This window comes from Bacillus cereus group sp. N8, from assembly GCF_016483685.1.
GTDB classification, from domain to species: domain Bacteria; phylum Bacillota; class Bacilli; order Bacillales; family Bacillaceae_G; genus Bacillus_A; species Bacillus_A proteolyticus.
Genome location: NZ_JAEHBK010000028.1, coordinates 1 through 47,603, shown reverse-complemented (window position 1 = coordinate 47,603; position 47,603 = coordinate 1). Strand labels below are relative to the sequence as shown.

The window sequence follows — 47,603 nt, the reverse complement described above, 5'->3', positions numbered from 1 at the left end:
ATGTTATTTTAATATATTAAGAGAATTATTTCTATAAAAATTCTACCAATTATAAAAATTAATAAAATCCCATTGTTTTCTGACAAGATATTTCTTCCTCAAAAAAATGTACATTTCTTTGTTTTGAGGATTATTCAAAATATTATCTTGATAGTAATATAACAATACTTCTAAGAAATCTAAAAAATTCTAATCAATACATTTTAGCTGTTAAGAAGAATATTCAATCCAAAATTAATGGAGATTTATCAACCTAACATCTCAATATCACCATTTAAAAAGATGCTCCTGGATTTATCCAAGAGCATCTTTTATAAAGCTTTATTTTTTACTTGTTTATCAACTATCTTATGATATTTAGTACCTCTCATATTTTTAAATAAAATTACTTTAGTAATCGTATGAAAGGTTGCCTAATCATTTTTACAGCACCTCTAAGTATATTCTATTGTGCTTACGTCTAATTAATAAGGATCTGATTCATGGCTTTTCTTTACTGCATCTTTTGTTGCTTCGTTTGCAGCTAATGAACCTTGACCATATTTTGATTTACTTACTTCGCGGCCCGGAAGTTTGTTTTCCGTTTTAGCTTCTTTCATTTTCTTTTCAATACCTTCTTTAACACGACGGCCATAATCCTCATCAGCTTGTGTGAAGTGTTCAATCATCGCATTCTGAATTCTTTTGTCACATACTGCAAGTGCTTCAGATAGATTTTTAACCAACTCATTTCGTTCCCACTCCTCAAAACTACGATATGTGTGACCTGCTTGACCATAATTATTAGGACGATCGATTGGTGCGCTCATAGCAGCCGCATTGTAAGTTGGTTGATGTGGATGATGCTTTTCTTGTTTTGCATCTTTATAGCCACCCAGCATAGATGGCTCATAGTTAATATGCGGATTTTCTCCAGACTCTTTCGGATTACGCATATCCATTTGACCACGATGTTGATTTGTACGAACAGGCGCTTTAGGTGCATTTACAGGTAATTGCAGATAGTTTGCACCAACGCGATAACGTTGAGTATCTGAATAAGAGAAAGTACGACCTTGTAGCATTTTATCATCTGAGAAGTCCATGCCATCAACAAGTACTCCTGTACCAAAAGCAGCTTGTTCAATCTCTGAATGGTAATCAACTGGATTACGATCAAGAACCATACGTCCTACTGGTAACCAGGGGAACTGCTCCTCTGGCCAAAGCTTCGTATCATCAAGAGGATCAAAATCGAGTTCTGGATGATAACCATCCTCCATAATTTGTACAAATAGCTCCCACTCTGGATAATCTTTGCGCTCAATTGCTTCATATAAATCTTGTGTTGCATGACTAACATTCATTGCTTGAATACTGTTTGCATCTTCTTGTGTTAAATTTCGAATTCCCTGCTTTGGCTCCCAATGATATTTCACCAATACAGCTTCGCCTTTTTCATTTACCCATTTATAAGTGTTCACACCAGATCCCTGCATATGGCGATATGTTGCTGGAATACCCCATGGAGAAAATAAAAATGTAATCATATGTGTTGCCTCTGGGGTACGAGAAACAAAGTCAAACATCCGCTGAGGATTTGGCACGTTCGAAACCGGATCAACCTTAAATGCGTGAATCATATCTGGGAACTTCATCGCATCACGAATAAAGAAAATCTTCAAATTATTCCCTACTAAATCCCAGTTACCATCTTCCGTATACATTTTCACTGCAAAACCTCGTGGATCCCTTGCTGCTTCTGGTGAGCCCTTGGCTCCAGCTACTGTAGAAAAACGAACCATTAACGGTGTTTTTTTACCAGCCCCTGAAAATACTTTCGCACGAGTATATTTTTCTGCCGGCTCATCTCCAACTTTTCCATAGGTTTCAAAATACCCAAATGCTCCAGCTCCTCGCGCATGTACTACACGTTCCGGAACCTCTTCTCGATCAAAATGAGAAATTTTTTCGATGAAATGATAATTTTCAAGTGTTGCTGGACCACGATTCCCAATTGTTCGGATGTTTTGATTATCCTTCACAGGGTGCCCCTGTCGTGTTGTCAATGTTTCACGTTTCACGTCTTGTTCATCTAGAGAATTCATGTCCTGGTTTTCTGCCATAATTGAAAACCTCCTCAAAATTATTCACCTTTAGGTATTTCCATTTATTAGAAAAATATGATAAAATTGCAACTTATTTATAATTTATCAATTAACAATTATATAGTTGTAATCAGTCCTTTAAAAATAATAGGAGTGCTTCATTAAATTCTTTAGCATGCGTTGCATTTAGCCCATGTGGACCACCCTCTATTAAGGCTACTTTAGAATTAGGAATTGCTTCATGTGTTAATTTCCCACTATATTCATATGGTACAGTTGCATCTGAATCACCATGAATAACAAGGGTAGGTATATTAATCTTGGCTAAATCGCTTCTGAAGTCTGTTTTGCTGAAAGCAGCGATACAATCTAGTGTTCCTTTAGGTGATGCACCCGCAGCGATATCCCTATTGTAAAGTCGAAATGGTTCACTAACTAAGTCAGTTCGATCTCCAGCAGCAAAAAATCCTTTCGTAAACTCATCAAGGAATGCTAGGCGATCACTTTTTACTCCATTTTCAAATTCTTGAATTGCTACATCATCTAATACACCCTCAGGATGATCTGCTGACTTGTAAAGGTATGGTGGTACAGCTCCTGCAAATACAACCTTCTCTACTCTATTGGTTCCATATTTTCCAATATACCGGGCTACCTCGCCTCCACCCATAGAAAAACCAACAAGTGTGACATTTTGAAGCTCTAACTGTTCTAATAGTTGATGTAAATCAGAAGTAAAGGTATCATATTCATACCCTTCCCACGGCTGAGATGATTTTCCAAAACCTCGACGATCATATGTTATAACTCTGTATCCAGCCTCAACAAGAGCGGGAACTTGGTATTCCCAAGATCGACCACTTAACGGCCAACCATGAATTAGTACAACTGGTTTCCCTATACCATAATCCTCATAATATATCTCAATTGGTGCTTGATTTTCGATTCCTACAGTAATTTTTGCCATTCTCCTACCTCCTTTAATATATATATATCCTTTTCTTCAATAATCCGAATGAATCTCATAACCTATTTATGCACATTTATATTGTGAACTCTATGTATGAAACTCTACTGTTCCGATGAATTCATTTTCTGTTTAAGGAACAATTCCCCATCTCATACCTTTTTCATCACGAAGTATTTGCTGAACATTCCTCCTATTCAATTCTAATAACAAAAATAGGTGACTATCAATATCGTTCTATCTATAGAATGTATAGGTAAAATCAATCAATTTTATAGTGAAAACAACTATAGTTACGACCTATACAAATTATAGATAATTTAGAATTGATTAACCAATTAGTTTTCAAATACTATAAATTTGTATAGCGCTTCATGTTCCGTGAATGCTGCTATAACTCATATTAACGGTCAGTTTAGTTACAAACTAATCGTAACAAACGAAGAAAATCAGGATAATATTCCACTGTTTAAACTTTCTTCGATTACTTAATTTTTAGGAGGAATACATAATGACTGATCTCTATTCTCGTATTAACAAAGATGATGCTGTCGTGCTTTTAGTAGATCATCAAACTGGTCTTATGTCCGGACTAGTACGTGACTATGGTGTTGATGAATTCAAAAACAATGTTTTAGCTCTTGCTCACACTGCTAAGTTTTTTGATTTACCAGTTATTTTAACAACAAGCTTTGAAAACGGACCTAACGGACCTTTAATGCAAGAATTGGTTGATTTCTTTCCTCACGCACAAAAAATAGCTCGACCTGGACAAATTAACGCATGGGATAATAATGATTTTGTAAAAGCAATCGAAGAAACTGGAAAAAAGCAACTTATCATCGCCGGCGTAGTTACGGACGTTTGTGTTGCCTTCCCGGCACTTTCCGCTATAAAAGCTGGATATGAAGTATTTGCTGTCACTGATGCTTCAGGAACTTTCAGCAAACAAGTTGCAGATGCTGCCAATACGCGTATGGCACATAATGGTGTACAACTTATGAACTGGTTTAGCGTAGCTTGCGAATTACAACGCGATTGGCGGAACGATGTCGAAGGTTTTGGCAATTTGCTTGCTAGTAATCTTCCAGGCTATCAAAATATAATTGGAAGCTATTTAGGAGCTCAACGAGATCTTAGTAAACAAAATGCATAAATGTATTCCAAGGAAATAGCTTTAAATCAATTTTTTTAAAGTAAATAGTATAAATTTAGTGCTGATTAAATCAGCACTAAATTTTAAATTAAAAAGTATAGCAGAGCTTTAATTGACAGAATATACATTACTTTCAATAAATAATTTTAAACAATTAAAAAAGGAGCGTTTTATTATGAGTAATTTAGAATTGTTAAATCCGGAGAACAGTGCCTTAATTTTAATTGATTTTCAGCCTCAAATGACTTTTGGAGTTGCAAGTATTGATAGACAAACATTGATTAATAACGTTATGTTGCTTGCTAAATCAGCAAAAACTTTTAACGTACCTACTATTCTTACTACAGTTGAGACACGCAGCTTTTCTGGTTATTTTTGGCCACAAATTCTTGACATATTCCCAAACCATGAAATTATAGAACGCAGTTCAATGAACTCTTGGGAAGATCCAAAATTTGTTGAAGCAGTTAAAGCAACCGGTAGAAAGAAATTAATATTTGCAGCACTTTGGACTGAAGTTTGCCTTGCATTCCCTGTGCTTGAAGCAATTAAAGCTGGCTATGAGGTGTATGCAGTTGATGATGCTTCAGGTGGTACTAGTTTGACAGCACATAACGCTGCTATGCGTCGTGTAGAACAAGCTGGTGCAATTCCAGTGACAGCAATTCAAGTTTTACTTGAATACCAACGTGACTGGGCACACAAAGACACTTATGATGCTGTAATGGAGATTGTAAAGGAACACACTGGTGCTTATGGTCAAGGTGTAGAATACGCATATACTATGGTGCATGGCGCGCTTCCAAGCAGGAAAATATGAAACAAGAAGGCGTAGCTGCCGAAGAGACTTATACAGGGAACACGATGGATGCTGCCGATCCAGTAACAACGATTGTTACATGGGAAATTCAACAAGGTAAAGAAAAACAGTTTGAAACATGGAGACATGAAATCGAAGCTGCCGCTACTAAATTCCCAGGGCATTTAGGTGTAAATCTAATAGTCCCAAATAACGGATTCAGAGAGTATACTGTTATTTTTCGCTTTGATACATATGAGCATCTACGTGCTTGGCAAGAATCAGATGTTCGCCGAGATTTGTTAAAAACGGCAGAACAATTTCAAGTTACTAATCCAAGTTACAAAACTGAAAGCAGTTTGGCTTATTGGTTTGTTACTCCGAAAACGCCAGTTCCACCGCAAAAATGGAAAATGTCTATCGTTACCCTTCTGGGTGTATGGCCTCTTAGCATGTTAGTTCCTAAATTGATAGGACCTATTATAAAACATATGAATCCTATTATGTCCGCTTTTTTTGTTTCTGTATGTATAGTGTCCTTGCTATCATGGGTAGTTATGCCGATTTTCGGTAAATTATTTCATCCATGGTTACAAAATAATAGAAAGTAGACGAGGTGTGAATATGAATTTACCGGATATGATCTTATATAACGGAAAAATTACTACCCTTGACCCTTCTCAGCCTGAGGTATCTGCTATCGCCATAACTGATGGTTTAATAACTGCAGTAGGTGGAGATGAGCTTCTTGATAGCGCCACAGAAAAAACAAAAAAAATAGACCTTAAAAGAAAAAGAGCTATTCCAGGCCTGAATGACTCTCATATACACGTTATTCGTGGCGGTCTTCATTATAATATGGAATTACGATGGGAAGGTGTGCCTTCAATTGCCATTGCTCTTGAAATGCTCAAAGAGCAGGCAAGGCGTACACCTGCTCCTCAGTGGGTAAGAGTAGTTGGAGGTTGGTCTGAATTTCAATTTAAAGAGAGACGGATGCCAACTTTGGAAGAGATTAATGCTGTTTCTGAAGACACACCTGTCTTTGTGCTACATCTTTACGATAGAGCACTTGTAAATCGTGCAGGGCTGCGTGCACTGGGATACACAAAGGATACCCCAGACCCTCCAGGTTGTTTAATTGAACGGGATAAACGAGGTAACCCAACGGGCCTTTTAATTGCCAACCCTAACGCTTCTATTCTTTATTCAAGTTTGGGTAAAGCCCCAGTACTTAATTTTGAAGACCAGATTAACTCAACTCGCCATTTTATGCGCGAATTAAATCGATTAGGTATTACAAGTGCCATTGACGCAGGTGGCGGTTTCCAAAATTATCCTGATGACTACAAAGTTGTTGAATATTTAGCCGAGAAGGAACAATTAACTTTGCGTATTGCTTATAATCTATTTACGCAAAATCCTAATCATGAATATGAAGACTTTGCTTCATGGGCAAAAATTGTTTCTCCAGGTCAAGGAAATGATAAGTATAAAATGAATGGTGCCGGAGAAATGTTAGTATTCTCGGCAGCCGATTTTGAAAAATTTCAAATGCCACAGCCCGAACTAGCTACGATGATGGAAGCTGACTTAAAGAAAGTAATTTCTTTATTGGTGGAAAACCGTTGGCCATTCCGTTTACATGCAACTTATGACGAGTCAATCACACGATTCTTAAATGTATTTGAGGAAGTCAACAAAGAAATTCCTTTTAATGGTCTACGATGGTGGTTTGACCATGCAGAAACAATCTCAGATCGTAGTATGGAACGTGTTAAGGCTTTAAATGGCGGTATTGCTATCCAAGACCGCATGGCTTTTCAAGGTGAATACTTTGTTGATTTATACGGAAAGGAAGCTGCAAAGCGTACTCCTCCGATTTATCGTATGTTAGACCTAGGTATACCTGTTGGCGCAGGTAGTGATGCAACTAGGGTTTCCAGTTATAACCCTTGGGTCGCTCTTTACTGGATGGTTGCCGGAAAAACCATTGGTGGGCTTTCAATATACGATGAAAAAAATAAACTTGATAGAAAAGTAGCCCTGGAATTATATTCAAAAGGAAGTGCGTGGTTCTCTGGTGATGAAGGTAAAAAGGGAACCCTTGTAGTAGGTCAGTTTGCTGATATTGCTGTATTGTCTGCTGACTACTTTACTGTGCCAGAAGAAGAAATCAAGAACCTTGAATCATTACTCACCATTATGGGTGGGCAGGTTGTTTATGGAAATGATGAATTTAAAATTTTATCACCTGAATTGCCACCAGCATCACCTGATTGGTCACCGACGGGAGTTTATGGTTATGGTGGTTCTAACCTAGCCCACACTATACTTTCTCACGATGCCCATGATCACAAGCTACATAGTTGCAGTAACCCTCTCCATCAACACACTCATACTGTAATAGGAAAAGATGGAACTAAATGGGGTATTGGTTGTACCTGCTTTGCTTTCTAAGTCAAAACCACCGGTATAATGCCGGTGGTTTTCTTTATACAATAAGGATATGTAGAAAGAAATAGCAGTATATACCTAATGGAATCTATTACAATGCGATAAGACCGAAGAGTTAATTGATTAACTTGACTTGTTTTTAACAGCCTTCTCTCCTTGCAAAGTCTGCCCTTTTCCCTTAAATAAAAGTCCATGGTATTCCCTTTTGAAGCGACTACACCACACATATAAATCTACTTGCCCTTTGACTGTAATTTAGGTCTTATCCTAAGAATTATGTATCATGTTTAACTCTCACACTATAATCATTATTATTTCTATTATAATAATACTTTTTCAGGTTCATTTAACTTCTGCATAAAGATACGTGCTGCAAAACTTAAAAATTTATCATCAAAGTGAATAAGATTAATATTTTGACTTGGTGTCGGATCAATAATACGAACTATGCTCAAGGTATCATTATTAACAAAGTCAACTAGTGAAAGAGGTATTATAGCAACCCCATGTCCATTGTATACAAGGCTCAATAGAGAAATAGAAGATTTTGTTTCTATATTTGCTTCAGATAAAGATAACCCTAAACTCTCACAATATATTTTAATAGATTCACGACAACTACATGAAACCATTATTCTACTGAGTCCTACTAATTCTCGAAAAGAAACAAATGATGTTTCATTCAAAGGATGATTTTTTGGAATGACAAGGACAAGCTCTTCGCTATACAAAAGGGTGCTTGTTAATGTATCTGGAATTTGAGCACTACGCGTGATGCCTATATCAATATTTTTATCAACGATTTGATTTACAGCAACTTCGGATTCTATGATTTTTACTACGATGTTAGGATAATGTTGTTGAAACTTCATAATATAAGGTGTTAAATAAGTGAGATCCTCTAATAAACCTCCTATAGTAATTACACCTCTTTTTACCCCCTTTAATTCAAAAATTTCATTATAAACGTCATCAAATTGTTGCATGATAAATTTTCCTTTATCAAATAGCAGCTTACCCGCTTCTGTCATTTTGATACCTCTTCCAACTCGATGAAACAAGGGTGTATCAAGTTCACCTTCTAACACACGGATTTGTTGGCTTAAAGTCGGCTGTGAAATACCTAGAACTTCCGCAGCTTTAGTAAAACTATTATTATTACAAACTTGAATAAAATACTCTAAATGACGTAATTCCATTCTTGATACCCACTCTCCGCTTTATGAAAGATTTATAATGAAAAGGACGCTATGTATACGTTAACATAACAACTTTATTCCCTACTGTACTAATTGAATTTATATGATTTATTCATTTTGTATTATAATACATTTACTACCACTTATTAATTTTTCCTCCTATTTATTTAATTTATATTTAATTAGGATATTACTAAACAGAAATAGCCTCTACAAACTTACAATTTCTGTGCGTAATATCCTAACTTTTTCAACTGTTTCATTATCATTTTTTCTCAATATAGTCCAAACTACCAAATATTTGCCGAATCCCCTCTTTATGCTGAGGAAAAATAATATCCATCGATTCAATACCTTCTGAAGTAATTGACGCATACGTGACACGGCAGTCTTTAGGACATGGTTTTCACCTCTTCTTTTCCAACCTATCCACTACATACGTGATACTACTACTTGCAAGTAATGTTTTGTCTTCAAGTTTTTGTATAGGCTGATCGGCTTTACTGTATAGTAGCTTAAGCACTGTAAATTCTGTTGGATTAAGTCCATAAATTTTTATATCCTTTTCAATACGTTTAGTGATTGACTGCAATTCCTTTCATAATATAACAAATAACTTTAAAGATAAGCTCTCATCGTTAATCACGCTCGTAATTACCAATCCTTTACAACTTATCTTGAATTCGAGATTCATTATATTATCGTCAAAATATTATGTCAATCATTCATTTTAGCTTTATCAAGCCACTTATAATTTATTTCTCAACATAAGACATATGGAATTAGAAGAAAACAATTGTTACTATATAAGTATCTCAATTACGTTATTTCTTTTAAAGAGAGCTTGTTTTCTAACACAAGTTCTCTTTTGTCGTATTCTAAATTGAATCGGGACAAATTTCAGATAATGAGTCTGCCCATTTGTATGATATAGTTTTTAAACAAAGATTAGAGCCCTCCTACAAGAAGAAGAGCTCTAATCTTTCATATAAATATTCACCATTTTTATCATTGCGGGGACATCAAAACTTTAACTTGATGGGGATATGATACTACCTCAATTAATAAATATTACTCACCATATATCTAGGTTAATATCTATCATATTTTTTATAAACAGGATTAATTGGATTTAAAAAAAGATTTCTTTTTCTTTACTCGTAATAAATCACCTGTCCATCCTTTGAATCGCATATACATACCTCCTGTTGTGAAAATAATAAATAAGAGAGCAATTAAATAGCTATATTTCCATTCTAGTTCAGGCATATATTTAAAATTCATCCCCCACAATGCTCCTAAGGCCGTCAAAGGCGTACTTACAGCAGTTAATACAGTAAGAGCTTTCATAATCTTATTCCCACGATGTGAAGAAACAACTTCTTGTAAATGAATCATCGTATCTAATTCTTCTTGGTACTCTTTAACGAGTTGTAATCCACGCTCTAATTTCAAGTATGTTTGTTTATAACAAAGAGTTTTTGTTATATTTTCTAACCAAGCTTCCTCCAAGCCTTGTAACACTTCTTGTATTAAGCGAAACACATGTGTGTTCATAAATAATTCATGACGAATATGATAAATCTTTTCTAAAACTGCTATGTTATTATGATGATAAAAATCCCATAATACATTTCTAAAATGGTTTTCAAAATAGTCAACCTCTCGCAAATAGTGAGATATAAACATTGATAAGATAGCACATAATCCTTCAGCGGAACTATTACAATTTTTTGTACCTATAGGGAAATTATGTATTAATTTTCGGAAATCCTCTTCCTCTTTTTCCTGGACCGTTATCAGTATTTCATGAGCTACGAAATACTGAAGAAATTTTTGAATTTTGGCGTCCTTTTTATCTTGGTCATATAAAAACGAACCATATACACAAGTTTGACTTGGTGATAACGTATAAACATATAATCCATTTTCACAGGGAGAACTTATTTTCTTTACAAATTGAGAGAAATAAGATGTTACATCAAGAGGGATTATAGAAGAAAGTTTTTCAAGCTCACTAGTTTTCACATGATACCAACTCCATTTTGGCATTTTTATGCATTCCATATTATTCTTCCTTTCTGAATAGTTTTATGTTTGATCGAATAATATCCGTAATATGAAATTTGTAAGTAGGTATTCATGTCTTGGAGGAAAAGTTTTTAGATCAACTAAATTACAAAATAAATGGCATAGGAGGTCTTATTATGTTAAAAGGAAGACCCCCTATATATTAGCTATTTTTATTCTCAATTTTAAACATTTCCTCTATACAAGCATTTTTTATCTTTTCTTATAAAGAATTTATTATATGTGGAAAAGAAGCTACATAATTTGGCACGTCTATTCAACGAACTCCATTTCGGTCGTTATTATAATTTGGATTCATATGCAGATTGATTGGTGATGTCGTCAAATACTTGACTTCCAATAATATAGTATCCATGAAGTGCAGCCTCTTTCGAAGCGTCTACCATACGGAAAGAAGAAATTTCACCTTGTATTTTTTCAATTCGTTTTTTGTGGATATCTACTATTCCTCCTGTCCAAATAATAGTGTCATACTGGTCTAACTTAAATTGTTCTTGTAATACACGCATAACGTCTTGGAAGTGTGCGTCCAACTCTTTTTGAATCAAAGTATCAACCTGACTTGTCTGAGGATTTTCTTCTCGACCTCCATATCCTTTTTCTAAGATTTTCGGCATGTCGTTAATATGCAAGTGATTACTTTCACCCGCATGATTCTGCAGGATATTCTTAATATTTTTCAAAGGCTTGCTACATCCTAGTTCTGTCTCATAATGATTTAAAATGATATTCTGTTTCATATCTGTCATTTCTAATGTACGAAATCCACCATCAATAATTAAGATACGCTCTCGTTCCTGAATGATTCCCTCTTTTAAGAAATAGGCATGTAAAGCGACCGGTTGCTGAAGAATCAAAGCATTTTCCACCGTAATATTAATAAATTTCCCATCAATTTGCACGGAAGTTTCTTTTTTTAGTGCACGTTGTAATTGCTCATGCTGACTACCAAAACAAGTAACGGGAAGCCCGGTAACAATTAAAGGTAACACGACATTTTCTTTATAATCCTTTGCAATGCAACCAAATATTTGTTGTTTAAACCGTTCGCTTTCATAATAATTTTCTATTTCTTCGTCAAATGGAGGAAGAAATGAAGCGTCAGATTGATGTGCTTCATTTCCCATGTAGTATGCAAAGTCTAAGTCTATAAAACTTACCTTTGTTAAATCTTCACTTTCAGCATGATTAGGTACAGGGGCCAGTGTGGAAGCTTCACTCTTAATCGTCACCTCAGAATCTACACCCTGTCGAATACTCAAGTTAATCTTTTTTCACACGGTTAAACTTTATTAAGAAAACCTTAAGAAATTCCCCTCTATATTCATAAGAATTTTTTTCTATACTCAAAAATGTAAATAGACAAAAGGAGAAATACTCATGAAGAAATTTGTAATTTGCATAATAGGAATAAGCCTTCCTATATACTTACTACCTTTCATATTACGCGGGGATTTGGATAGATTTAATCCGATTGCTGAAGAAAAAAATATATATGCCGTTGCGAAGGGATATGGCGTTCCAGATTACCATCATAAAGGAAGAGCTATGTACTCACTAACAGGTGTTGATGAATTAAGGAATGAGAAAGAAAATACAGTAGGAACGAACACTCCTAATGACTTTATAAGAAAAACTTACTTAAAAATTCATGTGAAAGGAAAGTATGTCTATTCTTACGATGCTATCTCTGAAAAGGACATACCGGAGGGAATAAGAAAACAATTGGAAATAGAAGATAAATAAAAGTTCCTTAGTATGTTCCTATCAAACTCTAAAACATAACATATAAAGGTATTTCTACAGAGAGGCGACCGTGTGATGCCAAAGATCATACCTGTAGTTTTGTTAGTAAACCTATTAATTAGTTGTAGCTCCATTAATGATTCATCACCCGCTAAGAATAACGAAACACAAAATCAATTACAAGAAACAAAAAATAAAGGTGAACATTTCAAAGATGATACGCTAGAAACAACATCTAATGTCAATACTCCTAACATATTTTTGATATTACGAATATGTTAGGAGTATTTCGTATCAGGGCTCCTCCATCTCCATCAAGCTAAGATTTTGAAGTATCCCCAAAACGAAAATTTTGTATCTCTACAGTTATTTATTTAAATTCGGATGGCTTTTTCATTTTTGAGAAGAATGTTTTTTTACTTGATGGCAATGTTGCTGGCCCTCTAGCCAGTACAATATGTCAATAATGTTTCCTGTTTCTGTTGATGAATATGAAAATACTACCCACACACTTAATGAAAGTATAACAATATTTATTACCTTACTTTACAACAGAATCCTTTTTCCATTTGTATAAAACTATTTTATGATAAACAGGATCAAATAATGGATTCGAATAAAAGACGGCTTCCTTTTCAACTTGTCCTTCTATATTAATCCCTTGTTTTTGAAACCCTTCAATAAGATGATTGGTAACGTATATATTATCATTTTTATGATATTTTTTATCTTGTAAAAAATATGAATATGTGTAAAACCGTTTATGTTCATACGGCACTTGTAAATATTCCATAACCCTCGTCTCTTCCCAAGTGTATACAATAAACGGCTCTTGTTTCCCCTCCAAATATGACGCGAGTTGATATGTTGCTGGTACCTCCACTTGTTGTTCTTTCATGAGCGATATACTCACCAGAAGTTGACTAGTTGCAAACAAAAGCAATATAATGCCACGATGTCTTTTTAACCATGAAATAGCAAGTACGCATAGTAACATCGCTACAATTGGATAAGAGTGACGAGGTTTATCGATGTTTTGTCCAAATAAATTCCAAAGAAAATAGAAAATCCCCAGAGCAATCAAAACCTTTGGGTAGAAACGTATGTTTTTCCATTGTAAAACAAACAGAAACAAAAAGAACAAAAAGAAACCTACTAAATAATAAGAGTGGATACCTATTCCTGCAAAGATGATGTTTTCAGAAAGTAAACGATAGAGGCGTGAAATAAGTGGTTCACTCGTATCTGTAACTGCTCCACCCCATTCGGTAAAATGGCCTTCTACAAATCCAAAAGAAATTTCCCATAGCCCCCTGACGCCACCAATGTTCCAAATAAGAGCACTAATCCAAACTAGTTGCGAAAGGACAGCTGTACAAAATAAGATTATAAATCGCCATTTTTCTTCATGCCATTGTTGCCATAATAATAAAATAAGTACAATTCCAAACGGTGCATATGATAACCGTATACCCATTAATAGCGCAAAGAAAAGAATTGGCCAGAATTGAGCTTGAAAACACTTTGTACGAAAGGCACGTTCTATACTCCATATATACCACCATACGATTGCTAACGCTGCACCTTCTGACATAGGCTGCGTTACTAAAAGAGAGAAATATCCGCTCGTTTGTAAGACAGCTACAACAATAAGAGCGCTCGTTTTACTTACATAATAACGTGCAATCCAATACATCGGAAAAGCTGAGCCGAGTGCCATGATGGCATTAAAAATCCCTAACGATTGCACAGGATTTTCTATAAAAACATGCGTTATCATCCCCCCTAAAATAAAAAAAGGATACCCCGGGAAATGTGGCTGCATCGCCAATATGTCATATTGCTTTAATGCAAGTGTAAAATCGACTTCGTCCCAAGTTGCTGCAAACGGACTTGTATAGAAAAAACGAATACAAATCACACTAATAATAAGGATAACTGCCCATATACGTAGTACTTGTTTCATCTCATTTCCTTTCTTCAAAAAAAGTACAAGGAAAACACCTTGTACTTTAACTAACTGACTTATTTTCTTCAATTCTTTCTTTCTTTTTTTTAGGCTCTTTTCTTAAATATTGTTGCTTATATATGAAAGAATTGTCTTTAGCGAAACAATTCTTTCATAATTACCTTAAACTTTGGTTTAAATGTGATTTCAACAAGCGTTAAAAATCGGTCACGGTCATTTTCCATTAATAAGCGGAGAGAAGAATTGTTTTTGTTGTTTGAAATTATCTCAATCCTATCAACGGTATTAAAGTCGTAATAACCAATGGTTTCATTATCTTCTATGGTTCTTACTAGAAGTAAAAATCTATGGTAGAAAGGAGAGACCATTACTTCAAAAGCCTTGTTATTAATCTGGAATGCGAAAGTGGTTTCATCGTATTCAAATAATTCTTTTTCGTCTTTTTTTCTTGGTAAACACTCAAATAAAGATATGAAATCAAGTTCAGATGGATAGGAATCCATTTTATTCACCCACATTTCTGGATTGATATACTTAGACAGTCCTGAATGTTTCAACAGTCGTAAAATTGACCTTTCTACACGTCTGAAGAAGCATATATTTCACCTTTTCTTTCTTCGGCATCTTTTTGTGCAGTTCTAAGAAACGATACCAGAATAAATAATTGTCTAAATAACGTGTAGCAACGCCTTGAAAACGATTCATCCATTCCTTAAAACGTCTATGATAACTATTAACGTGTTGAATATGGTAAATCCCTTTCCTAACGTATGTTCCTTTTCGCACGTTAATTGCTTCGTGTTGTAATCCCTTCATCTTGGCAAATGTCTTATAATTCGTTGCCGAATCTGTACATAACAAAGCAGAAGTGTCGATATTACTACCTAACACTCCATTTAATTCGTGTGCCGTGATACGCCCTTTGCCTGCCATTTGAGAAAGGATTCCGCCGTCCCTGTCATATGCAACTACTACACAAATTTGTTCCTTTGAAATACCTCGTTTCCCCGCCACGCCGCCGCGTTTGCGTGGTTTGCGAAACCCAATATTCTTCTTGCCTTTATGTGACTCCAAAATAAACGTTTCGTCACTTTCTACAATTCCTTTTAAGATGCCGTTTCCAAGTGAGCGGATTGCATTTAAGATTTTATGTCGCCAGTAGAAGGCTGTACTGATGTGAATATCTAACTCTCTAGCAATCTTCGGTAAAGTATAACCTTCCACCATCATCTTGAAGTAGTCCAGCCATTTATGAGGATGATGTGTTCCTGCCATTGGGCTACCTGTCATCTCGTTGAATGATTTTCCGCAATCTCTGCACAAGTAACGCTGACGTAAACGGTATTTACCGTTCCGTTTTACAGCCAAACCTCCACAATGAACACAAGCTAGTCCTGAATGAAAACGGGCTTCCCGAATATCATTAACCATTTTGGAAATATCTTCAGAGTTTTCAGGGAACAGGTCTTGTTGAATTGTCCTGAATAGCTTGTATTGTTCTTCTTTGGAAAGCTCGGAAAAATCCTCATATACGTCTGACCACATCGTCTTAAATGCCTCCTGTTGATTGTCCTATCTATATTATATATTATCTATCCAACAGCAACAATTTATGCGAAAACAACCTTTTGTTATAACTATCCTTATCAATAATCTTTCAGCTCTATCCCGTTAGCCGCTTTCGCTATCATTTTCGAAATCATCTTAAATTGTACAACCATAATGGTTGGTATACGCAACATTAAGTTGCGAAGAAAGATTTTGAAGTTTGATTTTTCAACCATACTCCCGGCAGCCATTAATCCTATTTTTTGATTTTTCTCAACAAACTTTCTCATTTTTTGTTCATAGGCAATAAATGCACGGGCGAAGTCGCCATCTGCAGCTTTGAGTTCACCAGCTAATACAAAAGCCCCGACAAGCGCCAGGCTAGAGCCTTGACCGGATAAAGGTGATGGGCCATACGCTGCATCACCTACCAATGTAACCCGCCCCTTTGACCAGGTCGGCATGTGAATCTGGCATATCTCGTCAAAATAAAAGTCTGTCGCATCTCTCATGGTCTTGAGTAGATGCGAGGTTTCCCAACCTGTCTGGCCTAAGAAGGCATTTTCTACAAGTTTCTTTTGAGATTCTATATCATAACGGTCGTACTTCAATGCCTCTGATTGGAACAAGAACATCCCCCTTGCTTCGGTATTGTCACGAGCACTATACATACCTACTGTTTTGCCTGGTATCGTATAAAGCAGCTGGTGGTGGTCGAGGTTAAGGTAATTCTCGAGATTAAAAATTGAGATATAACAGCCAAGGGTACGTTTAAACTGTGCTTCGTCGCCAAAAGTTAAGGTGCGCACATTAGAATGGAGCCCGTCCGCACCGATGACCAGGTCAAATTTCTGTGGCTTGCCATGAATAAATTGAACTTCTACACCAGCTTCAGTCTCATGTATAGCGGTAATCGAATCGCCCCAAATGTATTCAACCGTATCCTTGGTTAAATCGTACAAAATGTTACTAAGATCGTCACGCATGATTTCTATGTCCAGACCCTGCTGGTTCCCCATACTCGCTTCGCTTATTTTACCTTCGAACTTGCCCTTGCTGTTCACGAAATAAACACCAGTCATGTTCGTGTCAGCTGCACGAACTTGATCAAGTATGTCCATCCCCTTAAGCACCGTAATAGCTGCACCACGGATATCAACCCCGTAACCACCCGTGCGCAATGCTGGTGCACGTTCTATTACAGTCACGTCGAATCCGTGGCGTTGAAGCCAGTAAGCGAGTGCCGGGCCGGCAATGCTCGCACCAGAAATAAGGACGCTCATCGTTTGTATCATATTTGCTTATTCACTCCTATCCTAATTAAAGCCTTAACATCTCCACAGTATATTCGCGACCTATTCTACTTATTTACCACAACAAAATAATAGGAATTTAATTTTCCAACAAAATGGTCCACTTCAAAAAGATACGTCTTTTTATATGCATCCCTCGATTTTGATTAAAGATTAATTTCAGTAGCTTTCAAAAATATTTAATATAAAAATTGCGTCTCAACTTTCCGCTCAGCTGAGCAAATATTCTCGTGGTTTCATTCTTCTCATGACCAAGTAAGCTTTTTATTACTTCAAGTGGCGCATCGTTGTTAATCATATATGTAGCATAGCTGTGACGTAATTGATGAGGATGAATACTCTATTTAATCCCAGTACAATTTGATATACGTATACGTTTGATAATAAATCTTAAGTTATCAATACTTATACGTCTTTTGAGCCTTTTTCCCGTAATAAACAAGGCTCCTCATCCTCTCTTTCATCTAGATACCTTTTTAACCAAATAGTGCAACCAGTATTAAAGTATACTTCCCTTTCTTTATCACCTTTCCCATGTACAATGATTCGTTGAGAAGTTAATATCATCACGATTCAGTTTTACGACTTCTCCAATACGGCAGCCCGTAGAATACAAAAATTCAAATAATGATATAATTTCTCTCGTTGTATTGGGATGTTTATAGACCATCAATTTTCTGTTCCTCTCCTTTTCTTCATACTTCTGTTCATTAGCCAAAGTATGAAGAATAAGAGCTTTTTTATATACAAATAATAAAGCTCAAGGAGTTGTTGACATGAATTTCATATTAAATATTTTAGGGATTTTCATTGTAATATTATTCGTTTTCCTATGTTCGCCTAATAAAAGAAAAATAAAATGGAGACCAATCAGTATTCTAATAATATTGGAACTTTTTATTACATGGTTTATGTTAGGTACCAAATTGGGTAGTATCATAATTAATAAAATTGCGTCATTTTTCAGTTGGCTACTATCATGTGCGAATGAAGGTATTCGATTTGCATTTCCTTCAGCTATGGAAAATCAAACAATTGACTTCTTCTTTAGCGCATTACTTCCTATCATTTTTGTTATCACTTTTTTTGATATTCTTTCTTATTTTGGAATCTTAACTTGGATTATCGATAAAGTAGGTGCAATCATTTCAAAGATTTCTCGTTTACCAAAGTTAGAAAGCTTCTTTTCCATTCAAATGATGTTTTTAGGAAACACGGAAGCACTTGCAGTTGTTCGTGATCAATTATCTGTTTTAAAAGAAAATCGTTTGTTGACTTTTGGAATTATGAGTATGAGTAGCGTCAGTGGTTCTATTCTTGGTGCTTATCTATCAATGGTTCCAGCAACATATATTTTCAGCGCCATTCCTTTAAACTGTATTAACGCATTAATTTTAGCCAATGTTTTAAATCCTATAGAAGTCACTAAAGAAGAAGATATTATTTATTCACCTTCAAAAAATGAAAAAAAAGATTTCTTTTCTACCATTTCAAACAGTATGTTAGTTGGGATGAATATGGTTATTGTTATTTTAGCCATGGTAATTGGATATGTAGCATTAACAGCATGTTTAAATGGGTTTTTAAGTTTTTTTGTAACAGGTTTAACAATTCAAAAAATCTTCTCTATTATCTTTAGTCCCTTCGCTTTTTTACTCGGTGTATCAGGCAGTGATGCTATGTATGTTGCTGAGTTAATGGGGATAAAAATAACAACGAATGAATTTGTTGCAATGATGGATTTAAAATCACACCTAAACTCGTTACATCCGCATACTATTGCAGTTGCAACAACATTTCTAGCCTCTTTTGCTAACTTTAGTACAGTGGGCATGATTTATGGAACTTACAATTCATTATTTGGCGAAGAAAAATCATCAATTATCGGTAAGAATGTTTGGAAGCTTCTTGTTAGTGGAATGGCTGTTTCTTTATTAAGCGCTATGCTTGTGGGGCTTTTTGTATGGTAAATGAATATCGAAGATACTTAACACCCTTACGGATGAAATTTATGTACACAGTGCAAGGCATCAGGAAATCTGTCCCCTTTATCTTTTTAGCCAAGAAGACTCCCTCCTCAAGGAAAGTGAGGGAGTCTATCTCAGTGAGCACACGGGATTTGAATTGACTTTTTGAGTTAGCGAAAAATTGTTGCTGCAGTCAGTAGTGGAATCATATTAATTACTCGTACCCTATCTATTTGATCAAAAGAAAACTGTAATTTAAAAAGAACTAACTAAATAAGTGCTAATGCATAGATTATGAATAATACGAATGTCAATTTTTTATTTCCCAATATTTCTCCTCCAATTTCTTGTCACGCCACCCTGAAACAATGCTGGTTCGCTTATGGGCATCTCTAAAAAGTAAAGAACAGAAGATACAAGAAATTATTTAATTTTTACACTTCAAACACGCATCCCCCTCGGGGCTGCTTAATCTCTAATATTAATTAACAAAGGTCTCATTACTTTCAATGAGACCTTTTAATATTGCCTATTTTTTACGACGTACTACAAAAATACAAGTACTCACTGACGATACAATTGCCAAAATGGATAAGACAATTGCTATTGTTTGCATATTACTTGTACCTTCATTTTTCTCCACACTAGATACTTCACCATGTTCTCCTGTAAGTGACGTACCTTTTGTAATTGCAGTAAGTGAATGTGGTTTCTCTGCTTTCTCGTCGCCTGTCCATTCAACAATTTCTCCGTCTTTATATTGTTGATATGCATCCCAAGCTATTTTTTGTTCTTTATCTGGGTTTTTAGCAACGAAAGTAAATCGTTGGAACTGACCAGGTGCAATCCCCTCTCCTGTTGCTTCCCATATTACAGTTTTAACTTTTCCAACTGTATCTTTTTGTTCTTCCACTTTCCATCCTGGCACTGGCTCATACTGTTGAAACTCGACTCCAGATGGTATTTTCAGTGTGACTTTTGTTGTTGCCATATTCTTTTCAACAGGTACCTTTATTGTATAAGTCTCCCAAGAGCTCACGTCAGAAGTTGCTGGTTTTACAGTCACATGAGCACTAACAGGTAACGAAAAAATTCCCATCGCAATTATTGTTGCTATCATTGTTGTTCCTATTTTTTTTATACGCTTCATTTTCTATTAACTCCTTTTCATCTATAACGTCTCTTTATCTGCCACCTACAATAAATTTATAATCTATATCGAAGCTATCAAGAGATTTTGTTAATCCATGAACTTGTATATTCCAGTTTCCTGTCATGTTAATATACATGCCTTCCGCTTCATATTCTCCTGGTGAAACTGCCGAAACTTTAAATGAACCTTTTCCCATATTCATATCTAACGATTGTGTGGTCAATATAATTTGTTCCATATCAGTAACTGGCTGTCCGTTCTCATCCTTTAAAGTAATATGGAATGTATTTTGTCCTACCTTATTAGGACTTACATTTAGAGTAAGTTCATATCCATTATCTAATTGTTTACTCTCTGTGAAAGGTCCAGTAGGAGGCATCGGCGGTGTTTGTACGTTTGTCATAAAGGCCACGATTATGAAAACGATAACTCCAATGATAAACTCTACTCTCACCGTAACTCCTAATCCTTGCTGCGCTCGCATTTTCCCTTTCACATAATGAATAATTCCCAATATCCCCATACAAACGAATAAAAGTATCTTTGTTAATAATGCTAATCCATACTTCGTATCAAATAGGGAATGAATCGTAGGAATAAAAAATGTACTGTTAAAAAGACCCGTTAATAAAAGTACTATGACAGCACTTGTTGCCCATGGTGAAAAACGCTTAATTGCATCCCAATACATAGTCCACTTGTCATCCTCTTTACGTAAAAGAAGAATAATCGATGATAGACCGCCAATCCATAACGAAGCTGCGAATAAATGTAGAAAGTCCATAACGACAGCAATGTCTTTAAACTTTAAACCAAATGCGTGACTATTAAAGGCTTTCATAACGAGTAACCCAATAAACAGTACTATTGGAATGCTCCATACTTTAAACGATGAAAGCTTCTCACGCTTCACCGCAAAATATGTAACAATTATAAGCGTACTAATAAGAGCCATTTGAGTGATCCATACATAACCAAAAACAGATAGTTGCAATGTTTCTTTTAATAATAGTGGATCAAATGCTTCTAACCACGAAACATCAGCATTTATTTTCGCTTGCAATGGTAGATTGAATAGTAAGCTAATGAATATACCAATTAATGATATCCATATTATTCTTTTACTCCTTGAGTGAACTTGACTTTCACTTCCTTTATAAAGGATAAGATTAAATAATAGAACACCGATAAATAGAGAAAAACTTGTATATAAAATTCCGCGTTCCACAATCATATCGATTTTCGGAACATAGCCCATCTCTTCTACTTTTATATCATCTGTTCCCGCTTCTGCTGACCCAATACGGAACGGAATAACTCCTTGAATTGGATGTCCATCAGCTGAAATAGCTTTCCACTGAATAGAATAGAGACCATTTTTGAGATTCTCTTTTAAGCCAGCTTCTAATAATTTTTTATTACTTTTATCTATATGAGCATCTTTTAAATCTACCCTTTTACCTGAGGAATCTCTTACAAACAATGTATTAAAATGTGAAACTTGTATATCCTCATCAAATTCAATTTTCACAACAGGTGGTGCTTTCTTTAATGTTTCATTTTCCGTAGGGTTTGATTTTACAACATACGCATGAGCAGATGCACTTTTTGGTATTAATATGATAAAAACGCATGCAATTAATAGCCATGCCCCTAACCTTCTTATTACTTTCACACTCATTTCACTTCTTTCTTTTTCGTCACTACACTTTCATTACTTTACTTCTTGAATTTTATTCTCCGCTAAACTATTAACCTGATTAAGTATAAGGATCTATATAGTATCACTCTCTATTAATTCCTCACCTCTATACTTCCAATATAATAGTAACTATCCTCATAGACATTACTTATATTTTTAAAGTCGATTATTATTATAGCACAAAATATATTTTTGTAAGTTTCTAAAAAAGAAAAGTTATCGTGAATCATTTGTGAAGAAAATGTGAAATACATAAAGTGAAACTTTAATCAGTGGTTTTTTTGTCCATCCCCCACCTAACTCCCTCACATTCGCCAGCTTTTGAGGTGGAAGTCTTACTGCCCACAAAATAGCGGGATAAATAAAAAGGTGGTACGTTAGTACGTAACACCTTTTAAAAAAATATCCTTCTTTTATTTCTCTTCTGGATAATCACAGTACTCAATGATTGTTCCTTCTGTATCTGCCGGGTTAAGATATATTAACCTTCTGCTATGTTTATTCATTCGAAGTATATGCTCTAACGCTCGAATACCTTGTTCTTTAAAGATGTTGTGTTTCAACATATCCTTTCCCTATTTTTAAATTTCATTTTCTTTTTTAGGGTTACTTTCAATTATTTTTAACAACTGTTTTACCCTTTTATCATATGTATGTTCGATTAGCGTTCTCTTAAGTCCTTCCATCGCAATTTTCTTTCTTTGCGCCGGATTCACTAAATATCTTTCTGCTTTCTCTATAAAATCAACCGATGAAGTAAATGTCTCAATTTGTGCCCCTGGAATATAGCACTTTTCCAAGTCTGAACGAATATCCGTCATTTGAAAAGCACCTGTACTAGCTATTTCGAATGTACGATTATTAATGGAACAAGCATTTATTTTTACTTTATTTATATTAAATGTTAAATCCTCTATCGAACGATGTATATTAATGTTAATTTTACTTTTTTTGTAATATCCCATACTATTTTTATAAACCAAAAATGGTAAAAGTAAAATTTTATCCTTCAATAACTCATAACTTTTTAGTCTATCCCAATTACATCCTATAATTAGAGTGTTTTTAGTCACTAAGTACTCTGCAATTGAATCAATAAACGCGAGCCGATTATCAAAAGCAGTCCCTATGAAACTAATATCAAATGCGTATTCCTCTTCCGTAAGTATCGGCGTATATAAAGGTGGTTCGGCCGCTAAAGGCAAGTAATATACATTATCACAGCCTAAATCTTTATAAAAATCAATACATCCTGTATCTTGTGTAAAAACATAATCATAATCAAGCACTAAGTTTTTCGTCACATCTGTAAAGTAAGGATCATCTGTAAGCCAGAGTGCAGTCTTAAATTTATATTGCTTTAATTCTTGTATCCCCTTAGTTATCCCTTCTTCAAAACCATGGAATACAATAATGAGAGACGGTTGTATCTTTAAAGCTGTTTTCACTAAGTTTTCGTATGTTACCATCGTTACATTACCAATTGCTTTTTTCAAACTATTAAATATAGATTCCTCTAGCACCGGAAAATATACAGAAGCACCAGATTTAACAAATAATACGTTATAATTTTCAGCACTATTTGAAATCTCCACAGATAGCCACTCTCCAATACATGAAATTAACTATTTATATTAATTGCCTAAAAATATATAGTTGGTTACAAACTACTATTCCCCTTTAACATGTTGCTATGGAAAAGGAGAATAATCAGCTAATTTTACATCTTAGTATAAGATATGACTTTCTTATAAAATGTATAACTTTTTTGTCACTCCACACAAATACATATATTTAAAGGTGCTACGTTAGTACGTAACACCTTTCTCAAAAATATACTTCTTTTATTTCTCTTCCGGATAATCACAATACTCAATAATTGTCCCTTCAGTATCTGCTGGGTTAAGGTAAATTAATCGTCTACCATGTTTATTCATTCGAAGTGTATGTTCTAACGTTCGAATACCTTGTTCTTTTAACTCTTCTAAAGCTACATCTAAATCATCTACACGATACGCAACGTGATGAACGCCTTTACCTTTTTGTTTAATAAATCGGGCTATTGGAGATGTCGTATTATTCGTAGGCGCAAGTAATTCAATTCTATCGCCATCTACTTCAAGAATAGCCACTTCACTTTCAACGCCTGGTGCCTCACTTACGTAACGATCTATTAAAGTTCCTAACAATACCTTTTCATAAAAACGTATCGTACTATCTATATCTCGAACTGCGATGCCGATATGATCAATTGTTTTTTTCATTCTATTTCCCCTACTACTTTATTTTTTCTATCCTTATTAATAGTAACAAAAAAAGTTATAGAAACAAGTCTATAACTTTTTATATTTAACCTATTTTCTTATTCGCTCTAGCTGCTGGTTGAACTTGATTTTTCACTTTTAGAACACTAATACCGTACCCGATAAATCCACCGATAATCGCTGGGAAGATCCACCCTAAACCTACTTCCTGCATCGGAAGGAATTTCGTGAACACTTGGTTTACTACTTCAATGTTAACTCCAGCTGCACTTAATCCGTCAAATAAGCTGATGATAAATGTTACGATTAAACTCACTTGATAAACTTCAGCTCTTCCTTTGAATAATGAGTGGAAGAATGTTAAGAAAATCAACACGATTGCAAGTGGATAAATTGCTGTTAATACTGGAACAGAAACTGCGATTAATTGTGTTAATCCTACATTTGCAACAATTGCACTAAACACACACAACGTAATTGCAATTGCTTTGTAAGGAACATTTGGGAATAACTTATGGAAGAATGAAGAACATGCTGATACAAGTCCCACACTAGTTGTTAAACAAGCTACTGTAATCATTAACCCTAATAATACTCCGCCATATGATCCGAAATAGTAGTTAGAAACTTTCGCTAATACTTCTCCGCCATTCTCTAAATGCCCAAGCTTCGCAACACTTGAAGCTCCCATATAAGAAAGAGCTGTATATATAATCGCTAAAATAGATGCTGCAATGATCGTCGCTTTTGCGCAAACAACCATAATTTGTTTTTTCGTTTTTGCACCTTTTTCTTTAATTGCATTAATGATGATGATTCCGAATACAAACGATGCGAGCGTATCCATCGTTAAGTATCCTTCTTGGAAACCTTTAAAGAATGCATGTGTTGTATAGCCTTCAGCCGGTGCTTGCATATCGCCAATTGGATGAATAAAAGCAACGATTACTAAAATACCGATGAATGTTAATTTAATTGGTGTTAATATTTTTCCAACAATATCGACAATTTTCGCAGGATTTAGCGAAAAAAAACAAGTAATGCTAAAGAATATAATAGTGAAAAGAATTAAAGGTGTAGAACCTAATCCCTCTGGCATAAATGGCTTAAGACCAATTTCATAAGAAACATTTCCCGTTCTAGGTATTGCAAATAACGGACCGATCGCTAAGTATAAAACTGTCGTAAACACAATCCCGAATACCGGGTGAGCTCGACTTGCTAATGACTGTAAATCATCTTTACCTGAAAAACCAAATGCTAATACACCTAATAATGGTAACCCAACACCTGTTACTAAAAATCCAGCGTTAGCAATCCATACATTCTCTCCTGCCGATTGACCAAGCATCGCTGGGAATATTAAATTTCCTGCTCCAAAAAATAGTGCAAATAACATTAATCCGATAACTACTATGAACGAAAACGGTACTTTATTCGCCATAATATAACCCCCATTCAAATTTCCTTATCTCATTTCCAATTTTAACTAATTGAATTTTCTGAATATTTAATTTAAGTATCAACTATTCTTGAACTCATTATAGTTTGATATATAATATTTTGCAATACTATTTTCAAACTTTTCATTCATTTTATAAATATACATTTTTTAACATAGAAAATAGACTAAAAAACCAACATGGTCATCCATGTTGGTTTTTCCATTTACTATAATTAATTAAAATTTCGCAGCTACTTTTTTAACGTTTTCTAAACCTTCTTCAACAATTTGTTGTGAGCGATCTGGATATTGATTATGCCCTTCAATTACAACTGTCTCTGGATTTGTAATTCCCCAGAACCCAAGTACGTTTGTCACATAATTAACAGCCATTTCCATAGGAGCCATTTGTTCTGAAGAGTAATCTGAACCGCGAGCACCCAATACAACTACTTTCTTATCACCAGCTAAACCTTCTGGGCCGTTTGCTGTATATTTAAACGTTTTTCCAGCTTGAGAAAGATATGAAATGTAAGTAATTAATGGTGCTGGTACTGTAAAGTTCCATAATGGGAATGCAAATACTACTTTATCAGCCTCTAAAAATTGATTTAAATATTTATCTACTGTAGCAACTGCCTTCTCTTCTTCAGCTGTTATCTCCATTCCTTGACTACGTTTATATCCACCTGAAATAGCGATATTTCCGTAATACGGAAGATCTAATGCAAATAAATCTAACTCCGTAATTTCTGTATTCGGATTTGCTTCCTTATAAGCACTTACAAATGTTTCATACATCTTTGAACTAATTGCTTGCTCCGCTGGACGATTGTTCGCTTTTACAAATAATACTTTTGACATAGTTTTATTCTCCTCTACATTTGTATTTTCTTCTTTTTTACCAAATAATGAGCTAAATAATCCCATTTTCTTCACCTAAACTTTCTCATCATAAAAATTCTTATTCTAATAAAAAGTTCCAGTTGATACCTTAAATAAAGCTGACCAAAACTTTTTGTTATTTAATTACCTTATGTAAGTGATTGTAATATAGTCACTTACTTTGGTCAAGTAACTTTCAATAAAAAAATAAATCTCGAATTAAAAACATTAACTAAAATACAATTGAACACCAAATACGACTTTATTACTTGTATAATAAACTTAGAGAGGAAAATTCATATTTAGAAAGGATTTACTCATGAGCACTATAGAAAAGATTCAAACTTTTATTATTCTTTTTGCTGTTACATGCGGCATCGTACTCGGACAATTTAATTTGATACATATGTATTCAGAGCAATTTATTGTCCCCTTCTTATTTTTCATGCTGTATGGGTTATTCCTCAGCATCCCGTTGAAAGAAATAAAAAATGGATTCCGCAATTTAAAATTCGCTGGAACGAGCCTTACTATTAATTTTGTATGGACACCTTTACTCGCTTGGGGGTTAGGAGCACTATTTCTTTCAGATCACCCAGCACTTTGGGTTGGATTTATTATGTTAATGGTTACTCCATGTACAGATTGGTACTTAATCTTTACTGAAATAGCGAAAGGAAATGTAGCACTTTCTACTGCAATTTTGCCTGTAAATTTAATATTGCAAGTACTACTCCTCCCCATTTATTTATTTTTATTTGCTGGTGTCATGAAGACTGTAGCGGTTTCTGTTTTAGTAGAAAGTATTGTTATCGTAATCGTCTTACCATTTGTACTTGCACACGCTACAAAGTTCATTATGAATAAACTGAAAAAAACTGAAACACTCGAGAATAAACTCATTCCGTTTTTCAGCTCTGCTCAAATTGTATTTTTAAGTTTAGCAATCGTAGCGATGTTTGCATCACAAGGTAAATATTTACTACAAAATATGAATGTCGTTTTACTATTACTCATTCCGGTTCTATTGTTCTTCATCATTAATTTTGTACTAGGACAATTTATCGGACGCATGATGCGTTTATCTTATAAAGATACAGTAAGTTTAAACTTAACAACATTAGCAAGAAACTCACCTGTTGCACTCGCTATCGCTGTAACAGCTTTTCCAGACGAACCACTTATTGCACTTGCACTCGTTATTGGACCGTTGATTGAACTACCAGTACTTGCTTGTGTTTCACAAGCGTTGTTGCTTATTAAGAAAAAACAGCAATACACATAAAAAAAACGTCCTAATTTGGGACGTTTTTTTATTGTCGAGAAATTATAGAAGTAACGATAATTATCGGCTCTAAGAATTTTATACGTTATAGACAATTAGCTTGTCGCTACATTAACAAAGCCTTTCTAATTAAACATTATAGGAAAAGTAAATATTACGAAAGCTGCCCAAAGTCCGTAGATTGGCAAATACTTCGTAACGGCGTCTTGGATAGCTGTCGGTCCTGATTTGTTTTGTAGAAAACGCATATAGGAAAACATAATCCAAATGAGATTTGCCCAAATCAGTATGTTTACGCCTAAAACAGCAAGTCTATTAGGTGTAATCCCGTAAGAAGAAAGTCTGAATACGATGGCTGACAATGCGACAGTGTCAATAATAAGCGCAAGAACAATTAAGGCAAAATTTATATAATCTGAAATGCTCTTTTTCTCGTCTGAGTCACTCTCAACGATAGAAAATATGGTAACAGCCAATACACCAAGGAGTATTCCATTGAAGGCCATTAGGAAATTGCGGTCCAAGAATGGATTTTTTCCACTCCATATAACCGTTATAAGATAGATCAACAATGTAATCAGTACAAGCGGACTAAAAATTTTAGCTATATATGGTGTAATATTTTTAGCAAGTTTAAGGTTCATTGATACCAAGTATGTAGCCACAATTGCGAGGGCCGCAGCACCAAATAAAACAACATTACTAAAATAGAATTCTCCTATATCCAAGTCAACGAAGCTAAATAATTTCATGGTGAATACTGCTAGTACCATTCCGCTCACTGCCATACTCGCGTAGAGAAGACAATATTCTAAATTAAATTTAATATAAGCTAATCTTGTACTACCTTTTGAATATTCGTTTCCTGTAAACGCAAGTCCTACTAAGACCCATAACAATATAGGAAGATGTAAATAAACAAGGATACTGCTGTCTTTATAATTTAATGGCAGCATATTAAGATACAACCCGGAAATTAGGACCAACGCCGCAAGGAAATAAATAATACTTTTTTTCGGAGTATTATTGCAAATAAAATAAACAACAATAAAAGGAATTACACCAAAAGCTAGGTTAATTGGAGCAATTGCTTCCTGCTCGACAAAGTGGAAAATGATTCTGGTGCTTAGCCCAGCTAGAATAGCTAACATGCCCATGAATAAGAAACCTTTTTGAAACAGCGATATTTTTTCTGCATTTTCCGTTTCCTTGAAATGCATCCTTTCATACCAAGCAGCTAGCACCTGAGAATCAGGGTTTTGGGCCCATGCTTGTGAGAATGATCTTTTGAAAGCTTTCGGGTCTTTTCTATACATTCTCTCCAGCTCATGAGGGTTATCCATATTTTCAATAATTAATTTGTTAATTTCCATAGTTATACCTCCTCTAATTTTAAAAACAACGCTGTTACTTTTTCCATAAAAAGCACCTCACTTATTTATTCTGATTTTGATTTTATTATATTTTTTATTGTTTTACAATAAATTTTTATTATTTTATATAATATTTTTGTTGTATATTTTGTTTTAAGTAAAAATAAAAAAGCATGACATAAAAGTGTCATGCTTTTTCTTTTCTATCATTATTTTTTCAAACTTAATCTGTTATAACACCTTTCACTCGAGCAGGAGCTTTTTTATCTTTTATTTATATAACTACAGTCAGTTTTAAAACTTCCTCAAGTAAAGAACTTTTTTATTCCGACTCAATTCTTCGGACGATGTCTATATTACTTGATTAAAGGCCATTTTTGCTTTGTCCACATCTCCTAATCAACCATTTCCCAAAATTGAGATGCTACTTTGGAAATTCGTTGGTCTTTTAATTTTACTATTACAGGCTCTAGATGAAAATCAAATTGTTTCAATTCGAAAAGCGTTGTATGTTCTAAAAATGGTGATGTGTAATCCATACTTGGAATAACGGATAATCCTAGTCCTCTACTAACAAGTGCTACAACCATCCTTATATCTTTACACTCGATAATGATATTTGGCTTGACTTGATGTTCATCAAACACTTTGAAGAGGTCTTCATTGAAGGAGAGTCCTTCCATTGCTCCTAGCATAATGAATGGGAACTGGGCAATCTGTTCAATCGTCACATGCTGTGATGAAAACGATGTTGCCCAACTTGTTGGAATAATCACAGCGGTTGGTTGTTTTTTTAATATTTTCATCTCATATTGTTCACTATTACCCAATCGTAAAAGTAAGGCAACATCAATTTCTCTTTGCTCTAATCTTTTTAATAATTCTTCTGAATTTCCAGTTACTATGTTTATTTTAACATTTGGGTATTGTGTTCTAAACATACTAACATAGTCAATGAGCATATTCGAACATGTAGACGATACACCGATACTTACTGTTCCTCCTATACCTTGTTCAATTTCTTGAATTTGCTGCTTTACATCTTGAATTTGCATTAGCATTTGATTGGCATATTGGTATAGTATTTCACCTGTTTCTGTAAGCTCCCATTTTTGACGATATCGATGAATTAAAGTTGTGCCAAGATCATTTTCAAGCTTTTTTAATAATTGACTAAGTGGTGGCTGCGCGATATGGAGCACTTCTGCTGCTTTAGATATGCTTCCTTGTTTCACAATTTCTTTAAAGTAATATAATTGCCTGAAATCCATTGTATCTCTCCGTTATATGTTTTTTGATATGATTAGTTTATCATATATATATTTTTCATATGTCGAATTTGGCGTTATATTTAATTGTATAGCTATAGTCTTTATATTGATAATATTAACTAGAAAGTGAGAGATACTATGAATCATCGGAACAGAACCTTGAAGCGCATCACCTTATACGTGCTCGGGTTATTTTTTATGTCGATTGGCATTAGCATGTCGATTCAAGCAGGATTTGGTGTATCACCTGTGTCATCATTAGCATATGCAAGTACGCTAACGATTGGTTTATCGGTTGGTGTGACAATGGCGCTTGCAAATGTTTTATACATTATTATTCAAGTGATATTAAGTAAACGAATGGAGTTAAATGAATTTGTGAGTCAATTCATTATTTCGTTTTTATTTGGGTTTTTCATGGATGCAACGCTCTTCCTTGTACAACTTTTCCCTGCACCTGAAACTATCCTTGCTCGAAGTGTATATTTGATTGTTAGTTTATTTGTTATAGCGGTCGGTCTAATGGGCTATACAACAGCGAAACTGCCATTAATGCCGTATGATGCGTTAACTTATGCAATTAGTGAAAAATTCAATTTGAAATTCGGTAAAGCAAAAATTTTGAGTGATTTAATAAACATTTGTGTGGCCGGTGCAATTTGTATAGTTTTCATTCAATCATTAGGCTCAATCGGAATCGGTACACTAATTGCCGCCTATTTTATCGGCAAAATTTTAGGGTGGATGATACCGTATTATCAACCAACTCTTCAACAATGGGTATTTAAAACAGAGAAGGCTGCTTAAGGAATCATAATAAAGTACAGGAAAAATAGATGAATCAAATTCCTCAGCCGAAATCAAATAATGAATTTTACACCTTACCAAGTGCCAGTCCACATTAGGAATGGCACTTCTTTATTACTGCCTTTTCTTCGACCTTCTATCACTTTGGTTAAATGATAAAACAAACATTGTATTAAAACTAACCTGCCTTTTAGTTAAAGAAGAATCTTTGAACAACTTTTTTATTTTTCAAAAGACTTTATTGTAAATTAAATAACTTTATTGCTACTTAACACTATTTCATACTATCTTTTCAAACAATTATTTTAAATAATTTTTAGTATTAGTACACAAAAGTCTGTAATTATAAAATAAAAAAGCATGACATAAAATTGTCATGCTTTTTCTATTATATCAATATTTTTTCAAACCTAACCTGTTACATAACCTTTTACTTTGGAAAGGATTTTTTTATTCAGTAAAGCACTTTTTTATTTGTTGACACTATTAATTCTCAAACACAAAATTAATCTTATTATCTTTCCACTCTAACTTCGCATCAAACGTTTTCTCGCCTTTTTTAAAACCTTTAATTAAATCGGTCTTTTCACCTTTTAAGAGCTTTGTCATATTCTTTTGCGAAATTGTTTTACTTAATATTTTCTTCGAAATGGTAAAGTCACATTGTGTTGTATTGTAATTGGAACAACCGTAAAACGTAGATTTATCAATAACATCGCCATCACATTTTTTACAGTTCCCCACCTTTTTACCTGTTGTAAATTTCGATCCTTTTCGTTCAATCGATTCAACATGTAATCCAGTGAAATCCCATTTCTCCGACATTTCAACCGCGTCTTCAATAATTTTAGCTGATAACTTTTTCGTTTGTTCCATAAATGTAGCTGGTGAAGCGGTACCTTCACCAATTTCCGCAAGACGTTGTTCCCATTTTGCAGTCATTTCCGGTGAAGCTAGTATTTTGTCGCCGATTGCTGTAATTAAAACTTTACCTTTATCGGTTGCATACACTTGGTTTTTCTGCACATCTATATATTTACGGTCTTTCAGCATCGTAATAATTCCAGCGCGAGTTGCCTCAGTACCTAAACCTTCTGTTTTCTTTAATACTTTCTCCAGCTCTTCATTCTCTAAATACTTACCTGCCGTTTTCATTAGCGTAATAAGTTGTCCTTCCGTATAACGCTTCGGTGGCTGTGTTTTTCCTTCTTTCACTTTCACCTTTACAACTTTGCCTTGTTCACCTTCAGCTACAATTGGAAGAATCGTTTCGTCATCTTTATCGTCTTGGAAAATAACTTTACGCCAACCTTCTTGAATTTGCTGTTTTCCTTTCGAAATGAACGCAGCACGTTCGTCTACAAGAGTTGTAATTGTTGTGTAGTCAAAGATTGCTACTTCATAATGCGCCGCAATAAGTCTTCTTACAATCATATCGTAAATTTTCTTTTCATCACCCGATAATTTACTTGGGTTTGTAACTTGTTCTGTCGGAATAATTGCGTAGTGATCTGTAACTTTCTTTTCATTCACATAACGCTTGTTATTCATAATTGATTCAATTGGTGCTGGCAATAAGCCTTTATATTCATCAAACTGACTTAACTTCTGTAAAATATCAGGGAACGTCGCTGCTTCTCCTTGTGTAACATAGTTAGAATCCGAACGTGGATAAGAAACTATCCCTTTTTGATATAGTGCTTGTGTTATATCAAGCGTCTTTTTCGGTGAAAATTTAAAAGCTTTATTCGCTGTCGCTTGCAGTGCTGATAAATTAAATAAAAACGGTGGCTGAAACTCTTTACGCTCCGTTTTCATTTCTTTTACTACAGCCGGTTTGTTTTGACAAAACGCTGCAATTTTATTTGCCAAATCAGGATCATTTAAGCGGGACTCATTATCTTTCTCCCATTTCCCCTCATACTTCTTTCCTTCTATATTAAAGGTTGCGAACACTTCCCAAAACGGCTCTGACTTAAAGTTCTCAATTTCTTTCTCACGCTTTACGATGAGTGCTAATGTTGGTGTTTGTACACGACCAGCGGAAAACACATCATTCATTCCCTTTTTCTTTAGCAAAATGCTAAAGACACGCGATGCATTCATACCAACGACCCAGTCAGCACATGATCTTGTATATGCTTCGTAATACGTATTAATCGTATCTGCTTCATCAAGTAAGTTTTTAAACCCTTGATAAATTGCTTGCTTCGTTAAAGATGAGATCCAAAGACGCTTCATTGGCTTTTGCACGTTGCAAAGATTAATAATGTTTCGTACGATCAATTCCCCTTCACGCCCAGCATCGCCCGCGTGAATAATTTCTGTCACCTGAGGATTATGTAACAGCTGTTTCACAACGTTAAATTGCTTATACTTTGACTTTGTTACCTCAAACTGAAAACGCTCTGGAATCATCGGTAATGTATTAAGTGACCATTTCTTCCACTCAGCGTGATAATGTTCTGGATTACATAACTGCGTCAAATGACCAATTGCCCATGTACAGTACGCTCCATTTGGAAATAACTCATTCGCTTCTACTTCTAAATATCCATCTTTCCGGCGATATTTAAACTGTGAAACAAGAGCCAAACCTTGATCTGGTTTCTCGGCAATAATTAATTTCATTTTATAACTCCCTATCTGTATTCCAGTGTTACTTTCATTGTATATATGTTTAGAAGCGCTGATAAAACAACCATCTTATTTATCATTCGCGGTTTGCCTCACAAATGGGAGACCTATAATATTATACGCTTATTCTTTATGGCTTCACAATAGAAACTCATTATATAACAATTTCTTTCACATGCTCATAGACAAAAAAGACGCTCAAAATCGAGCGTCTTTTTTACCAACTACTATTTACTTCCATATATTCTATAAAATCTAAAATACAACAATTCCTTATGGAGCATCGTCTACTAAGATAACCATCATTATTTGAGAATTATATTGAACTTACCTTTTTTAAATTGTGCAGATAATTTGCAGATATATATTAGCATAAGTACTCTCCATTTAAACATATGATGAAGTGAATGATAGGACAGGGAGGTATCATGATGTTTGCTTATACGTTAACTGCCTTAACACTTTGTTGTATCTCGATTATTATCACATCATATATTTCTAAACGTAAGGGTACCCTAATGGAGTATATGGTATTTATTATGTCTTTTAGTATGAGTATCGGTTTAAGTATCGGTTTTTATTTAGGGATTCTCTTGAAAGGAGAATTACTATATTCTACTTTGCTTGCTATTTTGATTAGTGGTTTTATCGGTTTTTTAGTCGGTCTACGTTTTCACCTGTATACTGCCCTAGAAGGAATGTTCTCTGGATTAATGGCAAGTATGATGGGAGCAATGATTACAGAAATGCTAAACGCTCAACAAGCCCATAGTATACTCTTTATTAGTCTTTTACTTACTATAACGATAACTATGTCATGTATGATTCAGCTTTTATCAGACACCTTTTCTACTTTTATCCAACGGCGTTTTTTGTTATTACTTTCAATTAGTGTAGTAATTATCGTTGCCGTATTCGTGACATTCCCAGATTATACTCCCCCACCTTCACCCGGGCATGATCGACATATACATTGACACTTGCACCGAAAATTAATAAGCAGCTATCCATAGGATAACTGCTTCATTTTATTCTGGCTTATTAGGAATGCTTGGGTTTGGAACATAATCAGATTTATAATCTGTATATTTCACTTCTGTTACCATCCCCGCGGAAGCATGATGTAAATCATGACAGTGGAACATCCAATCACCCGGATTATCTGCTACAAAGGCTACTTCATATTCTTCTCCCGGTTTTAAGTTCAATGTATCTTTAACAATTGGAGAACCTTCTATCGGTTTTCCATCTTTACTCAACACCTGGAAGAAATGACCATGTAAATGCATCGGATGATCGTCCATTTTAGATTGATTTACCAATTTTACTTTTACTAAGTCACCCTTTTTCACTGGAATTGGATCAATATCCGGAAATACTTTTCCGTTTATTGTATATACCATTTCATTTCCATTCATTTGCATATTCAAGTCCATATTAAATGTGTCAGTATACTGCTGGTCTAACGTGAAACTACCTAATTTTTTCGCACCATATTTCGTCATATCTAATTTTGGTAGTTTTTCTTTTTCGTTTCCTTTATCGTTCATCTCTTTACTACCTTCATATTCAATAACAGCTTTCATTCCTTTTGCACCCTTATTTTCTGAATGGTCTTCAACGTACCATTTCCCAGAATTGTTAGCTGTAAATTCAACATCATAACGTTCACCCGGTGCAATTGAAATTACTTTGTCTTTTATAACTTTTGGATCATTAATTGGTTGACCATCTGTTGCAATTACTTTTACATCATGACCGTGAACGTGTATATCATGTGATAGATAACCCGCATTAACGAGTCGAAGACGAACTTTATCCCCCTTATTCACTTTTAATGGCTCTACTAAATCACCGCTTTTACCATTGATTGTGAATAAGTCATACATACTCATATCATGACCTTCCATCTTCATATTTCCATGATCCATGCCTGCCATATTGCCAGAGTCTTTTTTATCACTGCCCATGTCCATACCGGAATGATCCATGCCTTTCATATCATCATTCTTTTTCGTATTTTCATTACCCTTAGATTTATTACCTGTTGGCCCTTTTGTCATTTCTTTTAACTGCTTATTAATTTCTTCTTTATCTGTTACCCATTCATCTAACATTAATGTGTAATCTTTATCATACTTTTCATTTGTATCCTCTACAATAAGAGCACCATACAAGCCTCTATCTAGTTGATTTACAGAATCTTGATGTGAATGATACCAATACGTTCCTGGTACGTTTGCTTCAAATTCATAGGTGAAACTTTTTCCTGATTCAACCGCATCTTGTGTCACGCCTGGAATTCCATCCATGTTATTTGGGACAGGATACCCATGCCAATGAATAGATACTGGCGTAGGTAATTCATTTTTTAATGTCACTTTAACCTTTTCACCTTTTTTCACCCTAATTTTTGGGCCTGGGGATGAACCATTAAATGTCCAGACTGGAACAATAACACCGCTACTTAGCTTTTGTTTTTCTTCTTTCGCTACTAAAGTAACTTCTGGCCCTTTTATAACTTTCAATGGCTTTGTAGCCGTTTCAGTCTGTACAGTTTTTTTATCATTCATATTTTTATGGTCATTTGTTGTATTTGTCGTCACAGAACATGCAGCAATTAAAGATATTACGGAGACTGTAACTGCTGTTAATACAAATCTTTTCATCGAAAACTCCTCCTTTTTCTTTTTCAAAATCATTATAAAAAACGATTTTCAAGAAAATAAGGAGATGTAATTAAATAAAAAAGTAACTAAAATGCTCTTCACAAAAAAAAGTAGGATTGTGTATAATGAGAACTAATGTTCCTTTCGAAAATTCACTAAACCTGAAATACACTTATATATTAAAAAGAAGAGGATTGATATACTATGAAAATTGATAGACCAAAAATTTCACCAGAGTTATCTTCAAAGAATTTTCAAGATATTTTTTATGAAGAAGATTCTACATTAGAAATGTGTGAAATTATAGACTCCACTTTCGAAAATGAATCTTTAGATAGAGTGCGTTTATATAATGTAGTGATAAAGAATTGTAAGTTCACTAATACAGACTTTAGCAATATCGATATTACAGATGTTTGTTTTGAAAACTGCGATTTATCAAATGTTAATTTAAGCAATTCTTCTGTTCACAGAGTTGAATTTAAAAATAGTAAATTAATTGGGGTTAATTTTACAGAATCTAGCTTAGGAAATGTTAAATTTGAGAATTCAATTTTGAATTTAGCGGCATTTGGAAATTCTAAACTAGAAAAAATTATATTTAATGAAACTTCATTAAATAATGCGGATTTCTTTGACTGTAAACTAAAAAAAGTTGAATTCCAATTATGTAGCCTTGACGAAGCTAATTTTGATCAAACATCACTGAAGGGGATAGATATTAGTTCTTCTAATTTTGATACACTTACAGTTTCAGTGAACGATTTAAGAGGATGTAAAGTATCAACATATCAAGCTGTTCAGTTCGCAACTTTATTGGGATTAGTGATTAAAGATTAGTATTTCGAAGGTAGCGCCGAACTCTATCCCGAATCATGGACTTTTTTAAGTGTCCACGATTCGAGATAAAGTTCAAATACATTAGTGCTTACCTTTTTTCTTATTATTTAACTACGGCCTGATTTCCCTTTATATGTTCATTATTTTCGCTCATAAACTCTTCGATTTCTTCAACTTCTCTAATGATATCTTTTGACAAGTTTTCATACCCGTCTTTCGTTACAAGAATGTCATCTTCAATACGAATACCAATTGATTCTTCCTCGATGTAAAGGCCCGGTTCTATCGTAATAACCATACCTTCTTCTAACACTCTATCTTTGTATGTTCCTACATCATGCGTATCTAAACCAAGGAAGTGGCTAACACCATGATAATAGTATTTTGATAACTCTTCGTCTTCTTGAATTAAACCAATTTCTTTACACTCTTCTGCTAGTACTTTTTTTGTATGCTCATTTAATGCAGCAAACTTTACTCCCGGCTTAATAATCTCTGTTGTTTCTTTTAATGCTTTTAATACGATATTATATATTTGTTTTTGGCGACTAGAAAATGCTCCACTCGCTGGGAATGTATAACTAATATCAGCATTGTAGTAGTCTTTTTGAGCACCTAAATCAAGCAGTACTAAATCGCCATTTTGAATTTGTGCATCATTGTCTTCATAATGAAGGACTGTGGCATTTTTACCGCTTGCCAAAATTGTATTGAACGCATGATGCTTAATTCCAGATGATTTTAGTGTAAAATCAAAATGTGCTTCTAATTCAAATTCCATCACATCCGATTTTGCATGCTTCAGCACATTATAAATACCCTCTTTCGTTACAGCAATTGCTCCTTTAATAATTTCAATTTCTTCCTCTGTTTTAAACACTCGTAATTCACAAATATTCGAGTATACATTACCAATTAAAACGTGTGGATATTGTTCTCTTACATGTTTAGCAAACGCTAAAGTTTTCGTTTCAGTACCCTTCCACTCACGACACTCTAAATCTAAATACACATGTTTCACATTTTCTGCGAAAAGTGTATTTGCCATTGTCTTTTCAAAGCTTTCTATATATACAACTTTTTTTATGCCTGAAATTTGTTCTGCATCTTCTTTAGACACTGTTTTTCCAACCCATTTTTCAAGCACTGGATCTGATTTTTCAATGAAAAGAGTTTCTTCTATACTATTTCCAAACTTTTTCAACATGAAAATAACATTCGGCTCATCAATTCCCGTTAAGTAGTAAAAATTTCGATTCGGCACAAATTTATAATGTGCATCAGCTGACATATTAGGTGCCTGTCCAGCAAATAAAATAGTAATAGATTCATCATGTAATGTTTTCGCTAATCGTTCTCTATTTTGAGTAAAAAATGTTGACTTCATAATAATCCCCCTAGTGTTCTATGTATGTTTTTCAAACTAATTATCCAATACAATTCATTCTATTATTGTTATAATTTTTCGTCAATTATTAACCTTTTTAGATGGTGTTGACATAATAAAAATTACACGTTAAAATAACTATAAATTAGTAAGTAACTAATTTATAGTTATTTTAACTAGAGGTGAAAACAAATGCAAAAAATTTTATTCCGTATTAACGAATTATCAAAAAAAGAAAGAACATCTGGATTAACGGTTGATGAAAAACAAGAACAACAAATGTTGCGTCAAAACTATACAAAAACATTTCGCGGAAGCCTAGATTCTATTTTATTAAATACAAAAATTGTTGATCCAAAAGGTCTTAACGTTACACCAGTTGCATTACAAGATGCTCAAATACGTTTAAAATTAAGCAAATGAGTTCCGCGCTAAAGAAGTTCAATAAAACATAAAAAGAGCTGAAATTTCTATATAGAAATTCCAGCTCTTTTTATTGTCTTTTCTAATTTAACATACGAGCGATACATCGCAATTCTCCACGATACGATCATCGCAAATGCGAGTAAGAAAAACATTCCACTTAACTGTGCTAAATCAATCGATTGACTTAAATATGATTTCAATGCTACTCGTACAGCTAATAGCCCAACTAAAATAAATATAAATGCTTTAGACGGTTTCATATATATTTGTTCGTCTCTTATTTCGAACTTAGTTGTTTTAATAAGAAATATAGAGAAAATAAGCCCTATGATAATTGCCTCTCCTATTTCTAACGATGTTAACCTAAATTCCGGTAAGAAGTACATCATTGCACCAGTACTCATAAAAATTGGCGGTAATATAATTTTCTTTTTCGTTACCGGTTTTTTCGCTGCTTTAAAACGTAGAAACATTACTCCAACAGCCATACAAACTGCTACGATACTTGATAAAAGGGCTATATTCATATTCTCCACTCCTATCTATTTAAAAGACTTTTTAAGCAAAATCATAAACCAAACGAGCCCGATACTTATAATGACATGAGCTAATCCAGTCATATGGCTTAAACCGTTAAAGTCAGTTCCGTTTACTTGTAGAAGACCTCTAAATACCATTGTAGTGATAGTAAAAATTAATCCTGCATTATAAACAATAAACCATGCGTGAAAGCTTTTTGTTTCTTGTACATGAAACACTTTAAATAAAGCTAATGCAACCAAAAAGAATATGAATCCTAATACTAATACATGCGTATGCACTAGCTGTAACATAGTAGATCCTTTAATTCCTTGTGCTTTTGTATACTCTCTTGCAAATACACCTGATAATAAACCAATAATTAAGTAAATGAATGCTGCATTATATAATTTCTTCATTATATTCCTCCTGCTGTAGAACGACAATTCATATCGTCGTTTTCCATATCCGCTGCAATTATTTTACGTAATGTTTATGAACGGAATATGAACAGAATGTTACATTCTATTTTTTAAAAACAAAAAAGCCATTCCACAACTTTTCCTTGTGGAATGGCTTTTACTTATTTTAAATCTTCAATTGTGAAAGCACCCGGCAATAACTGTTCAACCGTCACTTCTTTTTCATCACCTTTTACATTCGTTAGTAATACAGGCATTTTCGGATCACAGAACTCAGCAATTACTTGTCTACAAGCACCACATGGTGAAATAGGTCCATCCGTTTCGCCTGTAATGACTAAGTAACTAAAATCGCGCTCACCTTCTGATACTGCTTTAAAGATTGCCGTTCTTTCTGCACAGTTACATAAACCGTAAGAAGCATTTTCTATATTACAACCAGTATAAATTTTACCTTCTTTCGTAACTAATGCTGCGCCAACAGGAAATTTTGAATACGGAATATACGCTTTTGATAACATCTTATTCGCTTCTTCAATATATTTTTTCTTATCCATATTATTTCCTCCTCAAAGTAACTGTAATTATGATTAATCAGTAATAACTGTATGAACTAATTTAGGAGCCACTGCTGTTTCAGCGATAGAAATGTTTTCATAAATTTTAGCTTTTACATCTTCTACATTTTCACGATTTGCGTAAATTGTTACAAATGGCTCGCCTTCTTTTACTGCATCGCCAACTTTTTTACGTAACATTAATCCTACTGCTAAATCGATTTCATCTTCTTTTGTCGCACGACCAGCACCAAGTAGCATAGCTGCGATACCGATTTCATCTGCAACAATGTTAGAAATAACACCTGAAGTTTTAGCAGGTACATCAATTACATATTTCGCTTGTGGCATTTTTTCTGGATGATCTACAATCGAGCTATCTCCACCTTGATTGCTTAAGAACTCTTTAAATTTCTCAGTTGCTTTTCCGTTTTTCATAACTTCAATTAACATTTCACGAGCTTCTTCTAATGTATTAGCTTTTTTCGCAAGTACAACCATTTGACTTCCTAATACAAGTACTAATTCTGTTAAATCTTCTGGACCTTCGCCTTTTAATGTATCGATTGCTTCTTTCACTTCAAGAGCATTACCAATCGCAAAACCAAGAGGTTGTGACATATCTGAAATAACAGCCATCGTTTGACGTCCAACATTATTTCCGATACGTACCATTGCATGTGCTAATTCTTTTGCATCTTCTTCTGTTTTCATAAATGCGCCAGCACCTGTTTTTACATCAAGTACGATCGCGTCAGCACCAGCTGCAATTTTTTTACTCATAATTGAACTTGCGATTAAAGGAATTGAGTTTACTGTTCCTGTAACGTCACGCAATGCATAAATCTTTTTATCTGCAGGTGTTAAGTTTCCTGTTTGTCCGATAACAGCTACTTTGTCGCGGTTTACAATATCAATGAATTGCTCGTTCGTAATCTCAACGTGGAATCCTTCTACCGCTTCTAATTTATCAATTGTTCCGCCTGTATGTCCTAAACCACGACCAGACATTTTTGCTACTGGTACATCTAAAGCAGCTACTAATGGTCCTAATACTAATGTTGTTGTATCACCAACACCGCCAGTTGAATGTTTGTCTACTTTAATTCCTTCAATTGCTGATAAATCAATCGTTTCTCCAGACTCAACCATTGCCATTGTTAAATCTGCACGTTCACGATCTGTCATATCTTTAAAGAAAATTGCCATTGCAAGTGCACTCACTTGATAATCAGGAATACTTCCGTCTGTATATCCATTAATAAAGAATTTGATTTCTTCAGTCGTTAATTCTTTTCCATCACGTTTTTTCGCAATAATATCTACCATTCTCATTATAATCACCATTCCTTTTCATATTATATGAATCTGTTAAAATAATAAGCCAACGATTGTTGCTGATAAGAAACTTACTAACGTTGCACCGAAAAGTAATTTCAAACCAAATCTTGCGACTACATTCCCTTGTTTTTCATTTAAGCTCTTAACTGCCCCTGCAATAATTCCAATTGAAGAGAAGTTTGCAAATGAAACTAAGAATACAGATATAATCGCTGTCGTTCTATCTGAGAAATTAAAGTTTCCTTGTGCTAAATCTGTCATAGCGACAAATTCATTTGATACTAATTTTGTTGCCATAATATTTCCGGCATTAACCGCTTCATGCCATGGAACACCCATAATAAATGCAAATGGTGCAAATACATAACCGAGAATTTCTTGGAATGAAATACCGATTACACCTTTAAATACTGCATTAATGAATGCGATAAGAGCAACGAAACCAATTAACATAGCTGCTACTGTAATCGCAACTTTAAATCCATCTATAATGTATTCCCCTAATACTTCAAAGAATGTCTTTTTCTCTTCTTCTTGTACTTCTAACATATCTTCTTCTTCAGTAACTTCATAAGGGTTAATGATAGAAGCGATGATGAATCCACCGAATAAGTTAAGCACTAAAGCGGTTACAACATATTGCGGTTTTAATAACACCATATATGATCCAACGATAGACATAGATACTGTAGACATTGCAGATGCACATAATGTATACATTCTTTTCTCTGGCAATAATCCCAGTTGTTTCTTAACTGAAATAAACACTTCAGATTGTCCTAAAATCGCAGAAGCTACCGCGTTATATGATTCTAGTTTACCCATTCCATTTATTTTACTTAATACTAGACCGATAGATTTCACAATAATAGGTAATATTTTAATATGCTGTAAAATACCTATTAAAGCTGAAATAAATACGATTGGCATTAATACACTTAAAAAGAATGAAAACTCTTTTTGATTTACTAATCCACCAAATACAAAACTCACACCATCAGCGGCATATTTTAATAACTCTCCAAAGCCATCTGCTATTCCGCTAATTAATATATTCCCAGCGCTTGTATTTAATAATAAAAACCCCAAAATGAATTGTAATATAACCATCGTTATGATTGGACGATATTTGACTTTCTTTCTATCATTACTAGCAAGCCAAGCGATACCTAAAATCAATACGAGGCCAAAAATACCGATTAAGTATTTCATAAGCCGTCTTCTCCCTCCGTATCCGCTTACATATTTTTCAATTGTTAAAGCAATAGATACACTTTACTTTAAACGTGTATCTATTGCTCTTTACTTTCATTATTAATTAGTAGTTATCTGTAGCACCTTTTGCATCATTCAATACGATTGCAACACTAGCACTAGCTCCAACGCGAGAAGCTCCAGCAGCTACCATTTTGTCTGCATCTTCACGTGTACGAACTCCACCAGATGCTTTTACACCAACGTTTGGTCCTACTGTTTTACGCATTAATGCGATGTCTTCAGCAGTTGCTCCGCCAGTTGAGAATCCAGTTGAAGTTTTTACGAAATCAGCACCAGCTTTTACTGATAATTCACAAGCGCGTACTTTCTCTTCATCTGTTAATAAACAAGTTTCAATAATAACTTTTACAAGAGCTTTTCCTTTTGCTGCTTGTACTACTTCATAAATATCTTTTTCAACGAACTCATTGTCGCCATCTTTTAAAGCGCCTACGTTGATTACCATATCAACTTCAGTTGCACCTTTTGCGATAGCATCTTTTGTTTCGAATGCTTTTGTTTCAGTAGTGCTTGCTCCTAATGGGAAACCGATTACAGTACAAACGTCTACATCATGTCCAGCTAATTCTTCAGCAGCTAGCTTTATCCATGTAGGATTAATACAAACAGAAGCGAATTTATATTCCTTTGCTTCTTCGATTACTTTCATAACATCTTCTTTAGTTGAATTTGGTTTTAAAATTGTATGGTCAATTAACTTTGCAATGTTCATTATCTTCACTCCTCATATCTTTTAACAACTTCATTCTAACTCTTAGTTGAACAAATGTAAACATACTTTTGAAATTTTGTTCATTATTTTTCAGAAGGGAATTTCTTGTAATACATTGAAAGTAGTATAAGTTTGTAAATAAAGGATGTGGACTACTTGTTTAAGTCAAAATTCTTTATATTCACATTGCTAGTATGCACCTCACTATCCATATTTATTTTTTATAAAAGGGATGTTATTTTCCAAGAAGGAAACCCCATTCCATTTGCTTTAGCTATGTCTAAGATGGTTATTCAAAATAAAGAAATGGTGGAAGTAGAACCGCTAGATAATCAATACCCCTACTTAGTAAAGCGCGGAAAAATGGAACCTTTTATCAATATGATGGAGCGAGATGGATGGACTTTTGTAGATAGAGATATTATGGCTAACTCACTAATTTTTGAAAAAGGGGATCAATCAAAGAGCATTCCTTACAAATACTTTACAAGGTACTACACATTGATTTATTCATACTAAAAATAAAAGGCTTTCTCAAAATTAACATTTTGAGAAAGCCTTTTATTTCTAACCTTTTTGATAATGTAACAATTCTTTTGCTGTATGCTGATCAATAATTAATACATTTGCATACCCGCCACGTAACGCACCATCAATTGCTTGTATTTTTCTATTACCACCTGCAACTAAGATAGAACGTTTCTTTAATTTAAGTTCCTCTAACTCAATTCCAATGGTACGCTTATTAATTTCTTCGCTACTAATATTTCCGTCTCCATCAAAGAAACGTGAACAAATGTCACCGACAGCTTGTTTTTTCAAAATGTTCGTTTCATCCTTATCTAAATATCCTAATCGGAATAATAACGCTTCATCACGCACTGTTCCAACAGTGAAAACTGCAATATTTGCTTGTTTCCCCATTTCAATAATGTGATGAATATGTCGATCCTGCTCTACTAATTCTTTTGTCACCGCATTATCAAATATAACTGGGAGCGGTAAATTTCTTGGCGTCGTTTGAAAAGCCTCTGCAAATAAAGTGATGGTCTCATTCGCATATGTATTTACACTCGAATGACTAATACCACCTTTTAACTGGACAACTTCTACACCTTTCACATGTTGTGGTACGATTTTCCTAGCGATTTCATACATCGTCATTCCCCAGCTTACACCGACGATATCACCGTTTTTCACCGTCTTTTCCATGTACTCAGCTGCATATTTACTAATATACTCCGTAATCGTTGCATATTCTGGCACTGGAGAAAACACAACATGTGCCTCTAATAGGTTGTACTTTTCTTTAAGTAAATTCCCAACGTTATCTAAATCCGCAAATGGATCGGCTATGCTAATTTGAACAAACCCTTTTTCTTTCGCGTACTTTAATAATCTAGAAATCGTCGGTCTTGAAATATTTAATTTGTTAGCAATTTCTTGCTGACTATAATCTGATTGATAATATAATCTTGCAACTTCGACGCTTAATTGTTGTTTATCTTTTTCCATAGTAACTCATTACAAATCCCTTCCTGTATTTCCCTTTCGTTACAAGCATTATACAGCTTTATGCAAGAAATTTCGACTAATGAATTTTATCTACCTGAACTGATATTCCATTTAGTCTTTATAATGAAACTTTATTTTTCAGCTTCATACACTCGATACAGATGATCTTGAAACAGTTAAATCGATTTATATTTATTCTTTTTATAGTAACGATAACAAAACCCTTCAATAACAAATATTAAATATCGTTTATGGAACTTCCTTAATGTACGTTTAACAAAGAAATTCCTTAAGCGTATGAAATTCACATTTTGATGGCGAAATCCACGGCCATCAAGCTAAAGTTTTAATGTAACCCCGAAATGAAAATTTTCTTTCACTGCAGTTAATTACTTTGAGAAATTCGCGGATTTTTTCATTTTAGTGGGGTGTTTTACTTTGTTTTGTTAGCTTGATAGTGATGGGATACAGCCAACATTTTGGAAGTTTTATATGCTAAGCGAAATTTAACCTAATAAAGTCGAATTCCTGTACGTTAAGTGAAGTGGCATTACATTCACATAATCCGTATTATCTGCAATTAATAAAGTCTGTTACACTCTCTTCTTTAAAAACGTTTCCATAATATCCTTCTTGAATTTTTCATAATCAAACTGAAAAGCTACATTATGCGTTTTATAGCCTGGATTAGTAGCAAAACGAAAATCTGCAATACTTTGACCAAATCCTTCTCCTTGGTCAGGAATTACTTTAATAGGTACTCTTGAAAGGCCCACAGCCTCTTGATTCAGCAAATACCACACTGTCACAAAATCATGCATAGGACTTCCACTTATACCTGGATTAGACTTGGAGTAGAATTTATAATAATAGTCTAACATAGGTTTGATGATGAGTCCTGCAAGATCCTGTGTATTCCGGTGAAATGCATCGATTTGCTGGACCATTTCGGGTGTAACAATCGCATGTTGAGTCACATTTAAAGGAATAATTGTCAAGTTCTTTGCATGCTGCAGAATTAAGTTTGCTGCATAAGGGTCTGAGTAAAAGTTAGCTTCAGCCACAGCAGTTACGTTACCTGGATAGAAAAAAGCTCCCCCCATGCAAATGCATTCTCTTACGTTTCGCATTGTTTCTAAATTCAATACAAAAGTCGTAGCTAACGAAGAAAGTCTTCCTAAATTGATAATTGTAAGATTTTCTAAATTTGATTCTATAATTTGATAAATATCATTTAAAGGATAAACTGGATATGAAATTTCAGGGGGAATAATAGGCCCTAATCCGACTTTTCCATGTACCTCAGGGAAATACTGAATCACTATACCTGTCAACGGTACAGAAGCACCAAGGAATACAGGTATCTCTTCCCTTCCCGCAATGTACTTCAAATAGTTAATATTTCTTAATACATTTTCTCTTGATACATTTCCATAATCGGCTACAATTCCTACAAGTTGAATGTCTTTACGAAAAAAGGTGTACAGTATAGCAAACGCATCATCAATCCCCAAATCTGTAAACAGGAGAACCTTTTTTTGCATATTTCTTCCTCCAAAATCTATAGAATCCTACTTTCACTAATGATGTAGTAATCAGACTAAGCTTGTATGTATATATTTTATGTATTCTTAAAGAGTGGATTCTATTCACTTGAAATAGAGCTTTGCTCATTTAAATTTGATATTATGTTCAAGCGTAAGTTCCTGTTCTTAAGTTGATGGGCATGTGGTGCTATCCCACACCCATCAACTTAAGGGATATTTTTATACAAAATGCGATCTTTTCACGTAGTATTTTATTATCGTTTATAGATG

General features: G+C 34.3%; 40 protein-coding genes and 4 pseudogenes. 13 read left to right on the top strand and 31 right to left on the bottom strand.

Going from position 1 to position 47,603, the window contains the following annotated elements:
• Positions 1-464 precede the first annotated feature (464 nt).
• Both JDS80_RS25160 and JDS80_RS25155 read right to left on the bottom strand, forming a co-directional pair.
• A complete protein-coding gene (locus JDS80_RS25160) occupies positions 465-2,105 on the bottom strand; it encodes a catalase (protein WP_199640232.1) in 1,641 nt (546 codons plus the stop codon).
• Between the two features lie 112 nt (positions 2,106-2,217).
• Positions 2,218-3,054 (bottom strand): alpha/beta fold hydrolase, encoded by an 837-nt coding sequence (locus tag JDS80_RS25155; protein ID WP_199640231.1) that lies wholly within the window; start codon positions 3,052-3,054, stop codon positions 2,218-2,220.
• A 511-nt stretch (positions 3,055-3,565) separates the two neighbouring features.
• Between JDS80_RS25155 and ycaC the strand changes: the two genes are divergently transcribed.
• From ycaC to JDS80_RS25135, 4 genes are all read left to right on the top strand, one after another.
• Entirely contained in the window at positions 3,566-4,210 is a 645-nt protein-coding gene (gene ycaC / locus JDS80_RS25150; protein WP_199640230.1) for an isochorismate family cysteine hydrolase YcaC, read from the top strand.
• A 175-nt stretch (positions 4,211-4,385) separates the two neighbouring features.
• A complete protein-coding gene (locus tag JDS80_RS25145) occupies positions 4,386-5,030 on the top strand; it encodes a hydrolase (RefSeq protein ID WP_000067162.1) in 645 nt (214 codons plus the stop codon).
• Entirely contained in the window at positions 5,027-5,620 is a 594-nt protein-coding gene (locus JDS80_RS25140; RefSeq protein WP_199640229.1) for an antibiotic biosynthesis monooxygenase, read from the top strand. Before JDS80_RS25145 ends, JDS80_RS25140 begins: the two co-directional genes overlap by 4 nt.
• 13 nt (positions 5,621-5,633) lie before the next feature.
• Complete coding sequence (locus tag JDS80_RS25135) at positions 5,634-7,469, top strand: amidohydrolase (RefSeq protein ID WP_199640228.1); 1,836 nt, start codon at positions 5,634-5,636, stop codon at positions 7,467-7,469.
• Positions 7,470-7,786: 317 nt separating this feature from the next.
• Here the strand turns inward: JDS80_RS25135 and JDS80_RS25130 are convergent, their stop codons facing one another.
• The 4 genes and pseudogenes from JDS80_RS25130 to JDS80_RS25115 all read right to left on the bottom strand — a co-directional run bounded on the left by JDS80_RS25130 (position 7,787) and on the right by JDS80_RS25115 (position 12,018).
• Positions 7,787-8,665 carry a LysR family transcriptional regulator gene (locus JDS80_RS25130; RefSeq protein WP_199640227.1) on the bottom strand — a complete coding sequence of 293 codons (879 nt, stop codon included), beginning with the start codon at positions 8,663-8,665 and terminating at the stop codon, positions 7,787-7,789.
• 218 nt (positions 8,666-8,883) lie between these two features.
• A pseudogene (locus JDS80_RS32150) lies at positions 8,884-9,257 on the bottom strand (MarR family winged helix-turn-helix transcriptional regulator).
• A gap of 530 nt (positions 9,258-9,787) precedes the next feature.
• A complete protein-coding gene (locus tag JDS80_RS25120; protein WP_199640226.1) occupies positions 9,788-10,732 on the bottom strand; it encodes a magnesium transporter CorA family protein in 945 nt (314 codons plus the stop codon).
• A 305-nt stretch (positions 10,733-11,037) separates the two neighbouring features.
• Positions 11,038-12,018, bottom strand: coding sequence for a ParM/StbA family protein (locus tag JDS80_RS25115; protein ID WP_206774676.1), 981 nt, complete (start codon positions 12,016-12,018; stop codon positions 11,038-11,040).
• A gap of 118 nt (positions 12,019-12,136) precedes the next feature.
• Here JDS80_RS25115 and JDS80_RS25110 point away from each other — a divergent pair, with 118 nt between their 5' ends.
• Both JDS80_RS25110 and JDS80_RS32385 read left to right on the top strand, forming a co-directional pair.
• Positions 12,137-12,502 carry a YxeA family protein gene (locus JDS80_RS25110; protein ID WP_199640225.1) on the top strand — a complete coding sequence of 122 codons (366 nt, stop codon included), beginning with the start codon at positions 12,137-12,139 and terminating at the stop codon, positions 12,500-12,502.
• A 75-nt stretch (positions 12,503-12,577) separates the two neighbouring features.
• Positions 12,578-12,766: pseudogene (locus tag JDS80_RS32385) on the top strand (PCYCGC motif-containing (lipo)protein); the annotation flags it as partial.
• Between the two features lie 277 nt (positions 12,767-13,043).
• Here the strand turns inward: JDS80_RS32385 and JDS80_RS25105 are convergent.
• The 5 genes and pseudogenes from JDS80_RS25105 to JDS80_RS31645 form a co-directional block, all read right to left on the bottom strand.
• Positions 13,044-14,468, bottom strand: coding sequence for a hypothetical protein (locus tag JDS80_RS25105; protein WP_199640224.1), 1,425 nt, complete (start codon positions 14,466-14,468; stop codon positions 13,044-13,046).
• Between the two features lie 137 nt (positions 14,469-14,605).
• The gene (locus JDS80_RS25100) at positions 14,606-14,974 is read right to left on the bottom strand and encodes a hypothetical protein (protein ID WP_199640223.1); all 369 of its coding nucleotides are present in this window, start codon (positions 14,972-14,974) and stop codon (positions 14,606-14,608) included.
• A 31-nt stretch (positions 14,975-15,005) separates the two neighbouring features.
• On the bottom strand, positions 15,006-16,016 hold the full coding sequence (locus JDS80_RS25095) for an IS1595 family transposase (protein ID WP_199640222.1): 1,011 nt from the start codon (positions 16,014-16,016) through the stop codon (positions 15,006-15,008).
• 101 nt (positions 16,017-16,117) lie between these two features.
• The gene (locus JDS80_RS25090; RefSeq protein ID WP_199640221.1) at positions 16,118-17,314 is read right to left on the bottom strand and encodes an FAD-dependent monooxygenase; all 1,197 of its coding nucleotides are present in this window, start codon (positions 17,312-17,314) and stop codon (positions 16,118-16,120) included.
• A gap of 187 nt (positions 17,315-17,501) precedes the next feature.
• A pseudogene (locus JDS80_RS31645) lies at positions 17,502-17,963 on the bottom strand (tyrosine-type recombinase/integrase); the annotation flags it as partial.
• 145 nt (positions 17,964-18,108) lie between these two features.
• Between JDS80_RS31645 and JDS80_RS25080 the strand changes: the two are divergent.
• On the top strand, positions 18,109-19,302 hold the full coding sequence (locus tag JDS80_RS25080; protein ID WP_199640220.1) for a NupC/NupG family nucleoside CNT transporter: 1,194 nt from the start codon (positions 18,109-18,111) through the stop codon (positions 19,300-19,302).
• Positions 19,303-19,828: 526 nt separating this feature from the next.
• On the opposite strand, the gene JDS80_RS25075 is transcribed toward JDS80_RS25080, so the two are convergent.
• The 7 genes and pseudogenes from JDS80_RS25075 to JDS80_RS25045 form a co-directional block, all read right to left on the bottom strand.
• Positions 19,829-20,449: a YcnI family copper-binding membrane protein gene (locus tag JDS80_RS25075; protein WP_199640219.1), complete on the bottom strand. Its 621-nt coding sequence runs from the start codon at positions 20,447-20,449 to the stop codon at positions 19,829-19,831.
• 34 nt (positions 20,450-20,483) lie between these two features.
• Positions 20,484-22,133, bottom strand: a complete 1,650-nt coding sequence (locus JDS80_RS25070; RefSeq protein WP_199640218.1) for a copper resistance CopC/CopD family protein — start codon at positions 22,131-22,133, stop codon at positions 20,484-20,486.
• A gap of 434 nt (positions 22,134-22,567) precedes the next feature.
• Positions 22,568-22,699, bottom strand: a pseudogene (locus tag JDS80_RS25065) (glyoxalase); the annotation flags it as partial.
• Positions 22,700-22,735: 36 nt separating this feature from the next.
• Positions 22,736-23,749: a glycosyltransferase family protein gene (locus JDS80_RS25060; RefSeq protein ID WP_199640217.1), complete on the bottom strand. Its 1,014-nt coding sequence runs from the start codon at positions 23,747-23,749 to the stop codon at positions 22,736-22,738.
• Between the two features lie 249 nt (positions 23,750-23,998).
• Positions 23,999-24,418: a VOC family protein gene (locus JDS80_RS25055; protein ID WP_000750834.1), complete on the bottom strand. Its 420-nt coding sequence runs from the start codon at positions 24,416-24,418 to the stop codon at positions 23,999-24,001.
• An 85-nt stretch (positions 24,419-24,503) separates the two neighbouring features.
• The gene (gene brnQ, locus JDS80_RS25050) at positions 24,504-25,862 is read right to left on the bottom strand and encodes a branched-chain amino acid transport system II carrier protein (protein ID WP_098889882.1); all 1,359 of its coding nucleotides are present in this window, start codon (positions 25,860-25,862) and stop codon (positions 24,504-24,506) included.
• 237 nt (positions 25,863-26,099) lie between these two features.
• A complete protein-coding gene (locus JDS80_RS25045; protein WP_199640216.1) occupies positions 26,100-26,792 on the bottom strand; it encodes an FMN-dependent NADH-azoreductase in 693 nt (230 codons plus the stop codon).
• Between the two features lie 274 nt (positions 26,793-27,066).
• On the opposite strand from JDS80_RS25045, the gene JDS80_RS25040 reads away from it, so the two are divergent.
• The gene (locus tag JDS80_RS25040; RefSeq protein WP_199640215.1) at positions 27,067-28,032 is read left to right on the top strand and encodes an arsenic resistance protein; all 966 of its coding nucleotides are present in this window, start codon (positions 27,067-27,069) and stop codon (positions 28,030-28,032) included.
• 125 nt (positions 28,033-28,157) lie between these two features.
• Here the strand turns inward: JDS80_RS25040 and JDS80_RS25035 are convergent, their stop codons facing one another.
• Both JDS80_RS25035 and JDS80_RS25030 read right to left on the bottom strand, forming a co-directional pair.
• Positions 28,158-29,405, bottom strand: a complete 1,248-nt coding sequence (locus tag JDS80_RS25035; protein WP_199640214.1) for a DUF4153 domain-containing protein — start codon at positions 29,403-29,405, stop codon at positions 28,158-28,160.
• Between the two features lie 395 nt (positions 29,406-29,800).
• Positions 29,801-30,676, bottom strand: a complete 876-nt coding sequence (locus JDS80_RS25030) for a LysR family transcriptional regulator (RefSeq protein ID WP_071769996.1) — start codon at positions 30,674-30,676, stop codon at positions 29,801-29,803.
• A 138-nt stretch (positions 30,677-30,814) separates the two neighbouring features.
• On the opposite strand from JDS80_RS25030, the gene JDS80_RS25025 reads away from it, so the two are divergent.
• Positions 30,815-31,483, top strand: a complete 669-nt coding sequence (locus JDS80_RS25025) for a YczE/YyaS/YitT family protein (protein ID WP_199640213.1) — start codon at positions 30,815-30,817, stop codon at positions 31,481-31,483.
• Between the two features lie 486 nt (positions 31,484-31,969).
• On the opposite strand, the gene topB is transcribed toward JDS80_RS25025, so the two are convergent.
• Positions 31,970-34,114, bottom strand: a complete 2,145-nt coding sequence (gene topB, locus JDS80_RS25020) for a DNA topoisomerase III (RefSeq protein ID WP_199640212.1) — start codon at positions 34,112-34,114, stop codon at positions 31,970-31,972.
• 437 nt (positions 34,115-34,551) lie between these two features.
• On the opposite strand from topB, the gene JDS80_RS25015 reads away from it, so the two are divergent.
• Positions 34,552-35,097: a hypothetical protein gene (locus JDS80_RS25015; RefSeq protein WP_071769999.1), complete on the top strand. Its 546-nt coding sequence runs from the start codon at positions 34,552-34,554 to the stop codon at positions 35,095-35,097.
• A gap of 51 nt (positions 35,098-35,148) precedes the next feature.
• Here JDS80_RS25015 and JDS80_RS25010 read toward each other — a convergent pair whose 3' ends face one another.
• Entirely contained in the window at positions 35,149-36,789 is a 1,641-nt protein-coding gene (locus tag JDS80_RS25010) for a multicopper oxidase family protein (protein ID WP_199640211.1), read from the bottom strand.
• A gap of 204 nt (positions 36,790-36,993) precedes the next feature.
• Here JDS80_RS25010 and JDS80_RS25005 point away from each other — a divergent pair, with 204 nt between their 5' ends.
• Positions 36,994-37,629, top strand: a complete 636-nt coding sequence (locus JDS80_RS25005) for a pentapeptide repeat-containing protein (protein ID WP_199640210.1) — start codon at positions 36,994-36,996, stop codon at positions 37,627-37,629.
• A gap of 103 nt (positions 37,630-37,732) precedes the next feature.
• On the opposite strand, the gene JDS80_RS25000 is transcribed toward JDS80_RS25005, so the two are convergent.
• Positions 37,733-39,016: an aminopeptidase P family protein gene (locus JDS80_RS25000; RefSeq protein ID WP_199640209.1), complete on the bottom strand. Its 1,284-nt coding sequence runs from the start codon at positions 39,014-39,016 to the stop codon at positions 37,733-37,735.
• Between the two features lie 192 nt (positions 39,017-39,208).
• Here JDS80_RS25000 and JDS80_RS24995 point away from each other — a divergent pair, with 192 nt between their 5' ends.
• Positions 39,209-39,439: a DUF896 domain-containing protein gene (locus JDS80_RS24995; protein ID WP_071745719.1), complete on the top strand. Its 231-nt coding sequence runs from the start codon at positions 39,209-39,211 to the stop codon at positions 39,437-39,439.
• Positions 39,440-39,486: 47 nt separating this feature from the next.
• Here the strand turns inward: JDS80_RS24995 and JDS80_RS24990 are convergent, their stop codons facing one another.
• From JDS80_RS24990 to deoC, 6 genes are all read right to left on the bottom strand, one after another.
• Positions 39,487-39,969 (bottom strand): CcdC family protein, encoded by a 483-nt coding sequence (locus JDS80_RS24990; RefSeq protein ID WP_071745720.1) that lies wholly within the window; start codon positions 39,967-39,969, stop codon positions 39,487-39,489.
• Between the two features lie 15 nt (positions 39,970-39,984).
• The gene (locus JDS80_RS24985) at positions 39,985-40,380 is read right to left on the bottom strand and encodes a DUF2871 domain-containing protein (RefSeq protein ID WP_071745721.1); all 396 of its coding nucleotides are present in this window, start codon (positions 40,378-40,380) and stop codon (positions 39,985-39,987) included.
• Between the two features lie 164 nt (positions 40,381-40,544).
• Complete coding sequence (locus JDS80_RS24980) at positions 40,545-40,940, bottom strand: cytidine deaminase (protein WP_000358534.1); 396 nt, start codon at positions 40,938-40,940, stop codon at positions 40,545-40,547.
• A 33-nt stretch (positions 40,941-40,973) separates the two neighbouring features.
• Positions 40,974-42,275 (bottom strand): pyrimidine-nucleoside phosphorylase, encoded by a 1,302-nt coding sequence (locus JDS80_RS24975; protein ID WP_002118293.1) that lies wholly within the window; start codon positions 42,273-42,275, stop codon positions 40,974-40,976.
• A 36-nt stretch (positions 42,276-42,311) separates the two neighbouring features.
• Positions 42,312-43,493, bottom strand: a complete 1,182-nt coding sequence (locus JDS80_RS24970; protein ID WP_199640208.1) for a NupC/NupG family nucleoside CNT transporter — start codon at positions 43,491-43,493, stop codon at positions 42,312-42,314.
• Positions 43,494-43,599: 106 nt separating this feature from the next.
• Positions 43,600-44,271, bottom strand: coding sequence for a deoxyribose-phosphate aldolase (deoC, locus tag JDS80_RS24965; protein WP_098889637.1), 672 nt, complete (start codon positions 44,269-44,271; stop codon positions 43,600-43,602).
• A gap of 156 nt (positions 44,272-44,427) precedes the next feature.
• Here deoC and JDS80_RS24960 point away from each other — a divergent pair, with 156 nt between their 5' ends.
• Positions 44,428-44,790, top strand: coding sequence for a hypothetical protein (locus JDS80_RS24960; RefSeq protein WP_071770006.1), 363 nt, complete (start codon positions 44,428-44,430; stop codon positions 44,788-44,790).
• Between the two features lie 48 nt (positions 44,791-44,838).
• On the opposite strand, the gene JDS80_RS24955 is transcribed toward JDS80_RS24960, so the two are convergent.
• Complete coding sequence (locus JDS80_RS24955; protein WP_071745724.1) at positions 44,839-45,786, bottom strand: sugar-binding transcriptional regulator; 948 nt, start codon at positions 45,784-45,786, stop codon at positions 44,839-44,841.
• Between the two features lie 593 nt (positions 45,787-46,379).
• Positions 46,380-47,330, bottom strand: coding sequence for a nucleoside hydrolase (locus tag JDS80_RS24950; protein WP_071745725.1), 951 nt, complete (start codon positions 47,328-47,330; stop codon positions 46,380-46,382).
• Positions 47,331-47,603 lie beyond the last annotated feature (273 nt).

Coding starts and splice junctions, on each gene's coding strand:
- JDS80_RS24990 (WP_071745720.1), bottom strand. CDS start 39,969: ATGAATATAGCCCTTTTATCAAGTATCGTAGCAGTTTGTATGGCTGTT.
- JDS80_RS25155 (WP_199640231.1), bottom strand. CDS start 3,054: ATGGCAAAAATTACTGTAGGAATCGAAAATCAAGCACCAATTGAGATA.
- JDS80_RS25055 (WP_000750834.1), bottom strand. CDS start 24,418: ATGAAAAAAACAATTGATCATATCGGCATCGCAGTTCGAGATATAGAT.
- JDS80_RS25030 (WP_071769996.1), bottom strand. CDS start 30,676: ATGGATTTCAGGCAATTATATTACTTTAAAGAAATTGTGAAACAAGGA.
- JDS80_RS25120 (WP_199640226.1), bottom strand. CDS start 10,732: ATGGAATGCATAAAAATGCCAAAATGGAGTTGGTATCATGTGAAAACT.
- JDS80_RS25145 (WP_000067162.1), top strand. CDS start 4,386: ATGAGTAATTTAGAATTGTTAAATCCGGAGAACAGTGCCTTAATTTTA.
- JDS80_RS24995 (WP_071745719.1), top strand. CDS start 39,209: ATGCAAAAAATTTTATTCCGTATTAACGAATTATCAAAAAAAGAAAGA.
- JDS80_RS25070 (WP_199640218.1), bottom strand. CDS start 22,133: ATGAGTGTGAAAGTAATAAGAAGGTTAGGGGCATGGCTATTAATTGCA.
- deoC (WP_098889637.1), bottom strand. CDS start 44,271: ATGAACATTGCAAAGTTAATTGACCATACAATTTTAAAACCAAATTCA.
- JDS80_RS25015 (WP_071769999.1), top strand. CDS start 34,552: ATGTTTGCTTATACGTTAACTGCCTTAACACTTTGTTGTATCTCGATT.
- JDS80_RS25010 (WP_199640211.1), bottom strand. CDS start 36,789: ATGAAAAGATTTGTATTAACAGCAGTTACAGTCTCCGTAATATCTTTA.
- JDS80_RS24970 (WP_199640208.1), bottom strand. CDS start 43,493: ATGAAATACTTAATCGGTATTTTTGGCCTCGTATTGATTTTAGGTATC.
- JDS80_RS25140 (WP_199640229.1), top strand. CDS start 5,027: ATGAAACAAGAAGGCGTAGCTGCCGAAGAGACTTATACAGGGAACACG.
- JDS80_RS25035 (WP_199640214.1), bottom strand. CDS start 29,405: ATGGAAATTAACAAATTAATTATTGAAAATATGGATAACCCTCATGAG.
- brnQ (WP_098889882.1), bottom strand. CDS start 25,862: ATGGCGAATAAAGTACCGTTTTCGTTCATAGTAGTTATCGGATTAATG.
- JDS80_RS25160 (WP_199640232.1), bottom strand. CDS start 2,105: ATGGCAGAAAACCAGGACATGAATTCTCTAGATGAACAAGACGTGAAA.
- JDS80_RS25130 (WP_199640227.1), bottom strand. CDS start 8,665: ATGGAATTACGTCATTTAGAGTATTTTATTCAAGTTTGTAATAATAAT.
- JDS80_RS25045 (WP_199640216.1), bottom strand. CDS start 26,792: ATGGGATTATTTAGCTCATTATTTGGTAAAAAAGAAGAAAATACAAAT.
- JDS80_RS24975 (WP_002118293.1), bottom strand. CDS start 42,275: ATGAGAATGGTAGATATTATTGCGAAAAAACGTGATGGAAAAGAATTA.
- JDS80_RS25135 (WP_199640228.1), top strand. CDS start 5,634: ATGAATTTACCGGATATGATCTTATATAACGGAAAAATTACTACCCTT.
- JDS80_RS25110 (WP_199640225.1), top strand. CDS start 12,137: ATGAAGAAATTTGTAATTTGCATAATAGGAATAAGCCTTCCTATATAC.
- JDS80_RS25000 (WP_199640209.1), bottom strand. CDS start 39,016: ATGAAGTCAACATTTTTTACTCAAAATAGAGAACGATTAGCGAAAACA.
- JDS80_RS24950 (WP_071745725.1), bottom strand. CDS start 47,330: ATGCAAAAAAAGGTTCTCCTGTTTACAGATTTGGGGATTGATGATGCG.
- JDS80_RS25095 (WP_199640222.1), bottom strand. CDS start 16,016: ATGTGGTCAGACGTATATGAGGATTTTTCCGAGCTTTCCAAAGAAGAA.
- JDS80_RS25090 (WP_199640221.1), bottom strand. CDS start 17,314: ATGATACAAACGATGAGCGTCCTTATTTCTGGTGCGAGCATTGCCGGC.
- JDS80_RS25080 (WP_199640220.1), top strand. CDS start 18,109: ATGAATTTCATATTAAATATTTTAGGGATTTTCATTGTAATATTATTC.
- JDS80_RS25100 (WP_199640223.1), bottom strand. CDS start 14,974: ATGGATTCCTATCCATCTGAACTTGATTTCATATCTTTATTTGAGTGT.
- JDS80_RS25040 (WP_199640215.1), top strand. CDS start 27,067: ATGAGCACTATAGAAAAGATTCAAACTTTTATTATTCTTTTTGCTGTT.
- JDS80_RS25105 (WP_199640224.1), bottom strand. CDS start 14,468: ATGAAACAAGTACTACGTATATGGGCAGTTATCCTTATTATTAGTGTG.
- JDS80_RS24955 (WP_071745724.1), bottom strand. CDS start 45,786: ATGGAAAAAGATAAACAACAATTAAGCGTCGAAGTTGCAAGATTATAT.
- JDS80_RS25075 (WP_199640219.1), bottom strand. CDS start 20,449: ATGAAGCGTATAAAAAAAATAGGAACAACAATGATAGCAACAATAATT.
- JDS80_RS24980 (WP_000358534.1), bottom strand. CDS start 40,940: ATGGATAAGAAAAAATATATTGAAGAAGCGAATAAGATGTTATCAAAA.
- topB (WP_199640212.1), bottom strand. CDS start 34,114: ATGAAATTAATTATTGCCGAGAAACCAGATCAAGGTTTGGCTCTTGTT.
- JDS80_RS24985 (WP_071745721.1), bottom strand. CDS start 40,380: ATGAAGAAATTATATAATGCAGCATTCATTTACTTAATTATTGGTTTA.
- JDS80_RS25025 (WP_199640213.1), top strand. CDS start 30,815: ATGAATCATCGGAACAGAACCTTGAAGCGCATCACCTTATACGTGCTC.
- ycaC (WP_199640230.1), top strand. CDS start 3,566: ATGACTGATCTCTATTCTCGTATTAACAAAGATGATGCTGTCGTGCTT.
- JDS80_RS25005 (WP_199640210.1), top strand. CDS start 36,994: ATGAAAATTGATAGACCAAAAATTTCACCAGAGTTATCTTCAAAGAAT.